The sequence below is a fragment of the Vibrio sp. 99-70-13A1 genome (genome assembly GCF_013114625.1).
GTDB lineage: Bacteria > Pseudomonadota > Gammaproteobacteria > Enterobacterales > Vibrionaceae > Vibrio.
Genome location: NZ_VTXD01000014.1, coordinates 1 through 57,671, shown reverse-complemented (window position 1 = coordinate 57,671; position 57,671 = coordinate 1). Strand labels below are relative to the sequence as shown.

Genomic DNA, 57,671 nt, shown 5'->3' with positions numbered 1-57,671 from the left:
CAAACGGTTCGGGAAGTTACGAGTAGACGTAGACATAACCGTCGAAGCGTCAGCAACACGTGCTTGGTTACCCATACATAGTGAGCAACCCGGAGTTTCGATACGTACCCCAGCACGACCGAAGATGCCGTAGTAGCCTTCTTCTGTCAGTTGGTCTTTATCCATCTTCGTTGGCGGAGCAACCCATAGGCGAGTATTTAGTGAGCCGTTAAACTCTTCTAACATCTTACCTGCAGCGCGGAAGTGACCAATGTTGGTCATACAAGAACCGATGAACACTTCTTGAATCTCTGTCCCTTGAACATCAGAAAGAAGACGAGCATCATCTGGATCGTTTGGCGCACATAGGATTGGTTGGTCAATATCAGCAAGATCAATCTCGATAACATGCGCGTATTCCGCATCTGAATCAGCAGATAGCAACTCAGGATTCGCTACCCACTCTTCCATTGCCGTGATACGACGCTCAATCGTACGAACATCACCGTAACCTTCAGCAATCATCCACTTAAGCATAACGATATTCGAGTTCAGGTACTCATCGATAGACTCTTGAGATAGCTTAACAGTACAACCTGCAGCTGAACGCTCAGCAGATGCATCAGAAAGCTCAAATGCTTGCTCTACAGACAGGTGTTCAACACCTTCAATTTCTAGTACACGACCAGAGAATTCGTTGATCTTACCTGCTTTCTCAACAGTTAGTAGACCTTGCTTGATACCGTAAAGTGGAATGGCATGTACTAGGTCACGTAACGTGATACCCGGTTGCATTTCACCTTTAAAGCGAACCAAGATAGATTCAGGCATATCAAGAGGCATAACGCCTGTTGCCGCCGCAAATGCAACCAAGCCAGAACCCGCAGGGAATGAAATACCAAGAGGGAAACGAGTATGCGAGTCACCACCTGTACCTACAGTATCAGGAAGAAGCATACGGTTTAACCATGAGTGGATAACGCCATCGCCCGGACGAAGTGAAACACCCGCACGGTTCATGATGAAATCAGGCAGTGTATGGTGAGTGTTTACATCAACTGGTTTAGGGTATGCAGATGTGTGACAGAAAGACTGCATTACAAGGTCTGCAGAGAAACCAAGACACGCCAGATCTTTAAGTTCATCACGCGTCATAGGACCCGTAGTATCTTGCGAGCCTACTGTTGTCATTTTAGGTTCACAGTACTGACCAGCACGTACACCTTCAACGCCACATGCTTTACCTACCATTTTCTGAGCTAGCGTGTAGCCTTTGTCAGAAGCTGAAGGATCGATTGGTTTAGCAAACAAATCAGTTTCAGCTAGACCTAGAGCGTCACGAGCACGACCTGTTAAACCACGACCGATGATCAGTGGAATACGGCCACCAGCACGAACTTCATCTAGCAATACTTTGCTTAGCTCAAAGTTTGAAATCACAGAACCGTTTTTATGAACAACACCTTCATACGGGTAGATATCAATGATATCGCCCATATTCATGTCTTGTACGTTCAGTTCAATTGGTAGTGCACCTGAATCTTCCATTGTGTTGTAGAAAATTGGAGCTATTTTACCACCAAGACAAACACCGCCAGTACGCTTATTTGGTACGAATGGGATATCATCACCCATAAACCAAAGTACTGAGTTTGTTGCCGATTTACGTGAAGAACCGGTACCAACAACATCACCAACGTAAGCCAGTGGAATACCGTCTTTTTGCATTTCTTCAATTTGATTGATTGGACCAACATTGCCCTGTTCGTCAGGGATAATACCGTCACGTTCCATTTTCAGCATCGCTTTTGCGTGTACTGGAATATCTGGACGTGACCAAGCGTCAGGTGCTGGAGATAAGTCATCGGTGTTCGTTTCACCAGTCACTTTAAAAACTTTAACTGTGATTTTTTCTGCAACTTTATCTTTTGCAGTAAACCATTCTGCGTCAGCCCAAGATTGAAGAACTTGTTGTGCAAATTCATTGCCCGCTTTTGCTTTCTCTTCTACATCATAGAATGCGTCAAACATGAGTAGAGTATGCGACAGCGCTTTAACAGCAATAGGAGCAAGTTCTGCATCTTCTAATAGAGATACAAGTGATTCAATGTTGTAACCGCCTTGCATGGTACCAAGTAATTCAGCAGCTTTAGCACGGCTTACTAATGGTGATTCGACTTCACCTTTGGTAATTGCAGTTAAAAAGCCCGCTTTTACATAAGCAGCTTCATCAACACCAGGAGGAATACGGTTTTCTAGTAGATCAAGAAGAACCTCTTCTTCACCTTGAGGTGGGGTTTTAAGTAGTTCAACTAGGCCAGCAACTTGCTCGGCATTTAGCGGTCTAGGAACAACTCCTTCGGCAGCACGCTCTGCGACGTGTTTACGGTAGGCTTCAAGCACGACTTTTTCCTCTCATTGCGGTTCCTCCATTTATTATCATTACTCTATATTGAGAATAATGATGGAGTGAACATCCTTGGAAACTTGGCTCTCCATTGCCAATTCAACTAACTATCTTTGACCTTTATGAGAACATACAAAGAATAATTAGCAGCGCCAGAGAGGCCAAACTGTGGGCAGTACAATAGCAAATTTAACGATAAATTAAAATCTCATCATTTTGACCAACATAGCAAGTTAAGACTAAAGTTCTAACTTTTTTGGCTATTTATGCGTTTTACCTGCTATCAAATAATTGATTATTTGTAAGATGTTCCGATGATTAAGTAAACAGAATCATAGTTACTTTCAGTCTTACCATATGCAAAAATAATAGGACCAATAGGGGAATCAACACCCGTAAATATTGACCCTGCTGTGTACATTGGAGCTTCATTCAGTTTTAAGTTATTGTCTGACCAAACTCCCCCATGCTCTATCGACGCACCTAGATACACTGGGGATTGGAATAACCCAAAGTCATTTTCAAACCACTTATATCGGTACACTAAACTAGAGTAAGCTAAGTTCTGTCCAATTAAACTATTTCGAGGAATACCAGATAGATTTAAGAAACCACCAAGCTCTTTGGGATCAATTGGAAAAGTAGCATTTTTGCTCTCAACAACACCATAATCGAGCTTTGCGACTAAAGTATGTCTTTTATAGCTTTGTGCGGCTAAAAACTTTGCATTGAGTTCGAATACAGTATCGCTAGCATCTTCGCTAGGAGTCCCTGTGACATTCGAATGAGTATCATCGTGCGACACTAAATATTCAAAATCGAAATAGTAACCCTTTGTCGGCAGACTAAAGCTGTCTAATGTGTCTAACCGATAAGCGGCAAATGCCCCTGTACGAGTAAAGTCCACACTACCTATAGAAGAAAGTGATGACGAATCTACCTTCCCATCTGTATAACGGGCGCCAAACTTCAGCTCCTGCCATAAAGTCGGTTGATAGCCAAAAGCGATTTCACCTATATTCTCTAGATAAGTCAAAGGGATGAAATCTTGCGTCACATCTAGAGAAGGCTTTTCAATAGCATCAATTGAAGCTGGCAAGTTTCGCTTCTGTTTGCTGTATGTATATGATGCGGACGTAAACAGTTTTTCTTTTGAAAAGAAAGGTGAAAACAATTCAACCTCAATGAGCTTATCCGTTCCCATCTCAATATTGGTTCTTAGCTCTGCACCATGTGCATTTATATCGGTGAAATTTGCAGACATCCCTAACGCATAGGTACTTTCTGTTTCAAAGTCATCTTCCAAGTAGAAACGAAAGTTGAGGTAATTAGGTCCCCAAGATTTTTCATCCACATCCACAAATAGATGGTCTTCATCACCGACTTTTTCATACCGATAAGTAATGAGCTCAAATCGGTCTAAGGCATATAGCTCTTGAACACTCGATTCTAAGTCACGAGTTTTTAGAGCGTCACCACTCTCTAAATCCAAACGGTTTTTAAGCAATTTATCGGTATAGTGCGTATTGTTATTGATGGTGACGCTATCCACAACAACATTATCAATATGACTTAACTGCTTTCGTGCTGCTTGCTTATGATCAATGTAACCTTGAAATTTAGCACTCGTTACAGACAATTCTTTTAGTTGGTCTTCAAATTGATAGGCAATGTCGTAACCCGCCTGATAGGCACTTGGCATTTTATCAAATTCAGTCGTTTCCATTTCTCCAACATCCGGCTGAAGAAATACATCCTCTTCATTAAGCGTTTTAGCTTGCCTTTGAGTACTGCGACGAACAAGATAATTTGAGAGTTGATCTGCCACCGTTAAAAACGTTGTAAAGTCTTCTTCATCTTTATAGTCAGTACTAATATCAACGGCAATCACAATATCAGCGCCCATGACTCTTGCCACATCAACAGGCATATTGTTGGTCACGCCACCGTCAACGAGCATTTTTCCATCCAGTTCATAAGGAGGTAATGCACCTGGCACCGACATGCTGGCCATCATAGCGTCAACCAAATAGCCCTTATCAATAACAACTTCTTCTAGTTCGATAATATCAGTGGCAACGGAACGATACGGCACGGCAAGTTGATCAAATGATTCAAGCTGAGAGAGGTTTCCGGTCGTTTCACGTAAAATGCGCAGCATATTTTGACCTTGCACCACACCTTTTGGTGCTCGTACCTCGCCCCAACGTAAGCCAAGATCGGTCGTTAGTTGGTAACGATCTTCATACTCTTTATCTCTAACACGGCGTTCACTGCGGTTAACCCTGTCTCGATAACCTTTATTCCAGTCAATCGTATAGATGAAACTTTCAATTTCTTCAGCGCTCATGCCCGTAGCGTACAAGCCACCGACATAAGCTCCCATACTAGTACCTGTTATGTAATCAACGGGGACTTGCATCTCTTCAAGTGCTTTTAGAACACCAATGTGAGCGGCGCCTTTCGCACCACCACCAGCCAAGACCACCGCAACGGTTGGGCGTGTTTTCTCATCCTGAGATAAAGACTCTGACTTTGCTACCACAGCGTTTTCTGCAGCTGCAATATTTTCAGATATATTCGTACTATCAGCTAGTACACTAAAACTAAATACAGCGCTCAATACACCTACATAGCTATTTAGCCAACGGGATACGACCATCTAAATTCATTCCTTGTCATTGTTTTCTATAGCGACTCTACCACTGAAAAAGCTTTTTTAGCCACTGTTTTGGCTGACTTTCACAGCCTTGCTTTATTTCGCCTTTTTCATCCCAAACTGGAATGGTGATAGAACCATCACAATCAAATGTTAAACCGCCCTGCGCACTTCGGTTAAAATGTGCTGTCGCAATATTCGTCGGCCACGGTAAGATCAGTTTTTCAGGGATACGTTGCTGCAAATAATCGGCATATACTCGCAAAGCACCACTAGAGCCCGTTAATTTCGTCGGCTTGTTGTCATCTCGCCCTAGCCAAATAGTGGTCACTTCTCGGCCATCGACTCCAACAAACCAGCTGTCTCGGCTATCATTACTGGTGCCCGTTTTTCCTGCAAGCGCCGCCCATGAGAATTGGCTCGCTAAAAATCGTCCGGTCCCTTCTGAAACACCTTTTTTCATCGCATACGTTGTCAGCCATGCAGCTTGTTGGTCCACACTTTGTGAGACTCTTGGGATAGATTGATAAAGCACATTACCATCAAAATCCACTACAGAACGCAAGGCTGATAATGGCGCTTTTCGACCAGAGTTAGTTAAGGTCTGATACATCTGAGCCACTTGATATGGCGTCAGTGAAAATGAACCTAAGAACATTGAAGGCACAGGTCTTATTTCGCTTTTATCAACCCCTAACTTTTCTAAAGTATTTGACACCTCTTTAATGCCAAGCTGCATCCCTAAACGTACAGTCGGTACGTTATAAGATTTCGACAGTGCCACATACATAGGCACTTCACCTCGGAATTTCCTGTCAAAGTTTCGAGGGCTCCACACACTTCCTTTACTCCCTTTGAGGCTTAAAGGTGTGTCCATTAGTGTGGTCGCTAATGTGTACTTATCTGGCTGCTGGAGCGCGGTTAGATACACAGCAGGCTTAACGAGCGATCCTATTGGGCGGCTAGCATTTAACGCTCGATTAAACCCATCGTATCCGGTTCGTTTGCCTCCAACCATCGCTCGAATTTCACCAGTATTTCGGTCAACAGCTATCGCAGCAGCTTCCAGTTTGTCTCCTGCGGTTTTGGCTAAAGACGGCACTTTATAAGCTATCGATTTTTCTAGTTTATCTTGCGAGACAGGGTCAAGAGAGGTAAACACTCGTAGCCCAGCTTGAGCTTGAAACTTATCACCTACATATTGCTTAAGTTCTCTATTCACTTGCTGGAAATAAGCAGGCTGACGGCTAGCGATACGAGGGTTATCTTGAATGTCTAGATCTCGGCTAGCGGCTTCATTGAACTGCTCAGCCGTCAAAATATCTTGCTGCATCATCAAGCGTAAAACGAGATCTCGGCGCTTTTTAGCTCTTTCAGGATAACGAACGGGGTTGTAATAGGAAGGTCCTTTCACCATTCCAACAAGAAGAGCAACTTGATCAATTCTTAGTTCTTGAACGGGTTGTCCAAAGTACAAGCGAGAAGCAAGACCAAAACCATGGATCGCTTCGCCACCACTTTGCCCCACATACACTTCATTTAAGTAAGCTTCTAAGATCTGATCTTTGCTGTAACGGTAATCTAAAATCAGCGCGATATACGCTTCTCTCACTTTACGCCATATGGTTCGCTCACTGGATAAAAAGAGGTTCTTTGCTAATTGTTGAGTCAGCGTACTGCCACCCTGAACCGTTCTTCCTGCTTTTACGTTCACGACCATCGCTCGGGCAATCGCCAGTGGTGATACCCCTTCGTGCTGATAAAAATTTCGGTCTTCTGTTACCAGCAACGCATCAACCATCACTTCTGGGAACTGCTCTCGTCTTAAGAATAAACGTTGTTCATCATTACTCTTTTCAAGCATGCCCAACATTTTAGGTTCAATTCTCAAGTACCCCATACCTGCATCTTGCTCAAGAGACTTAATACGAGTGAGCTCATTACCTTTGAAGAACAACATAATATGTCGATCAGGCTCAGGACCATCGACAAACTCAAAAGGTCGACGAATCAATTCAATTTTGGTCGATGATGATGAGTACTCACCAGGGTGTCTTGGCGCTTGAACTTTCCGGTAGTTCAATACGTCCAGTTCATTACGAATCTGCTCAATGCTTACTTGAGTGCCTGGTGATAAATGCAGGACGCGAGCATACACAACAGTCGGTAGGTCAAATAATTGCCCATCAAATTTCTGCTTAACTATCGTGCCTAAATAGATACCGACAAATAATAAAACCGCTGCCACTGCCAAAGCTGACTTCCAGCCAATGCTCCACAATGTTTTTAACCATCCTTTCGATGATTTTTGCTTTGTGGATTTGGCTTTGCCTTTACCTTTAGAAGCTGCTCTTGGCTTACGAGGCTTAGCCGCTTTTGTTGCTGGTGATTTTTTAGCTGGCGCCTTTTTAGGTGGTGCTTTTTTAGGAGCGCTAAGTCTAATTTGAGCAATTTTTTTAGTCATTATCGGTTCAGCTGTCGTTTAGTTTTTGTCGTCGCAACATGGTTCGCAGGGTCATCTGGCCATGGATGTTTGGGATATCGCCCTTTCATTTCTTTTTGCACTTCTTTATACGCTCCAGCCCAAAAACCTGCCAAGTCTTGAGTAATTTGTAAGGGTCGCTGAGCGGGCGATAACAGTTCTAGCACGACTTTCTTTCGCCCTAAAGCGATCATAGGAGAGTCTTGCTCACCAAAGACTTCTTGCATACGTACTGAAATCACTGGCTCCGATTTTCCATCATATCGGATTCTTTTCTGAGATCCTGTAGGCATGGTGTATTTAGTTGGAAGCCAATTATCAATATCTTTATTGAGCGGCCACCCTAATCGGGCGAGTAGAGCTTGCTCAACAGAGACATTGGCTAACCCTTTAACGGATTTAACAGAAACCAAATAAGGAGCAAGCCAGTTCTCTATATCTCGAAGTAAACTATCTTCATCCATAGTCGGCCATTCTTGCTCAGGTAACCAAAGCATACCGCAACGGATTCTTTCAAGTAATTGAGATGCCGACTCCGTCCAATTCAAACACGCTAAACCTCTGCGTCGAATATAGCTCAACATTGCTTCGGTAATTTGACTAGAGTTGGGCTCTGGTAATGCTTTTCGATGAATAACTAGATCACCAATACACGAACGCTTTTCTGCAATTAAACGTCCTCTCTTTTCATCCCAATCAACATACTCTTCAATTGATAACAATTCAGGAAAAGTGCTTTCTAAGAGGTCAATATCTACATCAACCGCTAAAAAAATTTGGCTGGCACTGTTTGAAGTTCTCATCAAATCAATCGCGACAATGTATTCACTATTTATCATAGAATTATCAGACCGCATCTCTGCGCCATGCCCATTAGCAAGAAGGAATTTACCATCCCCAACCTTTCTGGACTGAGCTAAACGGTCAGGAAAAGCCAAGCACAAAGTCAATGCGATTAACGATTCATCGACTCCTTTTTCATCAAAAGAGCAGTGGAATTTACGAGCTAAGCTTTGCCCTCTTTGCAAAACAACCTTCGTTTTAGTGTGAGTCCCTTGTTTTAACCGATGTAAGGAGTGCTGCAAATCACTGACATTTCGTTCAGGCTCTTCCAGCAAAGCGGCAATCGCTAAAGCAGCATTGAGTAGCGCGTTATTTTGCTTAGATGCTTTGACTAACATGCTCGCAATACGAGGATCTAAACCAAGCTTTTTCCCTTCCTTACCTAAAGCAGTAAGCGATCCTTTCGAATCTAGCACGCCAAGTTTTTCTAATAACTGCGAGGCTTGTTGGGTGCTTGCTTGGGGAGGGATATCCAACCATTGTAAATCACTCGCATCATTAGCTCCCCACTGGGCAAGTTCAGCTACCAATGGGGCTAAGTCTGAATGTAAAATCTCTGGTTCTGGGACTAACGGTTGCTGTTTAAGTTGCTCTTCCGAATAAAGGCGAACACATACCCCTTCCTCGATACGCCCAGCTCGACCTGCTCTTTGTTCGGCTGAAGATTGAGAAATTCTTACTTGCTCTAATTTAGTGATACCTGTTTTTAAATTGAACTTAGCGACTCTTTCCAACCCAGAATCCACCACAATTCGAATACCTTCAATGGTTAAAGAGGTTTCGGCAACATTGGTGGCTAAAACCACTTTACGACGCCCTTTCGGAGCTGGTGAAATGGCTTGCTGCTGCTGTGAAAAGTTCAATTGACCATATAATGTGCAAACATCAACCTCGTCACCTAAATGATGCAGCTGCTTTTCTACTTGTTTAATTGCAGACACACCGGGCAGAAAAGCCAGTAATGAACCCGATTCTGAAGCCATTAACTGCTCTATCTGGCGCGCCATTTTAGCTTCAACATACTCATTCGATGAAAGCGGACGATAATGAAATTCTACGGGGAATGAGCGCCCTTGAGATTCAACATAAACCGCGCTTGGAAGTAGGCTTTGTAAGGCTTGCTGATTCAGCGTTGCTGACATAACCACAATTTTCAGATCATCACGCAATGCTTCTTGAATCTCCAAACTAAAAGCTAAAGCTGTATCAGCGTGAATGCTTCTTTCGTGGAACTCATCGAAAATGACTAAATCGACACCGGCAAGTTCGGGATCCGCTTGGATCATTCGCGTCATGATCCCTTCAGTGACAATTTCCAGCTTAGTTGAAGAACTTGCTTTGCTTTCCCCGCGAACACGATAGCCAACCGTTTCTCCTACTTGTTCCCCCAATTGCTGAGCCAAATACGTCGCAATATTTCTTGCGGCTAAACGCCTTGGCTCCAACATGATAATTTTTCCTGCCACCGCTTTTGATAAGACGAGTTGCAAAGGAAAATACGTAGATTTCCCGGCACCAGGCGCAGCTTTAAGGATAAGTTGGGTACTATTTTGGACACCAGATATTAATTCTGGGATCACAGCTTCAATAGGTAGCGTTGACGACGGAGGAAGTTGTGACAATGGGAAGACCTTATGGTGTAATGTTGCCAATATTGTACATAAAAACCCATCTATCGAAATAAGTAAAATGCACTTCAAACCGCCATTAGAACCAGCCACACTCATTAAACGTTATAAACGCTTTCTCACTGACATTACTTTACCTGATGGCAGCGAGCGCACTATCCACTGTGCTAATACTGGTGCAATGACAGGGTGTGCAACTGAAGGTGACACCGTTTGGTACTCAACATCTGACAATCCAAAGCGTAAATACCCCAATAGTTGGGAGCTTTCTGAAACCTTAGAAGGTCATAAGATCTGCATTAATACTGCAAGGGCGAACCAACTCGCGGTGGAAGCGATTGAAAATGGAGCTATAGTTGAACTCTTAGGGTACAAAGAATTACGCACTGAAGTGAAATATGGCAGTGAAAATAGCCGTATTGATATTCTTTTAAACGATCCAGATAAACCAAGTTGCTATGTTGAAGTAAAAAGCGTCACACTTTTGGATGATACCTTACAGGGACAAGGCTATTTTCCGGATACAGTGACCACGAGAGGTCAAAAGCATCTGCGCGAACTCACAGAAATGGTCGAATCTGGAAGCAGAGCTGTACTTTTATTCACTGTTTTACATTCAGGTATTGAAAAAGTCTCTTCGGCACACCATATAGACGCCAAATATTCATTATTACTAAAACAAGCACAAGACGCTGGAGTTGAAGTTCTTTGCTATAAAGCAGAACTAAGCAATACTCAAATGAAACTTAAACACTCACTGAGATTTATCAGGAATTAAACAAAAGCACTGATAGTTCACATTGATTACAAGTTTATGCACAAGAGTTTGCCAGCACCACATCTTTCTGCTATAGATACCCGCCTAAAAATTAGCTGCTTAGCAGTTGACTAGGTGTAAATAGGAGATGCTGTATGCCAGAATCTAAGAAAAAAGCGCTAGGCATCCTAGCCATCGCTGGTGTTGAACCATATCAAGAAAAGCCAGGTGAAGAGTACATGTCACCTGAGCAAACTGAACACTTTACCAAGATTTTAGAAGCTTGGCGCAACCAGTTAAGGGTTGAAGTTGACCGTACTGTGCACCACATGCAGGACGAAGCAGCAAACTTCCCAGATCCAGTTGACCGTGCTTCACAAGAAGAAGAGTTCAGCCTAGAGTTGCGTAACCGCGACCGTGAGCGTCGTCTGATCAAGAAAATTGAAAAGACACTAGATAAAATCGAAGAAGACGACTTTGGCTTCTGTGATTCTTGCGGTGTTGAGATTGGCATCCGCCGTCTTGAAGCTCGCCCAACTGCGGATCTTTGTATTGACTGTAAGACACTTGCAGAAATTAAAGAGAAGCAAATGCAGGGTTAATGCCTTAGCAAATATAAAGAAAGGGAGCGATAGCTCCCTTTCTTGTTTCCAGAATTCAGGTTATGAGCCCTTAATTCATCCCGGCATCGTTTTTATTCCTCTTCTTCGTTGAAATATTAGGTTCAAATCATGAGTTATATTGGGCGTTTTGCGCCTTCTCCATCAGGTCCTTTGCATTTTGGATCTTTAGTAGCCGCCTTAGGCAGCTACTTTCAAGCTAAAGCCAACGGTGGACAATGGTTCGTTAGAATTGAAGATTTAGACCCGCCCCGAGAAATGGCTGGCGCTGCTGAACTAATATTACAAACACTGAAAAGCTACCATCTATTTTGGGATGGTGAAGTGGTTTATCAAAGCCAAAGGCATGAATTGTATCAAGCTCAAATTGAGCAGTGGCTATTAACCGATAAAGCCTACTTTTGCCAATGCTCTCGTAAGCAGATAAAAGAATTAGGTGGTTTTTATACGGGCGCATGTCGTCATAAGAATATCAATAACGCCTCAATGAGTGCGGTGCGCTTAGCGATGGAATACCCTGTTGAGCATTTCCAAGATTTACGTCATGGTCAAATTGATATTCCACCGGCATTGGCAAAAGAAGATTTTATAATCAAAAGGCGAGATGGTCTTTTTGCTTACAATCTCGCGGTCGTACTGGATGATATCGACCAAGGGATAACCGAAGTGGTTCGAGGCGCTGATTTAATTGAGCCAACAGGTCGGCAAATTAGCCTATACAAGATGCTCGGGCATCCTGAAGTCAGTTATTTGCACCTGCCGCTTGCCACAGATAAAAATGGTCAAAAATTGTCGAAGCAAAACTACGCAACGGCTATTGATATAGATAACCCAGTACCGACATTACTGACAGCAATGCAGTTTTTAGGATTTAATATCCCTAAAAACATAGCAACCTCAGCAATAGACGATATTCTATTATGGGGCTGCAAAAATTGGGATTTAACCCTGCTACCAAACACTTTGCAGCAAATACACGACAGCTAAAATGGTCTTTGAGCGCAAAAATACCGTCATTCAGAATGGTTTACGGTCACGCTCATATTCTCAAATGCCTCGCGCTAGGCTATTATTAGCCGCAATTACGCGCAGCAACACCACTTTTGACTAGAGAAAATCAAAGTTGGCGATACCAACTTTGCTATAAACTAATGAATACAAACGACAATACCCCAAATGAACAACGTAGCTTTCATGAATTAGCTCTGAGTATTTACACTCGCCAAGAGCACAATATTTCACGCAAGCAGATCAGTGACAATGCACTAAAAGTGCTTTATCGGCTGAATGGTGCGGGTTTTGACGCATTTTTAGTCGGTGGTGGCGTACGCGATATTTTACTCGGTACCCAGCCAAAAGATTTTGATATTGCGACAAACGCAACACCAGAACAAATCAAAAATTTATTTCGAAACTGCCGTCTGATTGGTCGCCGTTTCCGCCTTGCGCATATCATGTTTGGTCGAGACATTATTGAAGTCGCGACTTTCCGCGGACACCATCAGGAACCATCGAAAAATGTTTCTGCTCAATCAAAAGAAGGCATGCTTCTTCGTGACAATGTTTACGGAAGTGTCGATGAAGATGCTGAACGTCGTGACTTTACGATTAACGCTATGTACTACAACATTAGTGATTACAGCATTCACGATTACGCAGGTGGCGTAGAAGATCTTGAAGATAAGTTGATTCGCCTTATTGGTGAGCCTGAAGTTCGTTATCGCGAAGATCCGGTACGCATGCTTCGTGCAATGAGATTTGCAGCCAAACTCGACTTTGACATCGAAGAAGACACAGCCGATCCAATTGAACATCTTGCACACCTTCTAAAAGATATCCCAGCCGCACGTCTGTATGAAGAATCACTGAAGCTGCTGCAATCTGGGCACGGTTTAGAAACGTACCACTTAATGCGTGAATACAATCTATTCCAACAAATTTTCCCAACAATTGCTGAACACTTTACTGAAGATTATTCTTCAGAAACTGAGCAAATGTTAGATTTGGTATTAGATTCAACTGACCTTCGTATTGAAGACGGCAAACGCGTTAACCCAGCCTTCATGTTCGCGGCTATTCTTTGGTACCCAATGAATAAGCTGGCAGACAAATTAGTCGCTGAACTAGGTGTTGCGCACTACGACGCAATAATGGAAGCAAGCAACCTGATCTTAGATCAACAAGTGAAGTCTCTTGCTATTCCACGCCGTCATACAGCAACCATTCGTGAGATATGGCAGCTACAGCTTCGTTTACCTCGTCGTAATGGTAAACGCGCTTTCCGCCTTATGGAATTAAACAAATTCCGTGCAGGTTATGATTTCTTAGAAATGCGTGGCGAAGTTGAACAAGGTGAAGCTCTAGACCTTGCTAAATGGTGGGAAACCTTCCAAAACGCAGGTAGAAACATGCGTCAAGCAATGGCTAATGATGTGGAAAATCCGGGTAGATCATCAGGTAACCGCCGCCGTAAAACCTACCGTAAAAAGAAAAGTAAGCCTGCAGAATGATCACGGCATATATCGCGGTTGGCAGTAACCTTGCCGACCCGGTGAGCCAAGCAAATCTGGCCATCGAAACATTAAAAAGCCTACCGCGCTCAACGTTTATTGCGACTTCTAAGCTATATAGTAGCACTCCAATGGGGCCGCAAAATCAACCTGATTACATTAATGCGGTCGTGGCTATTCAAACTGAATTAACGCCTATTGAACTGCTCAATTGCACACAAAAAATTGAGTTAGAGCAAGGGCGTGTCCGTAAAGATGAACGTTGGGGACCAAGGACTTTGGATCTCGACATCATTCTATTCGGCAATGAGGTGATCGATTCGGAGCGTTTAACTGTTCCACATTATGGAATGAAAGAGCGTGAATTTGTGCTCTATCCGCTTGCTGAAATCGCACCAAGTTTACAACTCCCTGATGGGGCAGAGCTGACTGACCTACTGAAAACAGTAGATAAGAATGGGCTCGATGTTTGGCAGAGATAGCCAAATACAGTAAGGAATTATTATGAAAAAAGTAACCATTAACGACTTAATCAAGTGCAAACAAGAAGGTCGTAAATTTGCAACGTCTACAGCTTATGATGCGAGTTTTGCCCAATTATTTGAAAGCCAAGAAATCCCAGTTTTATTAGTGGGCGACTCTCTAGGTATGGTGCTTCAAGGTAAAACAGACACACTGCCTGTAACGGTTCAAGATATTGCTTATCATACTCGCTCTGTTCGTACTGGCAGCCCAAACTGTTTGTTAATGGCTGACATGCCTTTCATGAGCTATGCAACACCAGAGCAAGCTTGTGAAAACGCGGCAACACTGATGCGTGAAGGCGCTAACATGGTTAAAATCGAAGGCGGAAGCTGGTTGGTTGATACCGTTAAAATGCTAACAGAGCGTGCAGTACCTGTTTGTGCCCACCTTGGTCTAACGCCACAATCAGTCAATATTTTTGGTGGCTATAAAGTTCAAGGTCGCAATGATGAGCAAGCCGATAAAATGGTTGCTGATGCACTTGCTCTTCAAGATGCCGGTGCTCAAATTGTTCTATTAGAATGCGTACCTGCATCATTAGCAAAGCGAATTACAGAAGCTTGTGATGTACCAGTTATAGGCATTGGTGCAGGCAACGTGACTGACGGTCAAATCTTAGTAATGCATGATATGTTTGGTATCTCAGCAAACTACATGCCTAAGTTTTCTAAGAATTTCCTAGTTGAAACTGGCGATATGCGTAAAGCAGTAGCGAAATATAAAGAAGATGTAGAAAGTGCAATCTTCCCAGATGACGCTCACACAATCGCTTAGGAGTAATGATGCAAACTTTTGCTGATATAGCGGCTCTTCGTGAGCAAATCAAACAATACAAACGAGATGACCGTACTATTGCGTTTGTACCAACAATGGGCAATCTTCACGAAGGACACCTAACTTTAGTTAGAAAAGCTCGTGAACATGCCGATATTGTTGTGGTTAGCATTTTTGTTAACCCAATGCAGTTTGATCGCACGGATGACTTAAATAACTACCCTCGCACATTAGAAGCTGACTTGAGTAAGTTAACTGGTGAAGGTGTGGAACTGGTCTTCACACCAACTCCAGAGAGCATGTACCCAGAAGGTTTGGATAAGCAGACTTTCGTTGAAGTACCAGGCATATCTCATATGCTAGAAGGCGCTTCTCGCCCAGGTCACTTCCGCGGTGTGTCCACCATAGTGACCAAGTTATTTAACATTGTTCAGCCTAACTTTGCATGCTTTGGTGAAAAGGATTTTCAGCAACTGGCTGTGATTCGCCAAATGACATTAGATTTAGCACTCGATATTGAAATTATTGGAGTGCCGACAGTTCGTGAAATGGATGGCTTAGCCATGAGTTCTCGTAATAGTAATCTAACTATAGATGAACGCCAAAGAGCGCCAGTTCTAGCGCGCACAATGCGTTGGATAAGCAGTGCTATCCGTGGTGGTCGTGATGATTACGCTTCAGTGATTGAAGATGCGAACGATCAACTACGCGCAGCTGACTTACAGCCAGATGAGATTTTCATCTGTGATGCGAAAACTATGCAAGCGATTACCGCTGATTCCACGCAAGCTGTTATCTTGATGTCTGCTTTCTTAGGTAAGACTCGTCTTATCGATAACCAAGTTCTAGATTTGGTTACCGAGACGAAAGAAGAAATGAAAGAAGAAACCGCTGAATAATCAGTTTCCTTCCTAGAGTGCAAAACATAAAAAAGGTCGATTAATATCGACCTTTTTCTTATTCAGTAATTCGTATATCCAAACATACTAGCTACGTAAGCCAATACCTTTTGTCACTAAGTAATGTGCGATTCCATATAGCACTACGATGAATGCCCCTAGCACACCAAATGACGTCACAATACCGACATCAGATACACCTAAGAAGCCATATCTAAACGCGTTCACCATGTAAACGATAGGGTTCAACTTAGACACACTCTGCCACATTTCAGGCAATAAGCTGATTGAATAGAAAACTCCACCAAGATACGTCAGCGGCGTTAAAATGAATGTCGGAATAATTGAGATATCATCAAATGTGCGAGCAAATACCGCGTTAATTAGACCACCAAGCGAAAACACCACTGAAGTCAAAAATACAGTCGCTATGATCACGCCCCAATGGTCAACCTGCAGGTCAACAAAGAACAGAGAAACAAACGTCACTATCGTGCCCACCAATAAGCCACGTACCACGCCGCCCATTACGAAACCCGCAATGATCACATAGTTGGGAACAGGTGCGACTAACAGCTCTTCAATATTCTTTTGGAACTTAGCACTAAAGAACGAGGAAGCGACATTAGAATAAGAGTTGGTGATCACCGACATCATGATCAAACCAGGAACAATGTATTCCATGTAGCTAAAGCCATTCATCTCACCAATTCGGGAACCAATCAAATTGCCAAAAATGATGAAATACAACGTCATAGTAATCGCGGGCGGAACTAATGTTTGCACCCAGATACGCGTGAAGCGATTGATTTCTTTGCTCAATAAACTGCGGAAAGCGGTCCAGTATAGACTGTACATATTATTTGCTCCCTTCACGGACAATACTCACAAATAGTTCTTCTAAACGGTTTGCTTTATTACGCATAGAAAGGACTTTTACATTTTGCTCACTTAATTGAGCAAAGATCGTATTCAAACCTAGGTTCTTATCAATTTCGATTTCTAATGAGCCATTCACCATCACTTGGCTATTTACACCTTCTAGCTTAGGTCCAGACACGCCCTCTTCTAAATCAAAAATAAAAGTCTCCGCACTTAACTTACCAAGTAATGACTTCATCGTTGTATTCTCAATCAGCTCACCGCGATTAATGATACCGATATTACGACACAGCATTTCTGCCTCTTCTAGGTAGTGCGTTGTTAAGATAATGGTAATGCCCTGCTTTTCGTTGATCTCTTTGAGGAACTCCCACATTGAACGTCGCAGTTCAATATCAACCCCAGCAGTAGGCTCATCTAGGATCAGCAATTGTGGCTCATGCATCAATGCACGAGCAATCATCAAACGACGCTTCATACCACCAGACAGATTACGAGCTCGCTCGTTACGCTTTTCCCATAGGTCCAACTGAGTCAGGTACTTTTCAGCACGCTCTTTCGCTAGCGGTCTTGGCACACCGTAGTAACCAGCTTGCTGAAGTACAATTTGTTCAACGGTTTCAAAAGGGTTGAAATTAAATTCTTGAGGAACCAAGCCTAAGTTCTGCTTTGCTAACTCAAGGTCGGTATCTATGTCATAACCGAATACTTTAACCTGACCTGAAGTCTTGTTAACCAGAGAGGATATAATACCAATAGTGGTAGATTTACCGGCACCATTAGGGCCAAGCAGCGCGTAAAAGTCACCTTTTTTAACGCTTAAACTCACGCCTTTTAAGGCTTCAAAGCCACCAGCATAAGTTTTTATTAACTGTTCAATTTCCAGAGCATACATAAAGATACATTGCCATTTTATGATTATTAATCGTATATTTTTCGATCCACAATTCTCAAACCATGAGATCTCACGGTTCTTGAACACTGTATGACGATCATTTTGCCAGCAAGTCTATCGTTCATTCACGATGAATACAAATAAGCATTGAGGCTTTTCCCATTTTTAGAATTTTCTAAAGTAGACAAAGCTATGCGGCACAAACAAAAACGCCGTTAAGCGAGAAACTCAACGGCGTTATTCATACAATATTAAAGCCAAACCTACACGTTAAACCACGTCAAATTGGTGTTCATCTCTATCGACATAAGTTTTAGCTGCATTCAAAGCTTCGTATCTAAAGCGATAGGTGTTTGATTCAGGAACAAGGTCAATCACATGGAATTTCTCAAGCTGCTGACGGGTACTTTCATTTGGACACAGCAAGTAAACTTCACATTTCGCATCAAGTGCATCTTTAATCGCATTTTCCAGAGCCAAGCCTACTGTCACATCGATCATTGGAACATCCGTTAAATCGAGTATCATCACCTCATAGTCTGCAATACTAGAGTGTTGACGAGATATCGCCTTTGAGACGCTGAAGATCATAGGACCAGACAGATAGAAAAACAGAACTTTACCATTAGCACTATCAAGTAACTGACGTTCGCTATCCGTTAATGGTAGGTCATCTTCATCAGCATCACTGATTGCTTTAACCTGCCTTGCTTGCTCACGACTCAAACGTTCAATAATTAAAATATTTGAAATGAACACGCCAAGCCCAACCGCGACAATCAAGTCAACAAACACGGTTAATAGCATGACGCCATACATGATCGCCATGCCAGCAAAGCTCACCTTATGAGCACGCTGAATGAAACTCCAATCAAGAATGTTAAAACCAACATAAACAGCAATGCCAGCAAGAACAGCCATTGGGATAGGTTCTGTTAACCCACCAGCAACTAGCACAACAAGCGCGAGTACCAACGCCCTGATCACACCAGAAAGCGGAGAACGGGCCCCGACCTGGATATTCGTCACCGTGCCCATCGTTGCACCTGCACCAGGCAATGCTCCAAACAAACCCGAAAGAATATTCGCGATACCTTGACCACGAAGTTCTTTATCAGAGTCATGTTCTTTACGAGTCAACGAGTCCCCAATAACAGCCGTTAGTAGAGTATCAATACAACCTAATGTACCCAGCACTAAGGCATCGATGACCATCGTGGTAAACACTTCGGCATTAATTGTCGGAATAACTAATGAAGGAAGACCCGCTGGAATCTCACCGATGCGACGAATACTCTCTGTATCAAAAATGATGACAGATAATAAAGTCACAGCGATTAGAGCAACCAACTGAGCAGGAACATATTTGCGATATTTAGAAGGGAATAAGAAAAGAATCGCAAGTGTCAGTAACCCTAAAAACAGTTCACTGAACTTCATATTAGCGACAGTATCAGGCAATGCCGCCAAAGTCCCCATAACTCCACCAGAAGGTGCTGCGTGACCAAGTAATGGAGAAAGCTGCAAGATAATGAGTATGACCCCGATACCGGACATAAAGCCGGAAATCACACTGTAAGGCATCAAAGTGACATACTTACCTAACTTTAACGTCCCAAGTAATACTTGGAATGCACCTGCCATCATGACAACCGTAAAGGTCATCGCCATACCCGATTCAGGGTATTTTGCCATCATACTTGTCATCACTGCGGTCATGATGACGGTCATAGGTCCAGTTGGCTCAGAGATCAAACTGCTTGATCCGCCAAACAGTGCTGCAAATAAGCCAACCATAATGGCGCCCCATAAGCCCGCTTCTGCACCTGCACCTGAGGCAACACCAAAAGCAAGAGCTAAAGGCAAAGATATAATGGCCGTTGTTACACCACCAAACATATCCCCTTTTAGGTTCATATCTTCAAAACGACTTCCAAACACTATGCAGCTCCCTGCGAATAAAAACTCAAACCGTATTACTTTACCAAATGTGACAACTTTTCAGAAAGTGTTAATTCAATCACATTCATCATGACATATAACTGGATCGTATCATTAAAGGTAAGTTAATGATTTTGGGTGCTAGTACACGTCAGATGAGTACCGTGCAATGAAGTTTTATAGGGATTGAATTTGTAACATTGTGTATAGTTAAGAAACTTATTTAAGGGATATAAGACGTAAGATGCCAGAAATTAAACAGCTTTTTGAAAATAATTCGAAGTGGTCAGAATCAATTCGCTCTGAACGTCCGGAATACTTTACTGCACTTGAAGAAGGACAAAATCCTGGTTTTCTTTGGATCGGCTGCTCTGATAGCCGAGTACCTGCCGAACGTCTAACCGGTCTATACTCTGGTGAGCTTTTTGTTCACAGAAACGTTGCAAACCAAGTCATTCATACCGATTTGAACTGTTTATCTGTTGTGCAGTACGCTGTAGATGTCCTGAAAGTGAAGCATATTATTGTTTGTGGACATTACGGCTGTGGTGGTGTAACTGCTGCGATAGAGAACCCACAATTAGGGCTGATTAATAACTGGCTCCTGCATATTCGCGATCTTTACCTAAAACACCGTAACTGGTTAGGCGAATTGCCAAAGGAAAAGTGGGCCGATAAGCTGTGTGAAATTAACGCTGCAGAGCAGGTTTACAACTTGGGTAACTCAACAGTATTACAAAACGCTTGGGAGCGTGGACAGGAAGTTGAAGTCCATGGTGTTGTCTATGGTATTGGTGATGGCAAACTTCAAGATCTGGGCGTTCGCGGATCGAGTCGCGAATCTTTAGAAGTTAATTATCAAGCCTCCATGGCTAAAATTCTCAGTAGTGATGTTCTAAAATAAAAATTGCTATGCACTGAGAACTCAGCATTCAAAGAAAACGCCCACTATCAAATAGCGGGCGTTTTTAATTCAATTCATCAATCTTATACTCAGAAAACTATTCCTGAGGAACCACTTTACCGATGTATGGTAGGTGACGATATTTTTGAGCATAATCGATGCCAACTCCAACAACAAACTCATCTGGGATTTCAAAACCGATCCACTTAGTGTCTACGTGAACTTCACGACGAGAAGGTTTATCCAATAAAGTACAGATCTCGATAGACTTAGGACCGCGTAAGCTTAAGATTTCTTTAACCTTAGTTAACGTGTTACCCGTATCAATAATATCTTCAACAAGCAGTACGTCTTTACCTTGGATATCATCATCAAGATCTTTCAAGATACGTACATCACGTGAGCTTTCCATCGTATTACCGTAACTAGAAGCCGTCATGAAATCGACTTGGTGAGTTAGGTGAATCGCACGAGCCAGATCTGCCATAAAAACAAAAGATCCACGTAATAGGCCAACCAGTACTAAATCTTCACTACCTTGGTAATGTTCCGTGATCTGCTTACCTAGTTCATTTACTCGATCTTGAACTTCTTGCTCAGAGATCATGACTTCAACTGTATGCTTCATACTGCTCTCAATTCTATTGGGTAATTGCGACAAGTTTAGACTCTAACATGAATCTCTGCCGTTCATTTCGCGGCTAAGTCTAGCACTGCTCAAATAGCCACACCACCTTGAGGCTTCATTTTACTAGAGTTTATGAGGTGAAAGGGCTCCACCAACCTTCTTAGAAAACAGTTTGCAAGATTCCATGCCATTTAAAAAACAAAAACCGTATCAAAATTGATATAACTGTCTATAAAAGCATCAGAACTGTTTGACCATTTGCATATGCACCATTACACTCATTGTTCGTAAATAACAAAATAATCATTAATATAATAATTCGTTGGCAAGGAACTGATATGGACTCAATAGCTAAGAGACCTAGAACTAGGCTTTCCCCTCTAAAAAGAAAACTCCAGTTAATGGAGATCGCACTTGAAGTATTTGCTCGCCGTGGCATTGGTCGTGGTGGACACGCAGATATCGCTGAAATTGCTCAAGTGTCCGTTGCAACTGTCTTTAATTACTTCCCAACTCGTGAAGACCTTGTTGATGAAGTTTTGAACCATGTTGTACGTCAATTTTCTAATTTCTTAACAGATAACATTGACTTAGACCTACACGCAAAAGATAACCTGCAAAACATTGCTAATCAGATGGTGACACTAGTCGCTGATGATTGCCAATGGCTTAAAGTATGGTTTGAATGGAGTGCATCGACTCGCGATGAAGTTTGGCCGCTGTTTGTAACAACAAACCGCACAAACCAAGCGTTACTGAAGAATATGTTTACTAAAGCTATCGAACGTGAAGAAGTGTGTGATAAACACAGCCCTTCTCACTTAGTGAATTTGTTCCATGGTATTTGTTACTCACTGTTCATTCAGGCAAATCGTGCTCAATCACAAGAAGAACTAGATACGCTGACTGACAGCTACCTAAATATGCTTTGTATCTATAAGTCGTAAACTTCAAGTAGTAAAAATTCGTTTCATCTAGGCTTAAATAAAAAACCGCTGAATCATCAGCGGTTTTTTATTAACTTAAAAACAATTTAAAAGAGAATTACTTCTTCTTTTTCACTGCTTTTTTGTTAGGAAGGTCAGTGATTGAACCTTCGAATACTTCCGCAGCTAGACCAACAGACTCGTGTAGAGTTGGGTGAGCGTGGATAGTAAGAGCGATATCTTCTGCATCACAACCCATTTCAATTGCTAGGCCGATTTCACCAAGAAGCTCACCACCGTTAGTACCAACAACAGCACCACCGATTACGCGATGAGTTTCTTTATCGAAGATCATCTTAGTCATGCCGTCAGCACAGTCAGAAGCGATTGCACGACCAGAAGCAGCCCAAGGGAAAGTAGCAACTTCGTAGTTCAGGCCTTCCGCTTTTGCTTCTTTCTCAGTCTTACCTACCCAAGCTACTTCTGGCTCAGTGTACGCAATTGATGGAATTACTTTAGGATCGAAGTAGTGCTTCTTACCTGAGATAACTTCAGCAGCTACGTGACCTTCATGCACACCTTTGTGAGCAAGCATTGGTTGACCAACTACGTCACCGATCGCGTGGATGTGAGCAACGTTAGTACGCATTTGCTTATCAACATTGATGAAACCGCGCTCATCAACTTCGATACCCGCTTTTTCAGCGTCGATAAGTGCACCGTTTGGAACACGACCGATAGCAACAAGAACCGCATCGTAGCGCTCAGCTTCAGCTGGTGCTTTTTTGCCTTCCATTGAAACGTAGATACCATCTTCTTTCGCTTCAACAGCTGTTACTTTAGTCTCAAGCATAAGCTTGAACTTATCTTTGATGCGTTTAGTGAAGACTTTAACGATGTCTTTATCCGCAGCAGGGATAACTTGATCGAACATCTCAACAACATCAACTTTAGAACCTAGAGAGTGGTAAACCGTACCCATCTCAAGACCGATGATACCACCACCCATGATAAGCAGTTTTTCTGGTACTTCTTTCAGCTCTAGTGCATCCGTAGAATCCCAAATACGTGGATCTTCATGTGGGATGAACGGAAGTTTGATTGGGCGAGAACCCGCAGCGATGATTGCGTTATCAAAGTTAACTGTTGTCGTTTCTTCGCCAACAACTTCAATGCTGTTAGGGCTAGTGAATTTACCAAAGCCATTAACAACCGTTACTTTACGCATCTTAGCCATACCGCCAAGACCGCCAGTTAGTTGATCAACAACCTTATCTTTCCAGATACGAATTTTGTTGATGTCTGTTTGTGGTTCACCAAATACAACGCCGTGCTCAGCCATTGCTTTTGCTTCTTCAATTACTTTTGAAACGTGAAGAAGTGCTTTTGATGGAATACAACCAACGTTTAGACATACGCCGCCAAGAGAGCTGTAGCGCTCTACAAGTACAGTTTCAAGACCTAAGTCTGCACAACGGAATGCTGCTGAGTAACCAGCAGGACCTGAACCAAGTACAACAACTTGGGCTTTAATTTCTTTGCTCATTGTGACCTCTTGTAGTCATTATCCCTAACAGGCTAAGTAGGTGTTCTTAAATTATTGGACTTTCAAACAGGAAACATTTTACAGAGATGTTAACAGTGTGAAAGTAGCTTTAAGTTAGCCTGTGAGCTAGACAACAATTCCCTTCCAGTTTATGAAACATGCAGGTAACTGTTCTCTAAAAATAGTCTTTATATAAAGAATTAAGGTGACTCGAAAGTCACCTTAATAATTACTTTCTAAATTACAGTACTAGACGACGAATGTCAGATAGTGCGCTGTTTAGGAAAGTAATGAAGCGTGCACCTTCTGCACCATCGATCACACGGTGGTCGTATGATAGAGACAGTGGAAGCTGTAGACGTGGTTGGAATTCTTTACCATTCCAAACTGGCTTAATTTCAGACTTAGACACACCTAAGATGCCTACTTCTGGAGCATTTACGATTGGAGTAAATGCAGTACCGCCAATACCACCAAGGCTAGAAATTGTGAAACAACCGCCTTGCATGTCTGCTGCTGTTAACTTACCAGAACGTGCTTTCTTAGAAACAGCCATTAGCTCTTCAGATAGCTCGTAAATGCCTTTCTTGTTCACGTCTTTGAATACAGGAACAACTAGACCATTTGGCGTATCAACAGCGATACCCACGTTTACGTACTTCTTAAGAATGATGCTTTCGCCATCTTCAGAAAGAGAAGAGTTAAACGCTGGGAATGCTTCTAGCGCTTTAGCAACAGCTTTCATGATGAACACAAGTGGAGTGATCTTCATGCCAGTGTCTTTCTTCGCTTCGATTGCGTTCTGTTCTTTACGGAATGCTTCTAGCTCAGTGATGTCTGCGTTGTCCCACTGTGTAACGTGAGGGATCATTACCCAGTTACGATGTAGGTTAGCGCCAGAGATTTTCTTGATCTTAGAAAGTTTCTGAACTTCAGTTTCGCCGAACTTGCTGAAGTCAACTTTTGGCCATGGTAGTAGACCAAGAGCAGAACCGTCGCCGCCTTTACCTGATGCTGCTGCACCAGATTCAAGACGCTTAAGTGCATCTTTAACGTAAGACTGGACGTCTTCTTTAAGTACGCGACTCTTACGACCAGTACCTTTAACTTTCGCTAGGTTTACACCGAATTCACGAGCTAGACGACGAACAACTGGAGATGCGTGAGCGTACTCGCCGTTCTCTTGGAAGTCGTTAGCTGCTGGAGCTTCTGCTTTTGCCGCAGGTGCAGGTGCTGCTGCCGGAGCTGCTGCTTGTGCTGGAGCTGAAGCCACCACTGCTACTGGTGCTGCGCCTTCAACAACGAAAGTCATGATTGAAGAACCCGTTGACACTTTGTCACCAGCTGCAATCTTGATTTCTTTCACTGTTCCAGCGAATGGTGCAGGAACTTCCATTGAAGCTTTGTCGCCTTCAACAGTAATTAGAGATTGCTCTTCCTCTACTGTATCGCCAACCGCTACCATGATTTCAGTAACTTCTACTTCATCACCACCGATATCAGGAACGTTTACTTCTTTCTCAGCAGATGCTGCTGGAGCCGCTGCAACTGGTGCTGCTGCCGCAGAAGCAGGAGCCGCTGCAGGTGCTGAACCAGCAATTTCAAATACCATTACTAGAGAACCAGTAGATACTGAATCACCAGAAGCGATCTTGATTTCTTTAACGATACCAGCGAATGGCGCAGGAACTTCCATTGAAGCCTTGTCACCTTCAACAGTAAGAAGAGATTGCTCTTCTTCTACTGCGTCACCGATAGCAACCATGATTTCAGTTACTTCAACTTCATCACCGCCGATATCAGGAACGTGAACTTCTTTAAGCTCAGCAACTGATGCCGCAGCAGGAGCAGCTACAGGAGCCGCTTCAACTGCTGGAGCAGCCGGTGCTGCTGCACCTTCCGCTTCAAAGATCATGATAAGAGAACCAGTAGAAACAGAATCGCCTTCCGCTATTTTGATTTCTTTAACGATACCCGCTTGAGACGCAGGAACTTCCATTGAAGCTTTGTCGCCTTCAACAGTGATCAGTGACTGCTCTTCTTCAACCTTGTCGCCAACGTTTACAAGAATCTCAGTTACTTCAACCTCGTCAGCACCGATGTCTGGTACATTAATTTCGATTGTCATTGTATTTACCTACCTTAATGCCAGTCTTATGCGTATTGCGGGTTAATTTTGTCTGCGTCGATGCCGAATTTAGCAATTGCTTCAGCAACTACTGATTTCTCAACATCACCACGTTTAGCCAGTTCAGTAAGCGCAGCAACTACAACGTAGCCTGCATTTACTTCGAAGTGACGACGTAGGTTTTCACGGCTATCTGAACGACCGAAGCCGTCAGTACCAAGTACTTTGTAAGACTCAGAAGGCATGAATGCACGTACTTGCTCAGCGTAGTTCTTCATGTAATCCGTTACTGCGATTGCAGGCTCGTTACCAAGAACAGTTGTGATGTACGGTACTTTCTCTTCAGCTTCTGGGTGAAGCATGTTGTCACGCTCTACCGCTTGACCGTCACGAGTCAGTTCGTTGAAAGACGTTACAGAGAATACGTCAGATGCTACACCGTACTCTTCGCTCAGGATTTGAGCTGCTTTACGTGCTTCGTTCATGATAGTACCAGAGCTCATTAGCTGAACCTTAGACTTAGAACCAGCGTAAGATTCAAGCTTGTAGATACCCTTACGAATGCCTTCTTCAGCGCCTTCTGGCATTGCTGGCATTGCGTAGTTCTCGTTCATTACTGTTAGGTAGTAGTAAACGTTCTCTTGGTTCTCACCGTACATGCGACGAATACCGTCTTGCATGATTACCGCTAGCTCGTAAGCAAACGTTGGGTCGTAAGAGATACAGTTAGGTACTGTGTTCGCCATGATGTGCGAGTGGCCATCTTCGTGCTGTAGACCTTCACCGTTTAGCGTAGTACGACCAGCAGTAGCACCCAGTAGGAAACCACGAGCTTGTTGGTCACCAGCTAGCCATGCCATGTCACCAATACGTTGGAAACCGAACATTGAGTAGTAGATGTAGAACGGGATCATCGGCAGATCGTTTGTGCTGTATGAAGTTGCAGCTGCAACCCATGAAGCCATCGAACCTAGCTCATTGATACCTTCTTGAAGAACTTGACCAGACGTTGCTTCTTTGTAGTAAGAAACGATGCCTTTATCTTCAGGTGTGTAATCTTGACCGTGTGGGTTGTAAATACCAACCTGACGGAATAGACCTTCCATACCGAATGTACGAGCTTCATCACAAATGATAGGAACGATGTTCTTACCAATGTTCTTATCTTTAAGAAGGATGTTTAGCGTACGTACATAAGCCATAGTTGTAGAGATATCACGCTTCTGTTCACCTAGTAGTGGAGAGAAAGCTTCTAGCTCAGGCACTTTAAATTCTTGAGTGAATTTAGGCAGACGCTGAGGTGTGTAACCATGTAGAGCGTTACGACGAGCGTGCATGTATTCATATTCAGCAGAACCTTCTTCCAGTTTTAGATATGGAAGTTCAGCAATTTTCTCATCAGAAAGAATATCTTCTAGACCTAGGCGATCACGTAGGTGTTGAACATGAGTCATGTCCATTTTCTTAACACCGTGCGCAATGTTCTTACCTTCAGCTGCATCACCCATGCCGTAACCTTTAACCGTCTTAGCTAGGATTACAGTTGGCTTACCGTTTGTCTCTTTTGCATTGTTGAATGCAGCAAACAGTTTAGAAGAATCGTGGCCACCACGCTTAAGCGCGAAGATTTCATCATCTGTCATATCTGCAACTAGTGCAGCTGTTTCTGGGTACTTACCAAAGAAGTGCTCACGTACGTACGCGCCATCTTTAGATTTGAATGTCTGGTAGTCACCGTCGATAGTTTCGTTCATTAATTGAAGAAGCTTACCAGTCGTGTCTTTAGCTAGTAGAGAATCCCAGTTGCTACCCCAGATAACTTTAACAACGTTCCAACCTGCGCCTTTGAATAGACCTTCAAGTTCTTGAATGATGCTACCGTTACCCATAACAGGACCGTCTAGACGCTGTAGGTTACAGTTGATTAGGAAACATAGGTTGTCTAGCTTCTCACGCGCAGCGAAAGAGATAGCACCACGTGATTCTGGCTCATCCATCTCACCGTCACCTAGGAACGCGTATACGCGTTGCGCTGAAGTTTCTTTCAGACCACGACCGTCAAGGTACTTAAGGAAGCGCGCTTGGTAGATAGCAGAGATAGGACCAAGACCCATAGATACTGTTGGGAACTGCCAGAACTCAGGCATCAGTTTAGGGTGCGGGTAAGAAGGGATACCTTTACCATCAACTTCTTGACGGAAGTTATCTAGCTGCTCTTCAGTTAGACGACCTTCAACGAATGCACGAGAGTAGATACCTGGAGAGATGTGACCTTGGTAATAAACTAGATCGCCACCGTCCGTCTCATTTGGAGCACGGAAGAAGTGGTTGAAACATACTTCGTAGAACGCAGCAGCTGACTGGTAAGAAGCCATGTGACCACCAAGGTCTAGGTCTTTCTTAGAAGCACGCAATACGATCATGATTGCGTTCCAGCGAATAATCGAACGAATACGACGCTCAAGAGTTACGTCACCAGGGTAAGCTGGCTCTTGTGCTGCTGGAATTGTGTTGATGTAGTTCGTGTTGATGCCTGTAGCCATATCAACACCATCTAAACGCGCTTTATCTAGAACTTGTTCTAGTAAAAACTGTGCACGTTCTACACCTTCTTCACGTACTACTGACTCAAGAGCTTCTAACCAATCTTGAGTTTCCAGAGCATCAACGTCATGCTTCATGTCAGACATGGCGATCTATCCTTTTTGTTAGTTGGATTCTACTAAACACGTAAAAAGCCGAAGTATTACGGCTATTTACCCTGTTGAATTCGACGTAAAGAACGTTCGCGTCGCGACTCTTCTTTAGTCAAATCCATCAATGTTTCTTCGATATAAGCTAAATGAGAATGTGACATTTCACGCGCCTGTTCTGGCTGTCCTGAAACAATCGCATCCACGATATTAGCTCGATGTATGCTTACTTTCTCTACAACATCTTGACGACGGTGTAATAGTTTTAAATTCTCTAAAATATTCTGCTCAAGTAACGGAGCGAGGCTTCGCACTATGTGGAGTAGCACCACATTATGTGCGGCTTCAGTTAGAGCAATAAGAAAAGCCATAACTGCAGCGGATTCAGCGTCGATATCGTTCTTTTCCTGCGCGCCGTGAATATTATCTTGGCAAGCCTGAATTCGAGCAAAATCTTCATCAGTTCCACGCAATGCTGCAAAGTAAGCTGAGATTCCTTCCATCGCATGACGCGACTCCAACAAGTCTAGTTGGGTTTCAGAATGGCTCGATAACAAATTAAGAAGAGGATCTGAAAAGCTTTTCCAAATATTCTCACTCACAAACGTTCCCCCACCTTGACGGCGAGTCAGTAAGCGTTTTGCTTCTAAACGTTGTATCGCTTCTCGGATTGACGGACGAGACACATCGAACTGTTTAGCCAGTTCACGCTCAGGCGGCAATTGCTGCCCTGGAGCCAGTGTTCCTTCCACTATCAACCTTTCTAACTCCTGCTCAATAACATCAGAGAGTTTTGGCTGACGAATCCTTTGATAAGCCATAATTTGTTGTTCTTCTTTTGCAGGTAATTGGTAATACCAATTTTTAATTTGCGCAGAAATTAACATAATTAAAACGCTACTGTCCAGCCTAAAATTGACCTGAATCATAGAACAAGGCGCGAATTAACCGTGAATTAACAAATGAAATTTAAAACAGCAACCAAATTGGTCTTACCATTTACAGAGGTAATACTTTCGGGGAGGATTCGTGCTAGAAAGTTTCAGGATAAAAATGAATTGTTTCAGATTGATTTACCTGACCCGTTCAAAAATCAAACCAACCGCACACTAAAAGAAGAAATTCTGTTCATAACTTTTAATATTCTTGTATTTGATAGCCCCATCACACTCTCTACTATTCATCGCTTTCAGCCAACCAATCTGATTACAAATTGATAACCAAATACATCAATCCAAGCATTGATGCTAAAAACATTCACGATGAAAAACTGCCGCTATAAAGAGGTAAGCCTCAATTTATCTTTAAATTTTACCCAATCAAATACTAGACCAGGATCCGTTTTACGCAACGGTGATATATATTGATGGCCAGTAATACGCGGGATGGTTACCTGAGGAAAATACTTCATCAAAGCTTCTGTAAGGGTTGATAAAGACAAGTACTGCTCTTTCGTATAAGAAACAAAATCACTGCCTTCTAATTCAATGCCTATCGAGTAATCATTGCATCTCTCTCTTCCAGCAAAGCTCGACTGTCCAGCATGCCAAGCCCGATCGTGAAAAGAGACAAATTGCACAACTTCTCCATCGCGACGAATCAAGCAGTGCGCAGAAACACCCATTTGATGAATAACTTCGAAGAACGGGTGCTCGGCTGGATTTAAGTTACCAGTAAAAAACTGCTCGATATACGGACCACCAAACTCGCCTGGTGGAAGGCTAATGTTGTGAACGACTAATAGTGAGACATCATCCGATTTAGGGCGAGAATCATAAAAAGGAGAAGGAACGTGCCTAGCATTTTCATACCAACCAGCAGTACTTATTGTCATTATTAACTCACTTAATTTATCAATAAAGAAACCTGATTCAGCTCAGACCTTTGCGCTTATCGGTTCAACTCTTTAATTTGCAGCTAAGCAAGAGTATCATTCCTACCCCACTCCCTTTCAAGATTAGATTTGCGATGAAAAATACACATAACAGCCAACAACGCCTTGACTACTTAAAAGAGCAATTACCATTAGAGATTACTCGAGCTGTAGCTGAGACTATTAGAGAAGATTTAGGCGGTACGCTTGATCCTATGGCTGATATTACTGCAAGTCTAATTCCTGCTGATGCGGTCAACACTGCAACCATCATTACCCGTGAACATGGTGTTTTTTGTGGTCAAGCATGGGCTGATGAAGTGTTTAAACAATTAGGCGGTGAAGTGACTATCGAGTGGAACGTACAAGACGGTGATAAGGTTGAACCAAATCAAACGCTTTGCACGTTAAGTGGTCCAGCACGCGCACTATTAACTGGTGAGCGTAATGCAATGAACTTCATTCAAACGCTATCAGGCTGCGCTTCTATCACCGCAACCTATGCAGAAAAGATCAAGCACACTGAATGTCGCTTATTGGATACACGAAAAACAATTCCAGGTCTGCGCAGCGCATTAAAATACGCAGTGGCATGTGGCGGTGGTTTCAATCACCGTATTGGTGTTTTTGACGCTTACCTAATTAAAGAAAACCACATCATCGCTTGTGGTGGTATTGAAAAAGCGATTTCAACAGCAAAGGAGTTAAACCCGGGAAAGCCTGTAGAAGTTGAAACGGAAAGCCTAGAAGAGTTGGAACAAGCCATCAATGCAGGTGCTGACATCATTATGCTAGATAACTTCACCACAGACATGATGCGTGAAGCCGTAAAATTAAATGCTGGACGTGCTGCTCTTGAAAATTCAGGAAATGTGACACTCGACACTATCGCTGAATATGCTGAAACCGGCGTTGATTACATCTCCGTTGGTGCACTGACCAAACATTTAAAAGCACTTGATCTATCCATGAGATTTCAAGCATAAAATTTCTTTAAGTAATTAATAATATTAAAGGTTCTGATGAAAATCAGAGCCTTTTTATTTGGGAATTTATCAATAATGAGAACGTAAATCTAACCTCGTCACATAATTTTGCAGCTCGAATGAAATTGAACATCAATAAACACTAAGCCACTCGAGCACCACCCCATACGGTATTTTTATTATCAAAGCAGACACCTATCATCGTTCCATCACAGGTTAGTGATCAATTAATCTATATGGAATACAACATGAAAAATAGAAATGCTAAAAAGCAAAATGGTTTTACGTTAATCGAGTTAATGATTGTAGTGGCGATTATTGGAATCCTGTCTGCATTTGCTGTACCTGCATACCAAAATTACACGATGCGCGCTCATGCAAGCGAAATGTTAAGTGCCTCTTCTGCATTTAAAACTGCAACTAGTATATGTTTACTTGACGGAGAAGCTGACTGCTCATCAGGGAATGGCGGTGTACCTGGAAATCAACAATTTCAAAAAGATGCTACCGATGATTTCACAGTATCTTCAACCATTGCTCAAGCAGCTTTAGGTACAGCAACAGGTAATGTTACAGCAACTGTTGCAGCTAAAGGAGCATTAGCTGCTAACTCTACTGTTGTTTTAACTCCAACAATATCTGCATCAGGAGTGACATGGGCAGTCACTTGTACTGGTGCTGGAAATGCGGATTGGTGTCCTGAAAGGTAATGCACACTAACCTCTCCACAATTCTTCGTCAGGCTAATTTGCTTAGCCTGATTCAAGAACAAGCCGTTGTGGATCATATCCAAGCTTCTGGTGCATCTACGCCAGAAGCTTTAGTTTCTCTTGGTTTCTTTAACTTTAAAGATCTCACTACACATCTGAGCGAAATTTTCGGCTTAGCTGTCGTTCAATTATCATCTATCGATTACCAATCTCTATGTGAACAACTTGGTTTACGTGAACTCATTACTAAGTACAACGCAATCCCCCTTAGTTGCTCATCGTCAACGCTAACCCTAGCGGTCGCTGACCCTACAAACTTACAAGCGGAAGATGATTTTAGATTTGCGACAGGATTGCAAATTGAAATGGTTTTAGCGAATTCAGATGAGCTCATTGGTGCTGTACGCCGTTTATACGGGCGAAGTATCTCTAACTCTGACTCCAACCTCAAAGAAATCAGTCAAGATGAATTAGCTAATCTAGTTCAAGTTTCTGATGATGAAGTCACTTCAATAGAAGACTTAAGCAAAGATGATTCACCCGTTAGCCGCTTCATAAACCAAATATTAGTAGATGCCGTGAGAAAAGGCGCATCCGATATTCATTTTGAACCTTACGAAGAGTCTTACCGAGTTAGGTTGCGTTGCGACGGTATCCTAGTTGAAACTCAGCAACCCGCCTCTCAACTAAGCCGTCGCCTGTCCGCTCGCTTAAAAATCCTTTCTAAGCTGGATATATCAGAGCGAAGACTCCCGCAAGATGGTCGTATTAAGTTACGCCTGAACGAAGAAATAGCCATTGATATGCGAGTCTCAACGCTTCCAACGTTATGGGGCGAAAAAATCGTACTTCGTTTGCTAGACAGCAGCGCTGCCAATCTAGATATTGATAAATTAGGCTACAGTGATGAACAAAAGCAATTGTACTTAAATGCATTGCAACGCCCGCAAGGCATGATCTTGATGACTGGGCCTACGGGGAGTGGAAAAACGGTATCTCTTTACACTGGTTTAAGGCTCCTCAATACACCAGAAAGAAACATATCGACTGCAGAAGATCCTGTAGAGATCAACTTATCAGGTATCAACCAAGTTCAAGTTACCCCTAAGATCGGTTTTGGTTTTGCAGAAGCCTTACGATCTTTTTTAAGGCAAGATCCAGATATCGTAATGGTTGGTGAAATACGTGATTTAGAAACTGCTGAGATCGCAATTAAAGCCTCTCAAACAGGCCACTTAGTTTTATCTACTTTACATACTAATTCAGCGGCAGAAACAGTCGCTCGACTTTCAAATATGGGGATAGAGCCTTTTAACCTCGCTTCTTCTTTAAGCCTCATTATTGCTCAAAGACTTGCACGCAGGTTGTGCAAGCATTGCAAAACCACAGACAGCTCTCCTCATATTTATCTAAAGCATCGTATACCAAGTGAATACACCATTTATCAAGCCAACAAATCTGGCTGTAATGAATGTACCAAGGGCTATTCAGGTCGTGTCGGTATCTATGAGGTCATGCCTTTTAGTGATGACTTAAAAGAAAACTTAATCACAAAACCAAATGCACTAGAAATAGAACAAATAGCGAAAAAAAACGGCATGAAAACTTTACAAGAATCCGGCATTCAAAAGCTTATTGAAGGCACTACTAGCTATCAGGAACTCCAGCGCGTTCTGTATTTATAACCTAACGATGAAAATGAACACTGTTTTTAGAAGCTAGCAATGGATGGTAGAGAAAGTTAATGGAGCAAAGATGAATAAAACAAGTCAATCACAATTAAAAAACTATCGTTGGAAAGGAATCAATAGCTCTGGAAAAAAAGTATCGGGGCAAACATTAGCGCTTACTGAAGTAGAAGTTAGAGAAAAACTCAAAGAGCAGCACATACAAATTAAGAAAATTAAAAAAAACAGTATTTCAACTTTAACGAAAATAACTAATCGAGTCACACCTCAAGACATTACCGTATTGACTAGGCAGCTGGCTACTATGCTTACAACAGGTGTGCCAATCATTCAGGCAATTAAATTGGTTTCAGATAATCACCGTAAAGCCGAAATGAAATCTATTTTATCCCACATAAGTAAGGGAGTAGAGGCGGGGACTCCAATATCTAAGTCCATGCGAACTGCAAGCCGCCATTTTGATGATCTATACACAGATTTGGTAGCTACCGGTGAATTATCAGGAACCTTGGCTGAAGTCTTTGAAAGGCTAGCTACTTATCGTGAAAAAAGTGAACAATTGAAAGCAAAGGTCATTAAAGCTCTGATTTATCCAGCCATGGTCGTTTTGGTTGCTCTTGCTGTTTCTTATTTGATGCTCACTATGGTTATTCCTGAATTCGAGTCAATGTTTTCAGGGTTTGGTGCAGAGCTTCCTTGGTTCACTCAGCAAGTTCTGCATTTATCTCACTGGATGCAAGCCTATAGTTTTTACGCTGCACTCGGTATCATCGTCTCTATTATCAGTTTTAAACTTATCCGAAAACGATCCTACTCAATTCGCTTAGCGACCAGCAGACTTGGCTTGAAATTTCCAGTTTTGGGCGATGTGATATCAAAAGCTTCCATAGCAAAATTCAGCCGAACTCTTTCCACCAGCTTCAGCTCTGGTATTCCTATTTTGACCAGCTTGAAAACCACCGCTAAAACAGCAGGTAACCTACATTATGAAGTCGCAATTGGCGAGGTTCATAGAGAAACAGCAGCTGGTATGCCAATGTATATCGCTATGCGTAACACCGATGCATTTCCAGAAATGGTACTACAAATGGTGATGATAGGTGAGGAATCTGGAAACCTAGACGACATGCTCAATAAAGTCGCGACTATTTATGAATTTGAAGTGGACAACACAGTCGATAACTTAGGCAAGATTCTCGAACCTCTAATCATCGTATTTCTTGGTACTGTTGTCGGGGGGCTTGTGGTTGCCATGTACTTACCAATATTTAACCTTATGAGTGTGATATGATAACTACTAGATTATTAAGATATTAATGAGTGGGCTTTGTACCACTCATCATTACATTGGTACCCCACACTATGGAAGTATTTGACTACTATCCTTGGCTATTTCCAACATTAGCTTTTATTTTTAGCCTACTAATTGGCAGCTTCCTAAATGTCGTGATCCATCGTTTACCTATAATGATGGAGAGAGAATGGAAACAAGAATGCTCAGAGTGCTTTCCTGAACACAATATCGCGGCACCAGAAGGAACCTTTAACTTAAGTGTTCCTCGTTCAACATGCCCAAAATGTTCAACACAACTTAGGCTTATTGATAATATCCCAATCCTTAGCTGGTTATTATTAAGAGGAAAGTGTCATAGCTGCTCCAATCCCATAAGTGTTCGTTACCCTTTAGTTGAATTACTCACCGCAACGTCGTGTTTAGTCGTTGCAAGCCATTTTGGTTTCAGCTACTACGCCGTTGCACTGTTATTTTTTACTTTTGTCCTTATTGCCGCCACGTTTATCGATCTCGATACTATGCTTCTTCCTGATCAATTAACATTACCTCTAATGTGGTCTGGTATTGCCCTTGCTCTATTTGGTATAAGCCCTATTTCACTACAGGACTCTGTCATCGGTGCAATGGCTGGTTACCTTTGCCTTTGGAGTGTCTACTGGGCATTTAAGTTATTGACAGGTAAAGATGGAATGGGCTTCGGTGATTTTAAATTACTCGCGGCGCTCGGATCCTGGTTAGGTTGGCAACATTTACCTCTAATAATCTTACTTTCATCACTTGTAGGACTGGTATTTGGTCTCATACAATTGCGGTTGAAACAGCAAGGTATCGACAAAGCCTTTCCATTTGGTCCTTACCTCGCCATTGCGGGCTGGGTGAGCCTCATTTGGGGTAATGATATTATGAATTGGTATTTCACTTCTGTACTAGGAATTTAACAATGTCATTAATTATTGGACTAACTGGTGGCATCGCCAGTGGTAAAACGACTGTCGCCAACTTGTTCCAAGAGCATTTTGGGATTGATATTGTTGACGCTGATATTGTTGCAAGAGAAGTTGTCGCAATCGGAAGTGAAGGTTTAAATTCGATTACCCTTCATTTCGGTGACGGCATTGTTTCAGAAGACGGGAATTTGAATCGAGCAAAATTACGCGAGATCATATTTTCCGACCCTCAAGAAAAACAATGGTTAAATGCTTTATTACACCCGATGATCAGGAATAAAATAGAACAAGATCTTGCTTCTATTTCATCCCCTTACGGATTACTTGTCGCTCCCCTGTTAATCGAAAATAATATGCAAGAAATGGTCAGTAGGGTACTTGTTGTGGATGTTTCTTCAGAAGAACAAGTTAATCGTACTGTCATTCGTGATAATGTTACTTCAGAGCAGGTTGAAGCTATTCTAAAATCTCAAGTATCTCGAGAGCTTCGATTATCACAAGCTGATGATGTGATTGAAAATCACACAAAAAACCAGGAACTTTTGCCTCAAATCACAGAATTGCATCAAAAGTATCTGGCTATTGAACTAAAAAATCGGTCAAAATAGCACTAAGCAGAATTAAGGCAAGCTCGATGATCACCCATAAATTTGAACATCCTCTCAATGAGAAAACACGCATTTACTTAAGAGTCGAATCACTCTTAAGGCAACTTCATTTGTCTTCTACATTTTCAGATGCTCAACAGTATCAACTTTTCTTTCGCTCGCTTTTTGATCTGCTAGAGATTTTTGAGCAAATGCAGCTAAAGAGCGAACTTGCTAAAGACATAGAAAAACAACGATTAACCTATAAAAGTTGGTTAAACGTTGATGGAGTCGACCACCAAATGCTTCAGACTCTACTCACTGATATTGATAATACCCACCAGTCCTTAATGAAAGCAGAAAGATTTGGTCAATCTTTAAAGGAAGACCGTTTTTTAGCGGCTATCCGACAACGTTTCAACCTTCCAGGTGGTTCCTGTTGCTTTGATTTACCAGCCTTACATTACTGGTTGCACCTACCGCTTGATAAAAAAATTAGAGATGCTAAAACTTGGACTGGCAGCTTACAATCTCTATCTGATGCGTTAAGTTTATGGTTAAAGCTCACCCGAGAAACAGGGCATTTTAAAAATCAAATTGCTCGAATTGGCTTCTTTCAAAGTGATGCCGAAGAAGCCAATATTTTGCGCCTTTCTATTCCAATGCAATACGGTGCTTACCCTATGATTTCCGGTCATAAAAACCGTTTTGCTGTTAAATTCATGAGTTTTGATACAGGGCAGGCATGTACTCAGGACATAGAGTTTGAGTTAGCTATTTGCACCTAATCAAACTCAAAAACATCAGCTTATAAAAACAAGCACTACTCACTATTACCCAAAGAATGACTATGCAAAAAAAAACTACAATCGTTAAATGTCCACAATGCAGCGCTGACGTTGAATGGGGAGAACAAAGCCCACACCGCCCTTTTTGCAGTAAACAATGCCAAATGATTGATTTTGGAGAATGGGCAGATGAAGAGAACTCCATTGCTGGCGCTCCAGATATGTCAGATAGCGATGGTTGGTCTGAAGACCAATACTAAAATTATCCCCCTAATACCCTTGAAGGCTGATGCATGATCAGCCTTTCCTTCCCTCTGCCACTTATCACTTATCACTTATCACTTATCACTTAGAAGAATGACATAAAGCCGTCACCTTAATTCACTCAATTTGTCTTATTCCTTATCTATAGTCATAGCCTCTAAATGACTCCGGAACTGAAAGCGTCACTTCTTTCACCTATCGATCTAACTACAATCAACCGTTTAGGTAATCCGGCGTAATTCAATTTCTATGCTTATACAAAGGATGATTTAAGATGAAACGTAGCTTAATGACGATAGGGATCATTGCCGCCTTAGTTGGGTGTAACTCAAGTAATGATGAATTAAATGATGGTTCAGCATTTACTCTCCAACTTTTGCATGTGGCTGATATGGATGGTTCAAATGCAACAGCTTTATCTAATGCTGGGAATTTCGCTTCGTTAGTGTCTGGGTTCACCAGTCAATATCCCAACAATACTTTATTTCTGAGTTCTGGCGACAACTACATTCCAGGATCTCGCTACGAAGCAGCCAACGATAACTCAATGAGTTTAGTTAACGGGATCAAAGTTCCAGGTGTTGCAAGAGCTGATATTGCAATGTTAAACGCTATGGGGCTGCAAGCTTCGGCTGTAGGCAATCATGACTTAGATGGTGGAAGTGCTGAGTTTGCAAGTATCATCAATCAAGATGGTGAATACCCTGGAGCTCAATTCCCATACTTGAGCTCCAATATGGATTTCAGTACAGATGCCAATACAGCAGGTCTTGTTGTCCCTGAAGGTCAAATGGCCGATACCATACCTAACAGCCTTACTCAAACAACTGTTATCGAAGTCGACGGTCATAAAGTCGGTATCGTGGGCATTACTACACCAACTAATGATGACATTACCAGTACTGATAATATTGCCGTTTATCCGGCGAACGATTCCATTGAAGACTTGGCTGTCATTGTTCAAACCCAAGTTGACGCATTAACTGACTCAGGTATTGATAAAGTCATTGCCCTTGCTCACATGCAATCTATCCGTTTTGAAAAGGAGCTTGCCGGGCTATTAAAGAATGTCGATATCATCGTCGCAGGTGGCTCTAATACATTATTAGCTAATGATAGTAACCGATTATGGGATGGTGATACTAAAGCTGATAACTACCCAATCATGCTAACGGATGCTGATGGAAAAGATATCGCTATCGTCAATGTAGATGCAGATTATAAGTACTTAGGGCGCTTGGTAGTAAGTTTTGATGAGAATGGTGATCTTATTGCTTCAAGTATTGATCCTAATACAAGCGGTAGTTTTATCACCGATGATCAAATGGTCGCAAGTATTGACAGTGCTATCGCTAATGCTGAAGTGGAAGCTATCGTTGATGCCGTAAATAATGTCATTATTGCCAGCGAACAAAACATCATTGGTCATACAGATGTGTATCTAAATGGCACTCGAGGGCATGTTCGGACTGAAGAAACAAATCTTGGAAACCTCACGGCCGATGCCAATTTATGGTACGCACAATTACATGATGCTCAAGTCCAAATTTCTCTTAAAAATGGTGGAGGTATTCGTGCTGATATTGGTTACTCTGAATACCCTGCAGGTTCAACCAATCCAAATGAACTTCAGTACTACCCACCAGCCGCTTACCCTCTTGCAGGGAAAGGTGAAGGTGACATTTCTCAATATGATGTCCAGTCTGCCCTCGCGTTTAATAACAGTTTAGCGATTGTCGATCTTACCGCCAATGAACTCTGGGATATTCTTGAGTATGGTGTAGCAGGTGTTGAGAATATATCTGGCGGCTTTACGCATATAGGTGGTATGTGCATTGAATACGACGGTTCAAGAACTGCACGCGTAGCCGACCCTATCACTGGTGATGTGACAACTCCCGGTCAGCGAATTCGAAAAGTCATTGTCGATACAAACGGAGACAGTACTTGTGGACCTAATGATGAGTTGGTGGTCAGTGATGGCGCAGTCGTAGCGAACAATAACTACAAAACCGTAACTTTAAGTTATCTATCTCTATCTGAACCATACCCATGTACCGATAATGGTAATGGCGGATGTTCAAATCAAGTTATGTTAGAAGACGATGGAGTAATGACAGCAGATCCTCAGCTAAGCAACTTTGCAGCCACAGGAACTGAGCAAGATGCGTTAGCTGAATACCTTCAAGCATTTCATACCGATGAAAACTCACCATATTTAACAAAAGACAGTGTGGATGGCGGCTTAGCGGATACTCGTATAATACGTTTAGACTAGTCACATAAATAAAGGAGGAGGCATTTAAATCAAAAGCTAAATGCATGTGCCTCTTTCCTTAAATAAGCAATGAGAAACTACCTACACTTAAAAATACCAATTGATAGAAACAAAAAAGCGGAGCCAAATGGCTCCGCTTTTATCGATAGAATGCAAAAAGAATTACTTCTTAGCAAGCTTCTCTTTAATACGAGCTGACTTACCAGAACGCTCACGTAGGTAGTACAACTTGGCACGACGTACTGCACCACGGCGTTTAACTTCAATGCTATCAACCATTGGAGAGTGAGTTTGGAACGCACGCTCAACACCTTCACCGTTCGAGATTTTACGAACTGTGAATGCTGAGTGAAGACCACGGTTACGAATAGCGATTACAACGCCTTCGAAAGCCTGTAGACGCTCACGGTCACCTTCTTTTACCTTAACCTGAACTACAACAGTGTCACCTGGTGCAAATTTAGGAAGGTCTGATTTCATTTGCTCTTGTTCAAGAGCGTTGATGATGTTGCTCATTTGTATAAATTCCTAGAATAAACTGATACTAAATTTAATAGGTTACTGCTTGCTTTTCTTCTTAGAGCGATGCTCTTTGATGAATTCAGCCAGTAATTGTTCCTGTTCGTCAGTCAGAGCTAGGTTTCCCAGGAGTTCTGGTCTTCTTAGCCAAGTTCGGCCCAGCGATTGTTTTAATCGCCAGAGACGAATATCCTTATGATTTCCAGATTTCAGTACCGAAGGTACCTCTTTTCCGTCTAATACTTCAGGACGCGTATAGTGAGGGCAATCTAGCAAGCCATTTGCAAAAGAATCTTCTTCTGCTGATGCGAAATCTCCAAGTACCCCTGGTATAAACCGAGATACCGAATCAATCAACGTCATGGCAGGCAGTTCACCACCCGTCATTACAAAATCTCCAATTGACCATTCTTCGTCAACTTCAGATTGAATAATACGCTCATCTACCCCTTCATAGCGCCCACAGATAAGAACAATGTTCTCGTTAGTAGCCAACTCTTCAACACCTTGCTGGTCGAGCTTGCGACCTTGAGGTGAAAGGTAGATAACTTTCGTCTTTCCTGGTGATGCTTGCTTGGCTGTTTGGATAGCATCGCGCAAAGGCTGAACCATCATTAACATGCCAGGACCACCACCGTAAGGTCTATCATCAACAGTGCGATGTTTATCATGAGTGAAATCTCGAGGATTCCATGTCTCAATAGATAAAAGACCTTTTTTAACCGCTTGACCTGTTACTCCAAAATCAGTAACAGAACGGAACATTTCAGGAAAGAGGCTAATTACGCCAACCCACATGTGTTCTCTCGCTCTGTAATTTGGAGTTAGAATCCAGGATCCCAGTCAACTTCGATCCGGCGAGCTTCGCGATCAACTTTTTTGATCACTTGCTCTTCAAGGTACGGAATTAACCGTTCCTTTTGGCCAAAAGCATCTTTTAGATTTGCTTTAATTACTAGAACATCATTTGAGCCAGTTTCTAATAGGTCAGTAACCTCACCAAGGTTGTAACCTTTGGTGGTAAAAACTTGCATACCAAACAATTCACGCCAGTAGAATTCATCTTCTGACAATTCAGGTAATGAAGCAGGGTCGATAGCAATTTCAAAGTTAGTCATCAGTTGCGCGTCTTCACGAACATCTAATCCCGCTAGTTTACATACATAGCCTTGACCATGACGTTTCCAGCTCTCAACTTTATACTCAACCCACTTGCCCTTTAGGTTTAAATACCAAGGACTGTAATCAAATATGCTTTCAGCATTGTCTGTGTAGGAGAAAACTTTAAGCCAGCCACGAATACCATAGGTAGACCCAAGTTTACCCATAACAATTCTATCGTTTTGCTTGCTCATAGTTTCTTTACCCTTCATCGACATAAGCTATTTCTCTTTAAAAAAGAATTAAGCCGCTTTTTGAGCGTCTTTAACTAGCTTAGCTACGCGGTCAGAAAGAGATGCGCCTTGACCAACCCAATGGTTAACGCGATCTAGGTCTAGACGTAGACCTTCTTCTTGACCTTGAGCAGTAGGGTTAAAGAAACCTACTTTCTCGATGAAACGGCCAGTTGCAGCGTTACGGCTATCCGCAACTACGATTTGATAGAATGGGCGCTTCTTTGCACCGTGACGTGCCAAACGAATGGTTACCATGTCGTCCTCTTTGCTTTCTTAAAAAAATAATTAACCCCAAGTATAAGTAAATAGCTTGGGGTCTCGTGCCAAATTAAAGCCCCGGAATTTTACTCTTATTCCGGTGCAATGCAAGGGCTTTAGCTACTTTTTCACCAACATAGCAACTGTACACTTTCTGTGACACGGCTAACACTATGAAAAGTAACGTAGCTAAAGGTTACATTTGTATATTATCGACCAAACGGATTAAAGCCACCACCCATTCCGCCCATACCACCGCCGCCCATCATGCCTTGCATGTTGCGCATCATGCCTTTCATGCCGCCTTTCTGCATTTTCTTCATCATTTTTTGCATTTGGGTGAATTGCTTAAGCATACGGTTTACATCTTGAACTTGAGTTCCAGAACCCGCGGCGATACGTTTCTTACGAGAACCTTTAATCAGTTCAGGGCGTTGACGCTCTTTCATAGTCATGGAATTAATAATAGCTTCCATTTGCTTGAACATCTTATCGTCGACTTTGTCTTTCACATTATCAGGGAGCTGAGACATACCAGGAAGCTTATCCATCATGCCCATCATGCCTCCCATGTTGTGCATTTGACCAAGCTGTTCACGGAAATCTTCAAGGTCAAAGCCTTTTTTCTCTTTGAACTTTTTAGCTAGCTTCTCTGCTTTTTCGGTATCAACGTTTTTCTGCAGGTCTTCAATAAGAGACAGTACGTCGCCCATACCAAGGATACGAGAAGCAACACGATCAGGGTGGAAAGGTTCTAATGCGTCAGTTTTCTCACCAACACCCAAGAACTTAATTGGTTTACCGGTAATGTGACGAACAGATAGCGCAGCACCACCACGAGCATCACCATCAACTTTCGTTAAGATGACACCCGTTAAAGGCAGTGTATCGCCAAACGCTTTCGCTGTATTTGCTGCATCTTGACCAGTCATTGCATCAACAACGAACAGAGTTTCAACAGGCGTAATTGCAGTATGAAGCTCTTTAATTTCCGCCATCATGTCTTCGTCAATCGCTAAGCGACCAGCGGTATCGACAAGAAGTACGTCGTAGAATTTTTTCTTCGCGTGATCAATCGCGCCATTAGCAATATCAATAGGTTTTTGATCAGCTGATGACGGGAAGAAGTCCACACCAACTTCAGATGCTAATGTTTCAAGTTGTTTGATTGCCGCAGGACGATAAACGTCGGCAGATACAACCAATACTTTCTTTTTATCACGCTCAGTTAATAGCTTCGAAAGCTTAGCAACACTGGTCGTTTTACCTGCACCTTGCAAACCAGCCATAAGGATGACGGCTGGCGGCTGAGCAGCTAAATCAAGAGCCTCATTAGAGTCCCCCATTACCGCTTCAAGTTCAGCTTGTACGATCTTAATGAATTCTTGACCAGGTGTTAGAGATTTAGAAACCTCTACGCCTACTGCACCTTCTTTTACGCGCTTTACGAAATCACGAACAACGGGCAGTGCAACATCAGCTTCAAGAAGAGCCATACGTACTTCACGTAACGTCTCTTTAATATTGTCTTCAGTCAGACGACCTTTACCACTGATGTTCTTCAGCGTTTTGGATAGACGATCCGTTAAATTATCAAACATAGTTTTCTCTTCGCTCAGTCCTGCGATTATTACTGTCAGTATACATTAGCGTGGATTAGAGTCATACCCGTTGTAAGCCGTTAATAATTCATGGGTGTGACCTGGACCATTGTTCGATTTAAATTGAATATGGTTGGACCATAGCCCAAGCGCGCGATGCAAGGTATAATTCGTTGATTACGACAATCATTTTTTATGGAAACCATGGACAGTCTCATTGCAATAGCAGCAGCCTTTCTCTACGTAATGGCTATATCCACTATTATTCCAGGTCTTGCTCATCAGACCGGCATTCGCACGAAAACAGTATTCGTTAGTGCGTTACTTGCTTTGGTTTTTCATGCTTGGCTGCTCAGTGATCTAATTTTCAATGCAAGCGGTCAGAATCTAAGCATTTTAAATGTTGCTTCTCTCATCAGCTTCATCATCTCTTTTGTGATGAGTGCTGCGATGTTAAAGAATCGTCTATGGTTTTTATTGCCCGTTGTTTATAGCTTCGCAGCAATCAACTTAGTTGCCGCTTCTTTTTTACCTAGTACTTTCATAAAGCATTTAGAGCAAGATCCTAAGCTGCTCATGCACATATCATTAGCCTTATTCTCTTACGCCACACTTACAATCGGAGCTTTATATGCTCTACAACTCGCGTGGCTAGATCATAAACTCAAAAAGAAAAAAGCACTCGCCATCAATCCAAATTTACCTCCTTTGATGATGGTCGAAAGGCAGTTATTTAAAATAATTTTAATCGGTAACTTATTACTCACTGGCACTTTGCTGACTGGCTTTATTTTTGTCGAAGATATGTTTGCACAAGGTAAAGCTCATAAAGCCGTTCTCTCCTTTATAGCTTGGATCATCTATACCACCCTACTATGGGGTCACTACCAAAAAGGTTGGAGAGGTCAGAAAGTCACTTGGTTTGCAGTTGCAGGCGCAAGCATTCTAACATTGGCATACTTTGGCAGCCGATTCGTTCAAGAAGTCATACTCACTTAATCACTTTATTAATAAGGTAAGGGCATCAGTGCCCTTGCCTTTAAAATATTGAATACGCTATATTCAATTGACACCAAGACCACATTCGGTCATAAATTAATCAGAAATGGAATAGGAAAAAATAGTTTGAACGACATATCAACGGGTATCTTATTTGCGCTACTCGCGTGTCTCATCATAATCTCTGGTTATTTTTCTGGTTCCGAAACGGGCATGATGTCTTTGAACCGCTACCGTTTAAAGCATCTTGCTAACACGGGGCATAAAGGTGCCAAACGAGTCGAAAAGCTGCTGAGTCGCCCTGACAGGTTGATTGGCTTAATTCTTATTGGTAACAACCTCGTTAATATCCTCGCTTCTGCTATTGCGACGATTCTTGGTATGCGTATCTACGGGGACATTGGTGTCGCCATTGCTACTGGTGCTCTTACCCTCGTCATTCTTGTTTTTGCTGAAGTCACACCAAAAACAATTGCCTCTTTATTTCCTGAACGTGTTTCCTATGCCAGCAGTATATTGCTGACTATCTTAATGAAGCTTCTTTCCCCTCTTGTTATTCTCGTAAACTTCATAACAAATGGGTTTATTAAGATACTCGGCGTAAAGGTTGACCATAATGCGCCTGATCACCTCAGCTCAGATGAACTACGAACAGTAGTAAATGAAGCAGGAACGCTTATACCTCAACGCCACCAGGACATGTTGGTATCGATTCTCGATTTAGAGCATGTAACCGTGAATGACATTATGGTTCCACGTAACGAAATTACAGGAATCGATATTAACGATGACTGGAAGTCTATCGTTCGCCAGCTCACTCACTCACCTCATGGCCGCATTGTTTTATACCGAGATCAGATTGATGAAGTGGTGGGGATGTTGAGGTTACGAGAAGCTTACAGGTTGATGCTTGAGAAAAATGAATTTAATAAAGAAACTTTGTTACGAGCAGCCGACGAGATTTACTTCATTCCTGAGTCCACGCCACTCAACGTCCAACTGCTAAAATTCCAAAGAAATAAACAGCGCATTGGTCTAATCGTTGATGAATATGGCGATATAAATGGGTTAGTCACATTAGAGGATATTTTAGAAGAGATTGTTGGTGAATTTACTACCTCAATTGCTCCAAGTTTATCCGAAGAGATAACCCCTCAAAGCGACGGCAGTTTCTTAATTGAAGGCAGTGCCAACATTCGAGACATTAATAAAGGTCTACAGTGGGCTTTGCCTACAGATGGACCACGAACTCTTAATGGTTTAATCCTCGAACATTTAGAAGATATTCCTGAAAGTCACCTTAGTGTACAAGTAGCGAGTCACCCGATGGAAATTGTTGAGTTAGAAGAAAACCGCATAAAACTGGTGAAAGTCTTCCCTCAACTCGTTCAATAGGCTTCAATAAACAGCGCATCATCTATTCAAAAACAACTCGATTGTTGAGCACATATAAAAAAGAGCCTCATTCATTGAATGAGGCTCTTTTTTTAATCTCTTCACCCTACTTTGTAAATCAACCTAAAGGGCAGCAGATGAACACATCGAAACTAGTCGATTTTTAACTCTTGCAGCATTGATTCAGGCAGAGCCAGTTCATCATTTTTATTCACTGCGATACCCGCAGAAATAATCGCTTTAGCAATATCTTTAGCTTCATCTAAAGAGTGCATAGATGCAGTTCCACACTGATACTCATTCAGCTCTGGGATCTTATTCTGGTTTTCTACTTTCAGAACATCTTCCATTGCCGCTAACCAAGAGTCTGCAACAAACTGCTCTGTTGGTGTACCAATAAGGCTCATGTAGAAACCTGTACGACATCCCATAGGCGATATATCAATAATCTCTACATTTGTACCGTTTAAATGCGCTCGCATAAAACCAGCATATAAGTGCTCTAAAGTATGGATACCTTTTTCAGATAAGATATCTTTATTTGGAGCAGTAAAACGTAAATCAAATACTGTGATGGTATCCCCTTTAGGGGTTTGCATTGTTTTAGCAACACGAACCGCTGGCGCATTCATTCGTGTGTGATCAACAGTAAAACTATCTAATAAAGGCATTGTTCTTCTCCATGACAGTTGGCTAAAAAAACCAACTTCGATTATCTTCCAATTCTTGGCGACATTGCTTTAACTGCCACCCGTAATCTTTTGCTTGTTGTTCGACTTTGCGAGCGACCTTAATTAAAGATGGCTTGCTGTTATATGATTTACGCTTATAGCCACCACGTCCTTCGTGATAAGCCAGGTATTGATTATATGGGTCCCAAAGAGATACCCCTAGCTGGCGGCGAGTCTCATGGGTATACCAACCAATAAACATAAGTGCATCATCAAAATTTGTTCTTGAGCCGCCATACCCAGTCGCTTTTTGAAAATCTTCCCATGCAGGATCTTGAGCCTGAGCATAGCCATAAGCACTGCTCACGTGCCCCCATGGAATAAAGCCAAGTAAGTAATCTTTGGGTGGTCGAGCATCATGCCTAAAGCTGCTTTCTTGTTTCACAAATGCCATAGCGACATTAATGGGCGTTCCCCATTCTTCTTCCATATCTAGGGCATCATCATACCAAGATGAGTTCTCTCGAAAAATGCTGCAAATATTACTTTGCTGTTTTGGAGGAGGAGTTGCACACCCACTTAAAAGAACAGCAAAAATACCGACAGTAATAAGCTGTCGGTATCTGAAAAATACATTTGATGAACGCATTGTATTCAAACGTCTAGTCTCGCTAAATTTAAGCTTTTAAGTACGAGAAATAATCACTCAAAAAGCTATCAAAGTCTTGAGTATCGGCAGACTCAGCTTGATTTTGTGCCGCCAGTGAGCGTTCAACTTCAGCCTCCATCAAACTTGCCGAATAAACTTTATATTGGTGGTCTTTGTGTTGCTGTGCATAAGCTTTTCCATAGCTACAGCCAACTTTACCTAAACCGCCTAACTTCTTCGTTTCTGCAAGAAGTTGACCAGAGATGGTGAGCTCAGGATTATCAATCCATTGCTCTAACGTATCACATGTCTCTTGATACGCATGGTCACCTTGTTCTGCATCCATCACTTCAGCAATCGCTCGTAAATCTTTGAATACTCGTTTAGCCCAATCTTGAAGAGAGAGTCTTTCACCCTTACAACCGATTTGTAACTCTAAACCAGGCTGACGACCTTCTAGGATGACTTTATTCCAGTTGTCGCGCCAGCATTCTAATTCGCAGTTATCCATTTCAGCTGAGTCAGACAACGCGCTCCACGTTAGGAACAAATCGAGGAAGCGCACTTGTTGCTCTGTAATACCAATCGAGCTAAACGGGTTAACATCGAGTGAGCGCACTTCAATATACTCAACACCACCACGCGCCAGTGCTTCTGATGGTTTCTCACCATTTTTAGCGACTCGCTTAGGGCGGATAGGGGCATAAAGTTCATTTTCGATCTGCAGTACATTACTGTTTAGCTGACGATATTGACCATCAACTTTCACGCCAATTTCCGCAAACTCTTCTGACGGCGTACGAATCGCTTGATTTAAGCCGTCTAAATATTGGTCAAGACTGTTGAATCCAATTTTCAATACACTTTGCGCGCTATTGGTATAGCCAAGGTCACTTAAACGTAAAGCCGTTGCTTTAGGTAAATAAAGCGTTTCACCAATTTTCTCAAACGGTAGATTCGTCTCGCGCCCTTTGATAAAAGATGAGCATAGCGCTGGTGATGCACCAAAGAAGTATGGAATTAACCAACCGAAACGATAGTAATTACGAATAAGCCCAAAGTAAGCTTTCGACTTCGCATCTTTTCTTTCGTCTTCAGGTTGCTCACCTAATAAAGTATCCCAAAAGCTTTCTGGGAAAGAGAAATTGAAATGCACGCCTGAGATAATCTGCATTAAGCTGCCGTAACGTCGCTTCAAACCTTCACGGTATAATGTTTTCATTTGACCGTTATTAGATGAACCATATTGCGCCAACTGAATATCATCTTCACTGCCAACATAGCAAGGCATAGAAAGCGGCCATAGCTTTTCACCTTCAAGCTTTGTTTGAGTGAAGTGGTGAATATCCGCTAATTGGTTTAGAAGTGTTGGGACTTCATTCGAAACCGGAGTAATGAACTCTAGTAATGACTCAGAGAAATCTGTCGTTACCCATTCATTCGTCAATGCCGAGCCTAAAGATTTTGGGTGCAGACCTAAGGCTAGACGACCATCTTCCTTGTAGCGTAATGTTTCCCTTTCAACACCTCGACCAAATTCAGAGAAGGTCTTAGGGTTAGATGCAACTTGCTTTAGTCGCGCAGCAAAATCAGTCAAAATGTCGTTCACTTATCTTATATCGTTCTGATTAGAACTCATCATAAATTAGGTTCTGGAAGAAGGCGACTATTCGCCTTTCTCCCCCTTTAATGTGTACTCTAACGGATGATTTCAAGCTCTTCTATTGGAATATCTAGTTTTTCTAGTTGTGGGCGAAGCGAATTAGCGTCCCCAACAACAATTATTTGATAGTCCTGTGGGTTAAACCATTTAAGAGCAAGCGCATCAAGCGTCTCTTTATCTATGTATTCTACAATATCATTTCTCTGCTTTAGGTAGTCATCATCCAACCCTAAAGTTGCAATATTGCTTAGCAATCCAGCTTTTTGACTTGGTGTTTCATACTTAAGCGCATCTTTTTGCCCCACAGCTAAGCGCATGAATGCCAATTCATCATCTGTTAGACCATTTTGGCTAAACTCACTCAACTCAGAAATAAACTCTTCGATGGCTGGCACTGTAGCATTCGCTCTCACTTGAGCGGTAAATACAACAGCACCATCTTCACGGCTACTAGCAAAATAGCCTCGTGCACCATAGGTATAGCCTTTATCTTCTCGCAAATTCTGATTGATACGACTATTGAAGTTGCCTGCTAAATTAAAGTTCGCTAATTGGCTTTGATAAAGTTCTCCGGTAGCATCAAAAGGCAACCCTCGACGCACTAAACGCACGATACTTTGTGGCGCTCCAGGCTTATCCACTAAGTACAAACTTTGCTTATCAAGCGTGCGAACGGTTTCAGGGCGAACAATAGGAGCCGCTTCACCTTTCCAATTTTCAAAGAAGGATAATTGCTTTTTAATTGCTCTCTTTGAAATGTCACCGACGACAATAATATGCGCCCCCTCAGGTGTGTAATGTTCTTTGTAGAAGCGTTTTACATCTTCAAGCGTTAACTTTTCTATAGATTGCTTTGTACCGTCGCTTACACGACCGAAAATACTATCGCCAAATACCACTTCACGGGTTGCCTGAGATGCCATCCAACTTGGTTGTTGGTGCTGATAAACAATGCCTTCTAGCATTTGATTCTTAACTCTAGCAAAGTCTTCAGGTGAGAATTTAGGTGTAAATAAGATTTCTTCTGCGATATCAAGGGTTTGAGAAAGGTGCTTTTCTAAGCTCGATACTGAAATCGATGTAGTGTAGCTGCCAGCGCTAATACTGACATTACTGCCTAGCATATCCAATGCTGCTTGAAGCTCTTCCACCGTTCGAGTCGTTGACCCTTCCTCCAACATTGATGATGTTAAGCTAGCTAATCCTTCTTGCCCTTTTTTAACATAGCGCTCGCCAGCCGGCATTTGAATTTGTAGCTGTACCGTTGGAGTTTCACTCGTTTCAGAACCAATTAGCTCTGCGCCATTATCATAATGAACACGATATAACTCTGGCATATTTGCTTTTATACCAAAGGTCACTTCAGGTATCACACTTCTGTCAAAATCATCGACCGCTTTTCTAACATCAAGCTGTTCTTCTGATGTTTTTGCGTATTCTGGTAACGTACGATCAGGTGTAACAAATGTAGCTTCTTGTACTGCTAGAGATAGCTTCCCTTTAGGTACTACGCTCAGCGTTACCTTTGATTGATCTTTAATGAACGAATCGTAAGCCGTCACGACACTTTCAGGTGTAACTGAGCGAATCTGTTCTAACTGAGTTTCAATACGATCAGGCTGCCCATAAAAAGTTTCATTTGAAGCTAACTGTGACACTTTTCCTTTCACACTTTGTAATGCGAAAACGGCATCAGCTTCTGCCATTCCTGTAATTTGATCGAGCCGCTCTTGAGTTACTCCTTCTTTTTCAAATTTACCCAATGTTTGCATCAACTCTTTATAAAGGTCTGTTAAGTCACCTTTATCTCCAGAATCTCCCATCGCATAAACATACATGGTGCAGGCAAGTTCGGCACAATCTTGGAATGAACCGGCGCTCACTGCTTTTTGTGTTTTCACTAAGTTTTGGTAAAGATAACTATTCGTTCCTCCCCCTAACACGTTAGACAGAGCATTTAATGATGCTTGGTTGTCTTCACCACGATATGTCGTCGGCCAACCGACCAGAACCATCGGCTGACGGATATTATCTTCCAGCGTAATGTATTTATCTTGGGTTAACTGAGCGGGTTGCTTCTCTGCTTGTTCAACTGCTGGACCTCTTGGAATGGTACCGAAGTATTTATTCACCCACTCTAAGGTGTCATCTACATCAAGATCGCCGCCAATGGTTAATACTGCGTTATTCGGACCATACCAGCGTAAGAAGAATGCTTTCAGGTCATTTACATCAACTCGATCTAGATCTTCAACATACCCAATAGGTTGCCATGAGTAAGGATGTCCTTCTGGGTAAAGGGCTTCACTCATTCGCTCCCACATGAGTCCATATGGTCGATTTTCATAATTCTGAGCACGTTCGTTTTTAACTGTATCTCTCTGAACTTCAAATTTACGCTGAGAAACCGCATCAATCAAAAAGCCCATGCGATCTGATTCCAACCACAGCATTTTCTCTAACTGATTCGCAGGGACAGTTTCAAAATAGTTGGTACGGTCTCGGTTCGTTGTACCATTTAAAGTGCCACCCGCTTCAGTGATAATTTTAAAGTGCTGCTGGTCACCTACATTTTCAGATCCTTGAAACATCATATGCTCAAAAAAATGGGCAAAGCCAGACTTACCAATATCTTCTCGGGCAGAGCCTACGTGGTAAGTGACATCTACATGTACTAAAGGATCGGAATCATCTGGAGATAAAATAACGGTAAGACCATTTGCAAGCTGGTACTTATTATAGGGAATAACAACCTTATTTGATGAAGCTTCCACTTCTTCAACCAAGGTTACACCTTCAGGTAAAGACGAAAAGAAAGGGATAGACACAGGTACATTGTGAGAGCAGCCAGCAACGGCAATAAGAGAAAATGTACCAAGTAAAACCTTTTTCATAGGTTCTCCTTAGAAAAAACCAAAATAAATTGCCGCCAATAAGCTGTAACGCAAACCTTTACCTATAGCGATCAACACTAAACTTGGTAAAAATTTCATTCTTAACCAGCCAGCAGCTAAGCATAAAGGGTCGCCAATAATCGGCAACCAACTAAATAATAACGTCCAATAGCCGTATTTACTCAACCAAGACATAGCTTTATGACCATGCTTCTCTGATTGAGTTCGATTAGGCAGCCATAAACCCAGCCAATAATTGGTTAAACCACCCAAGGTATTGCCCAAGGTCGCAATAGCAATAATTAAGGCTGTTGAAAATTGATTGAGACTTAAAGTCGCGATAAGCCCAACTTCAGAGCCGCCAGGCAATAAAGTGGCACTCAAAAAACCACTAAAAAATAAAACCCACAGTGCAGAATCAGAAAACCAGAGTGCAGTACTTTCAAATAGAGTATTAAAAAAATCTAGCACTGCATATCAACCTTCTTGCATTTTAAGTAGTACCTTGCCTCTGGTATGCCCAGTTTCGACTTGTAAATGCGCAGCTTGAACCTCTTTCATAGGGAAAGTGGTTTGAATTTCTGTTTTCAAAATTCCTACACTGACCATGTAAAGCATAGTTTCAAGCTGCTCTGGGGAAGGCTCTACAAGCATGCCAGTAGCTTGAAAACCTAGTAACTTGGATTTCTCACAAATAAGCTCTGCACTGAGTGTTGGAACCGTCACCACGCGAGCTTCATCATTTAAACATTTCAAAGCATCAAGAGCAGTGTCGCCACCGACCAAGTCAATTAACACATCGACTTCAGACACTCGTTCAGACGCAGGAGCAAAATGGTAATTAATCGCATGAGCGCCAAGAGTCGCCATATAATCCAAGTTACTTTCACTACAGGTAGTATAAACTTCGGCTTTCGCTGCAACCGCGATTTGCACCGCTAAGTGACCCACGCCACCAGCTCCTGCTAGAATAAGAACTCTATCGCCTTCTTTAACTTGTGCTTTATTAATGGCTTGAGCAGCCGTTTGCCCAGCAAGAGGAAGTGCCGCCGCCGCTTCTAATGTCACTGCATCAGGCACTGCACATAACTCATTTTCAGAAACACATACATATTGGCTATACCCTCCACCTACTAATGGAAAGCCAATAAAGCCCGCAACATTATCACCGATAGAAAAACGTTTAACGCCATCACCACAACTGAATATTTGTCCTGAAATATCATACCCAGGCACCCAAGGCAGGTTGTCTTTATTTTGAGCAGCTGCCCAACCGAGACCTGCTCTCGTTTTAACATCAATGGGGTTGATCCCAGAAAATGCAACTTTAACGACAACTTCTCCTGATTTTGGTGTGGGTACTGAATTGGTTTGTATCGCTAATGTATTAACTCCACCAAACTCTGTAATCGCAATTTGCTTATTTTCCATTTCAACATTTCCCTGATTGATAAAGCCTGAACGAATAAAACTCTAGTTAAAAAGAAAGGGATGCGAAAGCATCCCTTTGACTATAAACCATTTTGTTTGACTAAGTTAACTGATGGATCTCAAATTAACCGTCAATTGACTTACCCAACGAGCGCCAACAAGATACCAGCTGCAACTGCACTACCCAGTACACCCGCAACGTTTGGTCCCATTGCGTGCATTAACAAGAAGTTTTGAGGGTTAGCCTCAAGCCCAACTTTATTAACCACACGAGCCGCCATCGGAACTGCTGATACACCAGCAGCACCAATAAGTGGGTTTATATCCTCTTTAGAGAAGCGGTTCAGAACCTTCGCCATTAATACACCACCAGCCGTACCAATACTGAATGCCACTGCACCTAACCCTAAAATACCCAGCGTCTCTAAATTCAAGAATGTATCCGCTTGAAGCTTAGAGCCTACCCCTAGACCAAGGAAAATAGTCACAACGTTAATCAGTTCGTTTTGAGCCGTTTTTGAAAGGCGATCAACCACACCCGCTTCACGCATTAAGTTACCCAAGCAGAACATACCTACGAGAGGGGTTGCTGAAGGTAAGAACAAAATCGTCATTAGTAACACTGCAAGTGGGAAAAGGATCTTTTCAGCCTTGCTTACATGACGAAGTTGAGCCATCTTAATTTGGCGCTCTTCAGGAGATGTTAACGCTTTCATTATTGGTGGCTGAATAATAGGAACTAACGCCATATAGCTGTATGCAGCTACAGCAATAGCGCCTAATAGATCAGGTGATAGTTTGCTTGCTAAGAAGATAGCCGTAGGACCATCAGCACCACCAATAATGGCAATGGACGAAGCATCCGCCATGCTAAATTCCATACCAGGAACGTAATTTAGTAAAATTGCCCCAAATAACGTAGCAAAGATACCAAATTGAGCAGCAGCCCCTAACCATAACGTTTTCGGGTTCGCAATCAGCGCACCGAAATCAGTCATTGCACCTACGCCCATAAAGATAAGTAGCGGGAAAATACCCGTTTCAATACCAATGTAATAAACGTAGTAAAGCAAACCGCCAGGATCCGTAAACCCAGCATTGGGAATGTTTGCTAATACAGCACCAAAACCAATAGGTAGCAGAAGTAACGGTTCAAATCCTTTTCGAATTGCCAAAAACAGCAGTGAGCAACCGACCAACATCATACAGATTTGACCGAACTCAAAGTTAGCAATGCCTGTTTCAGACCATAAGGTCATCAATCCTTCCATGGTGCTCCCTTACGCTAGGCTTAGTAGTGGAGCGCCTACAGTAACTGCATCGCCTTCTTTTACATTCAATTCTTGAACGATACCACCACGAGCAGCACGAACTTCCGTTTCCATCTTCATCGCTTCCAAGATAAGCAGAACATCGCCTTCAGCCACTTCTGAACCCGGCTGAACGATAACTTTAAAGATGTTGCCCGCTAACGGCGCTGGAACGGCTTCTGCATCAGAAGCCGCAGCTGGTGCTGCTTGAGCCACTTGTGCTGGTTTCGCTGATGGAGATACCGATGTCAGTTCACCTTGAGGGCCAACTTCAACATCATAAACCTGCCCGTCAACCTTCACGCTGTAGCTTTCAATGCCGCCAGAAGCCTGTACCGGAGCTGTCGCAACTGGAGCCGCTGTTTCTAACGTTGGTGCAGGTTCAAATGCTTCAGGGTTACGGCGATTCTTAAGGAACTTAAGACCGACTTGTGGGAACAGTGCGTATGTAAGCACATCATCAACGGTATCTTCAGCGAGTGAAATACCATCTGATTTCGCTTTTTCTAAAAGGTCAGTCGTCAACGTATCCATTTCAGACTTAAGTAAATCAGCAGGACGACACGTGATTGGCTCAGCACCATCTAACACTTTCGCTTGCAGTTCAGCATCAACCTCAGCAGGAGCTTGACCGTATTCGCCTTTCAGCAGACCCGCAGTCTCTTTAGTGATGCTCTTATAGCGCTCACCCGTTAGAACGTTGATAACCGCTTGAGTACCAACAATCTGAGAAGTTGGTGTCACTAGAGGAATGTAGCCAAGCTCCTTACGTACGCGTGGGATCTCTTCTAGAACCTCATCCATACGATCGGCTGCACCTTGCTCTTTAAGCTGACCTTCCATATTCGTTAACATGCCGCCAGGGACTTGAGCGATCAAGATACGAGAATCTACACCTTTTAACTGCCCTTCCCACTTCGCATACTTTTTACGAACGTTGCGGAAATAAGCGGCAATTGGTTCAATCTGATCAAGTTTAAGGTTCGTATCGCGCTCTGTGCCTTCGAGCATAGCAACAACCGTTTCAGTTGGTGTATGACCGTAAGTGCAGCTCATTGAAGAAATCGCAGTATCGAGAATATCAATGCCAGCTTCGACGGCTTTAACCGCTGTCGCTGTCGATAGACCCGTTGTCGCGTGGCTATGCAGCGCTAAAGGAACATCACACGATGCTTTAATGCGTGTAATCAGCTCTTCCGCTTCATAAGGCTTTAACAGACCTGACATATCTTTGATGCACAAAGAATGGCAGCCTAAGTCTTCTAGGCGCTTGGCAAGGTCAACCCATGTATCTGAGTTATGTACAGGGCTCGTCGTGTAAGAGAGTGTACCTTGAGCGTGACCGCCAACATCAATAGTGGCTTTCACTGCCGTCTCAAAGTTACGAACGTCATTCATCGCATCAAAAATACGGAAAACATCCATACCATTTTTATGTGCGCGTTCTACAAATTTTTCTACAACATCATCTGCATAGTGGCGGTAACCCAAAAGGTTTTGACCACGAAGTAGCATTTGCATTGGGGTGTTTGGCATTGCTTTTTTCAGCTCACGCAAACGCTCCCATGGATCTTCTCCTAAGAAACGGATGCATGAATCAAATGTCGCCCCGCCCCAAGTTTCAAGAGACCAGTAACCGACTTTATCCAGTTCTGCCGCAATTGGCAGCATATCTTCGATGCGCATACGAGTAGCGAATAGTGACTGGTGTGCATCACGAAGTACCACATCTGTGATAGCTAGTGGTTTAGACATGCTCATAAACTCCTTTTTAATCCTTTTAAATGCTACTTAGCAGTAGACACACGATATTGACGTACCGCGGCCGAAATTGCTGCCACAACCTGTGGACTAACAGCAGAAGGGTTTGATTGTTTTTTTTGAATTGTTTTAGGTGCTGCGATCGGCTCTGGTACTTCTTCTGGCACCAGTTTAGACATCAACCGAACGAGATAAACTAGAATAGTTAGGAATATAAAGACTACAGACATCCCTGTTAGCATTAGGGTTGCTGCATCTCCTAGCAGGCTTCCAATATTTGTCATGTTGCTTCCTTTCTTCGTCATCCTGACATACGTACAGGACTCAGCGTATTTAATCCCGACCCATGGATTATCTCGATTGGTAAAAGTTTGTCAATTTTGTTTAATGCTCTCTTATAGATAACGCACATATAAGGTTAATTATTCGCCACTGATGTCACATAAATCTAGTAAACAGGTGATTTCCAGTTGTTTAAACTGTGAGTAAATATGCAATAACCAAGAAAATTTAATGAAGATCAAGAAAGGATATGAGAAGTGCTAAAAATTCTTTTAATACAATGAGTTAATTAAATTAATTTAACACTTTAATAACATTTGATTTTAGGCATAAAAAAACCTCGAATAATCGAGGTTTTTTTAATAATAGTGGCGCGCTCTGGAGGATTCGAACCTCCGACCGCCTGGTTCGTAGCCAGGTACTCTATCCAGCTGAGCTAAGAGCGCACGGTTTTAGTATCATTTCATTGTAAACAGCAGTTCGTTGTAAACAACAATTCAATACAAGGATTTTCATTCTAATAAGAAAGAAACTCTTAAATAGTGGCGCGTCCTGGAGGATTCGAACCTCCGACCGCCTGGTTCGTAGCCAGGTACTCTATCCAGCTGAGCTAAGGACGCACGATTTTAGTATCACTTTGTTGTAAACAGCAGTTCGTTGTAAACAACAATTCAACACAAGGATTTTCATTCTCATAAGAAATAAACCCTAAATAGTGGCGCGCTCTGGAGGATTCGAACCTCCGACCGCCTGGTTCGTAGCCAGGTACTCTATCCAGCTGAGCTAAGAGCGCACGGTTT

At 42.4% G+C, this 57,671-nt stretch carries 48 protein-coding genes and 3 tRNA genes (1 of these 51 running past the window's edge); 21 read left to right on the top strand and 30 right to left on the bottom strand.

The window, feature by feature from the left end:
• From acnB to hrpB, 4 genes are all read right to left on the bottom strand, one after another.
• A protein-coding gene (gene acnB, locus F0226_RS10870; protein ID WP_171735650.1) for a bifunctional aconitate hydratase 2/2-methylisocitrate dehydratase crosses the window boundary here: on the bottom strand, positions 1–2,382 show its 5' portion. It extends 207 nt beyond the left edge of the window; the window shows 2,382 of its 2,589 coding nt (coding positions 1–2,382); its start codon is at positions 2,380–2,382; its stop codon lies off the left edge, out of view.
• Positions 2,383–2,681: 299 nt separating this feature from the next.
• Complete coding sequence (locus F0226_RS10865; protein WP_171735649.1) at positions 2,682–5,048, bottom strand: patatin-like phospholipase family protein; 2,367 nt, start codon at positions 5,046–5,048, stop codon at positions 2,682–2,684.
• Between the two features lie 37 nt (positions 5,049–5,085).
• Positions 5,086–7,509, bottom strand: a complete 2,424-nt coding sequence (mrcB, locus tag F0226_RS10860; protein WP_171735648.1) for a penicillin-binding protein 1B — start codon at positions 7,507–7,509, stop codon at positions 5,086–5,088.
• The gene (hrpB, locus tag F0226_RS10855) at positions 7,509–9,947 is read right to left on the bottom strand and encodes an ATP-dependent helicase HrpB (RefSeq protein WP_345776514.1); all 2,439 of its coding nucleotides are present in this window, start codon (positions 9,945–9,947) and stop codon (positions 7,509–7,511) included. The genes mrcB and hrpB overlap by 1 nt, the downstream gene beginning before the upstream one ends.
• A 112-nt stretch (positions 9,948–10,059) precedes the next feature.
• Between hrpB and sfsA the strand changes: the two genes are divergently transcribed.
• The 7 genes from sfsA to panC all read left to right on the top strand — a co-directional run bounded on the left by sfsA (position 10,060) and on the right by panC (position 16,083).
• Positions 10,060–10,776, top strand: coding sequence for a DNA/RNA nuclease SfsA (gene sfsA / locus F0226_RS10850; protein ID WP_171735646.1), 717 nt, complete (start codon positions 10,060–10,062; stop codon positions 10,774–10,776).
• 134 nt (positions 10,777–10,910) lie between these two features.
• Entirely contained in the window at positions 10,911–11,357 is a 447-nt protein-coding gene (dksA, locus tag F0226_RS10845; protein WP_137373400.1) for an RNA polymerase-binding protein DksA, read from the top strand.
• 129 nt (positions 11,358–11,486) lie between these two features.
• Positions 11,487–12,362: a tRNA glutamyl-Q(34) synthetase GluQRS gene (gene gluQRS / locus F0226_RS10840; protein ID WP_171735645.1), complete on the top strand. Its 876-nt coding sequence runs from the start codon at positions 11,487–11,489 to the stop codon at positions 12,360–12,362.
• A gap of 164 nt (positions 12,363–12,526) precedes the next feature.
• A complete protein-coding gene (gene pcnB / locus F0226_RS10835; RefSeq protein ID WP_171735644.1) occupies positions 12,527–13,885 on the top strand; it encodes a polynucleotide adenylyltransferase PcnB in 1,359 nt (452 codons plus the stop codon).
• Complete coding sequence (folK, locus tag F0226_RS10830) at positions 13,882–14,367, top strand: 2-amino-4-hydroxy-6-hydroxymethyldihydropteridine diphosphokinase (RefSeq protein WP_171735643.1); 486 nt, start codon at positions 13,882–13,884, stop codon at positions 14,365–14,367. Before pcnB ends, folK begins: the two co-directional genes overlap by 4 nt.
• A 22-nt stretch (positions 14,368–14,389) precedes the next feature.
• Positions 14,390–15,184 carry a 3-methyl-2-oxobutanoate hydroxymethyltransferase gene (gene panB / locus F0226_RS10825; RefSeq protein ID WP_171735642.1) on the top strand — a complete coding sequence of 265 codons (795 nt, stop codon included), beginning with the start codon at positions 14,390–14,392 and terminating at the stop codon, positions 15,182–15,184.
• A gap of 8 nt (positions 15,185–15,192) precedes the next feature.
• Positions 15,193–16,083, top strand: a complete 891-nt coding sequence (panC, locus tag F0226_RS10820) for a pantoate--beta-alanine ligase (protein ID WP_171735728.1) — start codon at positions 15,193–15,195, stop codon at positions 16,081–16,083.
• Positions 16,084–16,170: 87 nt separating this feature from the next.
• On the opposite strand, the gene F0226_RS10815 is transcribed toward panC, so the two are convergent.
• The 3 genes from F0226_RS10815 to F0226_RS10805 form a co-directional block, all read right to left on the bottom strand.
• Complete coding sequence (locus F0226_RS10815; RefSeq protein ID WP_171735641.1) at positions 16,171–16,941, bottom strand: ABC transporter permease; 771 nt, start codon at positions 16,939–16,941, stop codon at positions 16,171–16,173.
• A gap of 1 nt (position 16,942) precedes the next feature.
• Complete coding sequence (locus F0226_RS10810) at positions 16,943–17,860, bottom strand: ABC transporter ATP-binding protein (protein ID WP_171735640.1); 918 nt, start codon at positions 17,858–17,860, stop codon at positions 16,943–16,945.
• A gap of 270 nt (positions 17,861–18,130) precedes the next feature.
• Positions 18,131–19,801, bottom strand: a complete 1,671-nt coding sequence (locus F0226_RS10805; RefSeq protein ID WP_171735639.1) for a SulP family inorganic anion transporter — start codon at positions 19,799–19,801, stop codon at positions 18,131–18,133.
• A 244-nt stretch (positions 19,802–20,045) separates the two neighbouring features.
• On the opposite strand from F0226_RS10805, the gene can reads away from it, so the two are divergent.
• On the top strand, positions 20,046–20,705 hold the full coding sequence (gene can / locus F0226_RS10800; RefSeq protein WP_171735638.1) for a carbonate dehydratase: 660 nt from the start codon (positions 20,046–20,048) through the stop codon (positions 20,703–20,705).
• Between the two features lie 97 nt (positions 20,706–20,802).
• Here can and hpt read toward each other — a convergent pair whose 3' ends face one another.
• Positions 20,803–21,333, bottom strand: coding sequence for a hypoxanthine phosphoribosyltransferase (gene hpt, locus F0226_RS10795; protein WP_171735637.1), 531 nt, complete (start codon positions 21,331–21,333; stop codon positions 20,803–20,805).
• A gap of 338 nt (positions 21,334–21,671) precedes the next feature.
• Between hpt and F0226_RS10790 the strand changes: the two genes are divergently transcribed.
• Positions 21,672–22,280, top strand: coding sequence for a LuxR/HapR/OpaR family quorum-sensing transcriptional regulator (locus F0226_RS10790; RefSeq protein WP_137373389.1), 609 nt, complete (start codon positions 21,672–21,674; stop codon positions 22,278–22,280).
• Positions 22,281–22,377: 97 nt separating this feature from the next.
• Here F0226_RS10790 and lpdA read toward each other — a convergent pair whose 3' ends face one another.
• The 4 genes from lpdA to pdhR form a co-directional block, all read right to left on the bottom strand.
• Positions 22,378–23,805, bottom strand: a complete 1,428-nt coding sequence (lpdA, locus tag F0226_RS10785; protein WP_137373388.1) for a dihydrolipoyl dehydrogenase — start codon at positions 23,803–23,805, stop codon at positions 22,378–22,380.
• A 241-nt stretch (positions 23,806–24,046) separates the two neighbouring features.
• A complete protein-coding gene (aceF, locus tag F0226_RS10780) occupies positions 24,047–25,933 on the bottom strand; it encodes a pyruvate dehydrogenase complex dihydrolipoyllysine-residue acetyltransferase (RefSeq protein ID WP_171735636.1) in 1,887 nt (628 codons plus the stop codon).
• Positions 25,934–25,959: 26 nt separating this feature from the next.
• Positions 25,960–28,623: a pyruvate dehydrogenase (acetyl-transferring), homodimeric type gene (aceE, locus tag F0226_RS10775; protein ID WP_171735635.1), complete on the bottom strand. Its 2,664-nt coding sequence runs from the start codon at positions 28,621–28,623 to the stop codon at positions 25,960–25,962.
• A gap of 62 nt (positions 28,624–28,685) precedes the next feature.
• A complete protein-coding gene (gene pdhR / locus F0226_RS10770; RefSeq protein WP_137373617.1) occupies positions 28,686–29,447 on the bottom strand; it encodes a pyruvate dehydrogenase complex transcriptional repressor PdhR in 762 nt (253 codons plus the stop codon).
• A gap of 141 nt (positions 29,448–29,588) precedes the next feature.
• On the opposite strand from pdhR, the gene F0226_RS10765 reads away from it, so the two are divergent.
• Positions 29,589–29,843, top strand: a complete 255-nt coding sequence (locus tag F0226_RS10765) for a hypothetical protein (protein ID WP_171735634.1) — start codon at positions 29,589–29,591, stop codon at positions 29,841–29,843.
• A 59-nt stretch (positions 29,844–29,902) separates the two neighbouring features.
• Here the strand turns inward: F0226_RS10765 and ampD are convergent, their stop codons facing one another.
• On the bottom strand, positions 29,903–30,460 hold the full coding sequence (gene ampD, locus F0226_RS10760) for a 1,6-anhydro-N-acetylmuramyl-L-alanine amidase AmpD (RefSeq protein WP_171735633.1): 558 nt from the start codon (positions 30,458–30,460) through the stop codon (positions 29,903–29,905).
• Between the two features lie 134 nt (positions 30,461–30,594).
• Between ampD and nadC the strand changes: the two genes are divergently transcribed.
• From nadC to F0226_RS10715, 9 genes are all read left to right on the top strand, one after another.
• On the top strand, positions 30,595–31,485 hold the full coding sequence (gene nadC, locus F0226_RS10755; protein WP_171735632.1) for a carboxylating nicotinate-nucleotide diphosphorylase: 891 nt from the start codon (positions 30,595–30,597) through the stop codon (positions 31,483–31,485).
• Positions 31,486–31,733: 248 nt separating this feature from the next.
• Complete coding sequence (locus F0226_RS10750) at positions 31,734–32,195, top strand: prepilin-type N-terminal cleavage/methylation domain-containing protein (protein ID WP_171735631.1); 462 nt, start codon at positions 31,734–31,736, stop codon at positions 32,193–32,195.
• The gene (pilB, locus tag F0226_RS10745) at positions 32,195–33,880 is read left to right on the top strand and encodes a type IV-A pilus assembly ATPase PilB (protein ID WP_171735630.1); all 1,686 of its coding nucleotides are present in this window, start codon (positions 32,195–32,197) and stop codon (positions 33,878–33,880) included. Before F0226_RS10750 ends, pilB begins: the two co-directional genes overlap by 1 nt.
• A gap of 70 nt (positions 33,881–33,950) precedes the next feature.
• The gene (locus tag F0226_RS10740) at positions 33,951–35,174 is read left to right on the top strand and encodes a type II secretion system F family protein (RefSeq protein ID WP_171735629.1); all 1,224 of its coding nucleotides are present in this window, start codon (positions 33,951–33,953) and stop codon (positions 35,172–35,174) included.
• A gap of 71 nt (positions 35,175–35,245) precedes the next feature.
• Entirely contained in the window at positions 35,246–36,115 is an 870-nt protein-coding gene (locus tag F0226_RS10735) for an A24 family peptidase (RefSeq protein ID WP_171735628.1), read from the top strand.
• A gap of 2 nt (positions 36,116–36,117) precedes the next feature.
• Positions 36,118–36,732, top strand: coding sequence for a dephospho-CoA kinase (gene coaE, locus F0226_RS10730; RefSeq protein WP_171735627.1), 615 nt, complete (start codon positions 36,118–36,120; stop codon positions 36,730–36,732).
• A gap of 26 nt (positions 36,733–36,758) precedes the next feature.
• Positions 36,759–37,499, top strand: a complete 741-nt coding sequence (zapD, locus tag F0226_RS10725) for a cell division protein ZapD (protein WP_171735626.1) — start codon at positions 36,759–36,761, stop codon at positions 37,497–37,499.
• A 62-nt stretch (positions 37,500–37,561) separates the two neighbouring features.
• Positions 37,562–37,759, top strand: coding sequence for a DNA gyrase inhibitor YacG (gene yacG, locus F0226_RS10720; protein WP_137373376.1), 198 nt, complete (start codon positions 37,562–37,564; stop codon positions 37,757–37,759).
• A 278-nt stretch (positions 37,760–38,037) separates the two neighbouring features.
• Positions 38,038–40,041, top strand: a complete 2,004-nt coding sequence (locus F0226_RS10715; RefSeq protein WP_171735625.1) for a bifunctional metallophosphatase/5'-nucleotidase — start codon at positions 38,038–38,040, stop codon at positions 40,039–40,041.
• Between the two features lie 162 nt (positions 40,042–40,203).
• On the opposite strand, the gene rplS is transcribed toward F0226_RS10715, so the two are convergent.
• From rplS to ffh, 5 genes are all read right to left on the bottom strand, one after another.
• Complete coding sequence (gene rplS, locus F0226_RS10710) at positions 40,204–40,557, bottom strand: 50S ribosomal protein L19 (RefSeq protein WP_137373374.1); 354 nt, start codon at positions 40,555–40,557, stop codon at positions 40,204–40,206.
• A gap of 42 nt (positions 40,558–40,599) precedes the next feature.
• The gene (gene trmD, locus F0226_RS10705) at positions 40,600–41,358 is read right to left on the bottom strand and encodes a tRNA (guanosine(37)-N1)-methyltransferase TrmD (RefSeq protein WP_137373373.1); all 759 of its coding nucleotides are present in this window, start codon (positions 41,356–41,358) and stop codon (positions 40,600–40,602) included.
• A 26-nt stretch (positions 41,359–41,384) separates the two neighbouring features.
• Positions 41,385–41,939 carry a ribosome maturation factor RimM gene (rimM, locus tag F0226_RS10700; RefSeq protein ID WP_171735624.1) on the bottom strand — a complete coding sequence of 185 codons (555 nt, stop codon included), beginning with the start codon at positions 41,937–41,939 and terminating at the stop codon, positions 41,385–41,387.
• Between the two features lie 24 nt (positions 41,940–41,963).
• On the bottom strand, positions 41,964–42,212 hold the full coding sequence (rpsP, locus tag F0226_RS10695; protein WP_004410028.1) for a 30S ribosomal protein S16: 249 nt from the start codon (positions 42,210–42,212) through the stop codon (positions 41,964–41,966).
• 212 nt (positions 42,213–42,424) lie between these two features.
• Positions 42,425–43,816: a signal recognition particle protein gene (gene ffh, locus F0226_RS10690; RefSeq protein ID WP_171735623.1), complete on the bottom strand. Its 1,392-nt coding sequence runs from the start codon at positions 43,814–43,816 to the stop codon at positions 42,425–42,427.
• A gap of 204 nt (positions 43,817–44,020) precedes the next feature.
• On the opposite strand from ffh, the gene F0226_RS10685 reads away from it, so the two are divergent.
• Both F0226_RS10685 and F0226_RS10680 read left to right on the top strand, forming a co-directional pair.
• Positions 44,021–44,815: an inner membrane protein YpjD gene (locus F0226_RS10685; protein ID WP_171735622.1), complete on the top strand. Its 795-nt coding sequence runs from the start codon at positions 44,021–44,023 to the stop codon at positions 44,813–44,815.
• Positions 44,816–44,941: 126 nt separating this feature from the next.
• Positions 44,942–46,210 (top strand): CNNM domain-containing protein, encoded by a 1,269-nt coding sequence (locus F0226_RS10680; protein ID WP_171735621.1) that lies wholly within the window; start codon positions 44,942–44,944, stop codon positions 46,208–46,210.
• A gap of 152 nt (positions 46,211–46,362) precedes the next feature.
• Here the strand turns inward: F0226_RS10680 and luxS are convergent, their stop codons facing one another.
• From luxS to F0226_RS10620, 12 genes are all read right to left on the bottom strand, one after another.
• Entirely contained in the window at positions 46,363–46,881 is a 519-nt protein-coding gene (gene luxS / locus F0226_RS10675) for an S-ribosylhomocysteine lyase (RefSeq protein ID WP_171735620.1), read from the bottom strand.
• Positions 46,882–46,903: 22 nt separating this feature from the next.
• Entirely contained in the window at positions 46,904–47,530 is a 627-nt protein-coding gene (locus F0226_RS10670; protein WP_171735619.1) for a hypothetical protein, read from the bottom strand.
• 28 nt (positions 47,531–47,558) lie between these two features.
• Complete coding sequence (gene gshA / locus F0226_RS10665; RefSeq protein WP_171735727.1) at positions 47,559–49,127, bottom strand: glutamate--cysteine ligase; 1,569 nt, start codon at positions 49,125–49,127, stop codon at positions 47,559–47,561.
• 101 nt (positions 49,128–49,228) lie between these two features.
• Positions 49,229–52,087, bottom strand: coding sequence for a pitrilysin family protein (locus F0226_RS10660; RefSeq protein WP_171735618.1), 2,859 nt, complete (start codon positions 52,085–52,087; stop codon positions 49,229–49,231).
• Positions 52,088–52,096: 9 nt separating this feature from the next.
• On the bottom strand, positions 52,097–52,558 hold the full coding sequence (locus tag F0226_RS10655) for a VTT domain-containing protein (RefSeq protein ID WP_171735617.1): 462 nt from the start codon (positions 52,556–52,558) through the stop codon (positions 52,097–52,099).
• 6 nt (positions 52,559–52,564) lie between these two features.
• On the bottom strand, positions 52,565–53,518 hold the full coding sequence (locus F0226_RS10650) for an NADP-dependent oxidoreductase (RefSeq protein WP_171735616.1): 954 nt from the start codon (positions 53,516–53,518) through the stop codon (positions 52,565–52,567).
• 140 nt (positions 53,519–53,658) lie between these two features.
• Positions 53,659–54,789 (bottom strand): sodium ion-translocating decarboxylase subunit beta, encoded by a 1,131-nt coding sequence (locus F0226_RS10645; protein WP_171735615.1) that lies wholly within the window; start codon positions 54,787–54,789, stop codon positions 53,659–53,661.
• Positions 54,790–54,798: 9 nt separating this feature from the next.
• Positions 54,799–56,583: a sodium-extruding oxaloacetate decarboxylase subunit alpha gene (gene oadA, locus F0226_RS10640; RefSeq protein WP_171735614.1), complete on the bottom strand. Its 1,785-nt coding sequence runs from the start codon at positions 56,581–56,583 to the stop codon at positions 54,799–54,801.
• A gap of 32 nt (positions 56,584–56,615) precedes the next feature.
• Positions 56,616–56,873 carry an oxaloacetate decarboxylase subunit gamma gene (locus tag F0226_RS10635; protein ID WP_137373361.1) on the bottom strand — a complete coding sequence of 86 codons (258 nt, stop codon included), beginning with the start codon at positions 56,871–56,873 and terminating at the stop codon, positions 56,616–56,618.
• Positions 56,874–57,240: 367 nt separating this feature from the next.
• A tRNA-Arg gene (locus F0226_RS10630) sits at positions 57,241–57,317 on the bottom strand.
• Between the two features lie 97 nt (positions 57,318–57,414).
• Positions 57,415–57,491: transfer RNA gene (locus F0226_RS10625), tRNA-Arg, on the bottom strand.
• Between the two features lie 96 nt (positions 57,492–57,587).
• A tRNA-Arg gene (locus F0226_RS10620) sits at positions 57,588–57,664 on the bottom strand.
• Positions 57,665–57,671 lie beyond the last annotated feature (7 nt).

Coding starts and splice junctions, on each gene's coding strand:
- F0226_RS10865 (WP_171735649.1), bottom strand. CDS start 5,048: ATGGTCGTATCCCGTTGGCTAAATAGCTATGTAGGTGTATTGAGCGCT.
- mrcB (WP_171735648.1), bottom strand. CDS start 7,509: ATGACTAAAAAAATTGCTCAAATTAGACTTAGCGCTCCTAAAAAAGCA.
- sfsA (WP_171735646.1), top strand. CDS start 10,060: ATGCACTTCAAACCGCCATTAGAACCAGCCACACTCATTAAACGTTAT.
- dksA (WP_137373400.1), top strand. CDS start 10,911: ATGCCAGAATCTAAGAAAAAAGCGCTAGGCATCCTAGCCATCGCTGGT.
- gluQRS (WP_171735645.1), top strand. CDS start 11,487: ATGAGTTATATTGGGCGTTTTGCGCCTTCTCCATCAGGTCCTTTGCAT.
- pcnB (WP_171735644.1), top strand. CDS start 12,527: ATGAATACAAACGACAATACCCCAAATGAACAACGTAGCTTTCATGAA.
- folK (WP_171735643.1), top strand. CDS start 13,882: ATGATCACGGCATATATCGCGGTTGGCAGTAACCTTGCCGACCCGGTG.
- panB (WP_171735642.1), top strand. CDS start 14,390: ATGAAAAAAGTAACCATTAACGACTTAATCAAGTGCAAACAAGAAGGT.
- panC (WP_171735728.1), top strand. CDS start 15,193: ATGCAAACTTTTGCTGATATAGCGGCTCTTCGTGAGCAAATCAAACAA.
- F0226_RS10815 (WP_171735641.1), bottom strand. CDS start 16,941: ATGTACAGTCTATACTGGACCGCTTTCCGCAGTTTATTGAGCAAAGAA.
- F0226_RS10810 (WP_171735640.1), bottom strand. CDS start 17,860: ATGTATGCTCTGGAAATTGAACAGTTAATAAAAACTTATGCTGGTGGC.
- can (WP_171735638.1), top strand. CDS start 20,046: ATGCCAGAAATTAAACAGCTTTTTGAAAATAATTCGAAGTGGTCAGAA.
- hpt (WP_171735637.1), bottom strand. CDS start 21,333: ATGAAGCATACAGTTGAAGTCATGATCTCTGAGCAAGAAGTTCAAGAT.
- F0226_RS10790 (WP_137373389.1), top strand. CDS start 21,672: ATGGACTCAATAGCTAAGAGACCTAGAACTAGGCTTTCCCCTCTAAAA.
- lpdA (WP_137373388.1), bottom strand. CDS start 23,805: ATGAGCAAAGAAATTAAAGCCCAAGTTGTTGTACTTGGTTCAGGTCCT.
- aceF (WP_171735636.1), bottom strand. CDS start 25,933: ATGACAATCGAAATTAATGTACCAGACATCGGTGCTGACGAGGTTGAA.
- aceE (WP_171735635.1), bottom strand. CDS start 28,623: ATGTCTGACATGAAGCATGACGTTGATGCTCTGGAAACTCAAGATTGG.
- pdhR (WP_137373617.1), bottom strand. CDS start 29,447: ATGGCTTATCAAAGGATTCGTCAGCCAAAACTCTCTGATGTTATTGAG.
- F0226_RS10765 (WP_171735634.1), top strand. CDS start 29,589: ATGAAATTTAAAACAGCAACCAAATTGGTCTTACCATTTACAGAGGTA.
- ampD (WP_171735633.1), bottom strand. CDS start 30,460: ATGACAATAAGTACTGCTGGTTGGTATGAAAATGCTAGGCACGTTCCT.
- nadC (WP_171735632.1), top strand. CDS start 30,595: ATGAAAAATACACATAACAGCCAACAACGCCTTGACTACTTAAAAGAG.
- F0226_RS10750 (WP_171735631.1), top strand. CDS start 31,734: ATGAAAAATAGAAATGCTAAAAAGCAAAATGGTTTTACGTTAATCGAG.
- pilB (WP_171735630.1), top strand. CDS start 32,195: ATGCACACTAACCTCTCCACAATTCTTCGTCAGGCTAATTTGCTTAGC.
- F0226_RS10740 (WP_171735629.1), top strand. CDS start 33,951: ATGAATAAAACAAGTCAATCACAATTAAAAAACTATCGTTGGAAAGGA.
- F0226_RS10735 (WP_171735628.1), top strand. CDS start 35,246: ATGGAAGTATTTGACTACTATCCTTGGCTATTTCCAACATTAGCTTTT.
- coaE (WP_171735627.1), top strand. CDS start 36,118: ATGTCATTAATTATTGGACTAACTGGTGGCATCGCCAGTGGTAAAACG.
- zapD (WP_171735626.1), top strand. CDS start 36,759: ATGATCACCCATAAATTTGAACATCCTCTCAATGAGAAAACACGCATT.
- yacG (WP_137373376.1), top strand. CDS start 37,562: ATGCAAAAAAAAACTACAATCGTTAAATGTCCACAATGCAGCGCTGAC.
- F0226_RS10715 (WP_171735625.1), top strand. CDS start 38,038: ATGAAACGTAGCTTAATGACGATAGGGATCATTGCCGCCTTAGTTGGG.
- rplS (WP_137373374.1), bottom strand. CDS start 40,557: ATGAGCAACATCATCAACGCTCTTGAACAAGAGCAAATGAAATCAGAC.
- trmD (WP_137373373.1), bottom strand. CDS start 41,358: ATGTGGGTTGGCGTAATTAGCCTCTTTCCTGAAATGTTCCGTTCTGTT.
- rimM (WP_171735624.1), bottom strand. CDS start 41,939: ATGTCGATGAAGGGTAAAGAAACTATGAGCAAGCAAAACGATAGAATT.
- rpsP (WP_004410028.1), bottom strand. CDS start 42,212: ATGGTAACCATTCGTTTGGCACGTCACGGTGCAAAGAAGCGCCCATTC.
- ffh (WP_171735623.1), bottom strand. CDS start 43,816: ATGTTTGATAATTTAACGGATCGTCTATCCAAAACGCTGAAGAACATC.
- F0226_RS10685 (WP_171735622.1), top strand. CDS start 44,021: ATGGACAGTCTCATTGCAATAGCAGCAGCCTTTCTCTACGTAATGGCT.
- luxS (WP_171735620.1), bottom strand. CDS start 46,881: ATGCCTTTATTAGATAGTTTTACTGTTGATCACACACGAATGAATGCG.
- F0226_RS10670 (WP_171735619.1), bottom strand. CDS start 47,530: ATGCGTTCATCAAATGTATTTTTCAGATACCGACAGCTTATTACTGTC.
- F0226_RS10660 (WP_171735618.1), bottom strand. CDS start 52,087: ATGAAAAAGGTTTTACTTGGTACATTTTCTCTTATTGCCGTTGCTGGC.
- F0226_RS10650 (WP_171735616.1), bottom strand. CDS start 53,518: ATGGAAAATAAGCAAATTGCGATTACAGAGTTTGGTGGAGTTAATACA.
- F0226_RS10645 (WP_171735615.1), bottom strand. CDS start 54,789: ATGGAAGGATTGATGACCTTATGGTCTGAAACAGGCATTGCTAACTTT.
- oadA (WP_171735614.1), bottom strand. CDS start 56,583: ATGTCTAAACCACTAGCTATCACAGATGTGGTACTTCGTGATGCACAC.
- F0226_RS10635 (WP_137373361.1), bottom strand. CDS start 56,873: ATGACAAATATTGGAAGCCTGCTAGGAGATGCAGCAACCCTAATGCTA.